Source organism: Luteibacter rhizovicinus DSM 16549 (assembly GCF_001887595.1).
GTDB lineage: Bacteria > Pseudomonadota > Gammaproteobacteria > Xanthomonadales > Rhodanobacteraceae > Luteibacter > Luteibacter rhizovicinus.
Genome location: NZ_CP017480.1, coordinates 2,711,352 through 2,769,022, shown reverse-complemented (window position 1 = coordinate 2,769,022; position 57,671 = coordinate 2,711,352). Strand labels below are relative to the sequence as shown.

47 protein-coding genes (2 of these 47 cut by a window edge) are annotated in these 57,671 nt (G+C 65.1%); 16 read left to right on the top strand and 31 right to left on the bottom strand.

The window, feature by feature from the left end:
- The 5 genes from leuS to BJI69_RS12540 all read right to left on the bottom strand — a co-directional run.
- Positions 1-2,364, bottom strand: partial view of a leucine--tRNA ligase gene (leuS, locus tag BJI69_RS12560; RefSeq protein WP_046968895.1) — the 5' portion only. It extends 384 nt beyond the left edge of the window; the window shows 2,364 of its 2,748 coding nt (coding positions 1-2,364); its start codon is at positions 2,362-2,364; its stop codon lies off the left edge, out of view.
- 95 nt (positions 2,365-2,459) lie between these two features.
- Positions 2,460-3,050 carry a PqiC family protein gene (locus BJI69_RS12555; protein ID WP_046968894.1) on the bottom strand — a complete coding sequence of 197 codons (591 nt, stop codon included), beginning with the start codon at positions 3,048-3,050 and terminating at the stop codon, positions 2,460-2,462.
- A complete protein-coding gene (locus BJI69_RS12550) occupies positions 3,047-4,729 on the bottom strand; it encodes a PqiB family protein (protein WP_046968893.1) in 1,683 nt (560 codons plus the stop codon). Before BJI69_RS12550 ends, BJI69_RS12555 begins: the two co-directional genes overlap by 4 nt.
- On the bottom strand, positions 4,726-5,346 hold the full coding sequence (locus tag BJI69_RS12545) for a paraquat-inducible protein A (RefSeq protein ID WP_046968892.1): 621 nt from the start codon (positions 5,344-5,346) through the stop codon (positions 4,726-4,728). Before BJI69_RS12545 ends, BJI69_RS12550 begins: the two co-directional genes overlap by 4 nt.
- On the bottom strand, positions 5,343-6,023 hold the full coding sequence (locus tag BJI69_RS12540) for a paraquat-inducible protein A (protein WP_078023164.1): 681 nt from the start codon (positions 6,021-6,023) through the stop codon (positions 5,343-5,345). Before BJI69_RS12540 ends, BJI69_RS12545 begins: the two co-directional genes overlap by 4 nt.
- A 102-nt stretch (positions 6,024-6,125) precedes the next feature.
- Between BJI69_RS12540 and trxA the strand changes: the two genes are divergently transcribed.
- Complete coding sequence (trxA, locus tag BJI69_RS12535; RefSeq protein WP_046968890.1) at positions 6,126-6,998, top strand: thioredoxin; 873 nt, start codon at positions 6,126-6,128, stop codon at positions 6,996-6,998.
- 102 nt (positions 6,999-7,100) lie between these two features.
- On the opposite strand, the gene BJI69_RS12530 is transcribed toward trxA, so the two are convergent.
- The gene (locus BJI69_RS12530; RefSeq protein WP_046968889.1) at positions 7,101-7,550 is read right to left on the bottom strand and encodes a DUF4442 domain-containing protein; all 450 of its coding nucleotides are present in this window, start codon (positions 7,548-7,550) and stop codon (positions 7,101-7,103) included.
- A 156-nt stretch (positions 7,551-7,706) separates the two neighbouring features.
- Here BJI69_RS12530 and BJI69_RS12525 point away from each other — a divergent pair, with 156 nt between their 5' ends.
- Complete coding sequence (locus BJI69_RS12525; protein WP_046968888.1) at positions 7,707-9,620, top strand: M61 family metallopeptidase; 1,914 nt, start codon at positions 7,707-7,709, stop codon at positions 9,618-9,620.
- 45 nt (positions 9,621-9,665) lie between these two features.
- Here the strand turns inward: BJI69_RS12525 and BJI69_RS12520 are convergent, their stop codons facing one another.
- From BJI69_RS12520 to BJI69_RS12500, 5 genes are all read right to left on the bottom strand, one after another.
- Complete coding sequence (locus BJI69_RS12520) at positions 9,666-10,187, bottom strand: Dps family protein (RefSeq protein ID WP_046968887.1); 522 nt, start codon at positions 10,185-10,187, stop codon at positions 9,666-9,668.
- Between the two features lie 65 nt (positions 10,188-10,252).
- Complete coding sequence (locus BJI69_RS12515) at positions 10,253-11,644, bottom strand: ATP-binding protein (RefSeq protein ID WP_046968886.1); 1,392 nt, start codon at positions 11,642-11,644, stop codon at positions 10,253-10,255.
- Positions 11,641-12,306 carry a response regulator gene (locus tag BJI69_RS12510; RefSeq protein ID WP_046968885.1) on the bottom strand — a complete coding sequence of 222 codons (666 nt, stop codon included), beginning with the start codon at positions 12,304-12,306 and terminating at the stop codon, positions 11,641-11,643. The genes BJI69_RS12515 and BJI69_RS12510 overlap by 4 nt, the downstream gene beginning before the upstream one ends.
- 72 nt (positions 12,307-12,378) lie before the next feature.
- Positions 12,379-12,984 (bottom strand): hypothetical protein, encoded by a 606-nt coding sequence (locus BJI69_RS12505; RefSeq protein ID WP_052767305.1) that lies wholly within the window; start codon positions 12,982-12,984, stop codon positions 12,379-12,381.
- Positions 12,971-13,501, bottom strand: a complete 531-nt coding sequence (locus BJI69_RS12500) for an RNA polymerase sigma factor (RefSeq protein ID WP_046968884.1) — start codon at positions 13,499-13,501, stop codon at positions 12,971-12,973. The genes BJI69_RS12505 and BJI69_RS12500 overlap by 14 nt, the downstream gene beginning before the upstream one ends.
- Positions 13,502-13,581: 80 nt before the next feature.
- Between BJI69_RS12500 and BJI69_RS12495 the strand changes: the two genes are divergently transcribed.
- Positions 13,582-15,375, top strand: a complete 1,794-nt coding sequence (locus tag BJI69_RS12495) for a M14 family metallopeptidase (RefSeq protein WP_046968883.1) — start codon at positions 13,582-13,584, stop codon at positions 15,373-15,375.
- Positions 15,376-15,472: 97 nt separating this feature from the next.
- Here BJI69_RS12495 and BJI69_RS12490 read toward each other — a convergent pair whose 3' ends face one another.
- Both BJI69_RS12490 and BJI69_RS12485 read right to left on the bottom strand, forming a co-directional pair.
- Positions 15,473-17,095 (bottom strand): multicopper oxidase family protein, encoded by a 1,623-nt coding sequence (locus BJI69_RS12490; RefSeq protein ID WP_052767304.1) that lies wholly within the window; start codon positions 17,093-17,095, stop codon positions 15,473-15,475.
- Positions 17,088-18,779 carry a phospholipase C gene (locus BJI69_RS12485; RefSeq protein ID WP_046968882.1) on the bottom strand — a complete coding sequence of 564 codons (1,692 nt, stop codon included), beginning with the start codon at positions 18,777-18,779 and terminating at the stop codon, positions 17,088-17,090. The genes BJI69_RS12490 and BJI69_RS12485 overlap by 8 nt, the downstream gene beginning before the upstream one ends.
- A gap of 235 nt (positions 18,780-19,014) precedes the next feature.
- Here BJI69_RS12485 and BJI69_RS12480 point away from each other — a divergent pair, with 235 nt between their 5' ends.
- The gene (locus BJI69_RS12480) at positions 19,015-21,156 is read left to right on the top strand and encodes a M13 family metallopeptidase (protein ID WP_046968881.1); all 2,142 of its coding nucleotides are present in this window, start codon (positions 19,015-19,017) and stop codon (positions 21,154-21,156) included.
- A 171-nt stretch (positions 21,157-21,327) separates the two neighbouring features.
- Here BJI69_RS12480 and BJI69_RS12475 read toward each other — a convergent pair whose 3' ends face one another.
- The gene (locus tag BJI69_RS12475) at positions 21,328-21,993 is read right to left on the bottom strand and encodes a response regulator (protein WP_046968908.1); all 666 of its coding nucleotides are present in this window, start codon (positions 21,991-21,993) and stop codon (positions 21,328-21,330) included.
- A 184-nt stretch (positions 21,994-22,177) separates the two neighbouring features.
- Here BJI69_RS12475 and BJI69_RS12470 point away from each other — a divergent pair, with 184 nt between their 5' ends.
- The 5 genes from BJI69_RS12470 (at position 22,178) to rapA (ending at position 29,687) form a co-directional block, all read left to right on the top strand.
- On the top strand, positions 22,178-22,777 hold the full coding sequence (locus BJI69_RS12470) for an ABC transporter ATP-binding protein (protein ID WP_046968880.1): 600 nt from the start codon (positions 22,178-22,180) through the stop codon (positions 22,775-22,777).
- Positions 22,774-23,562, top strand: coding sequence for an ABC transporter permease (locus BJI69_RS12465; RefSeq protein ID WP_046968879.1), 789 nt, complete (start codon positions 22,774-22,776; stop codon positions 23,560-23,562). Before BJI69_RS12470 ends, BJI69_RS12465 begins: the two co-directional genes overlap by 4 nt.
- Positions 23,563-23,755: 193 nt before the next feature.
- On the top strand, positions 23,756-26,065 hold the full coding sequence (locus BJI69_RS12460; RefSeq protein WP_046968878.1) for a catecholate siderophore receptor Fiu: 2,310 nt from the start codon (positions 23,756-23,758) through the stop codon (positions 26,063-26,065).
- Between the two features lie 33 nt (positions 26,066-26,098).
- Complete coding sequence (locus tag BJI69_RS12455) at positions 26,099-26,779, top strand: Fe2+-dependent dioxygenase (protein ID WP_046968877.1); 681 nt, start codon at positions 26,099-26,101, stop codon at positions 26,777-26,779.
- A 76-nt stretch (positions 26,780-26,855) separates the two neighbouring features.
- Complete coding sequence (rapA, locus tag BJI69_RS12450; protein WP_071924954.1) at positions 26,856-29,687, top strand: RNA polymerase-associated protein RapA; 2,832 nt, start codon at positions 26,856-26,858, stop codon at positions 29,685-29,687.
- Between the two features lie 3 nt (positions 29,688-29,690).
- Here the strand turns inward: rapA and BJI69_RS12445 are convergent, their stop codons facing one another.
- The 4 genes from BJI69_RS12445 to BJI69_RS12430 all read right to left on the bottom strand — a co-directional run bounded on the left by BJI69_RS12445 (position 29,691) and on the right by BJI69_RS12430 (position 33,109).
- Positions 29,691-30,347: a rhomboid family intramembrane serine protease gene (locus BJI69_RS12445; protein ID WP_046968875.1), complete on the bottom strand. Its 657-nt coding sequence runs from the start codon at positions 30,345-30,347 to the stop codon at positions 29,691-29,693.
- A gap of 14 nt (positions 30,348-30,361) precedes the next feature.
- Entirely contained in the window at positions 30,362-30,892 is a 531-nt protein-coding gene (gloA, locus tag BJI69_RS12440) for a lactoylglutathione lyase (RefSeq protein ID WP_046968874.1), read from the bottom strand.
- A gap of 172 nt (positions 30,893-31,064) precedes the next feature.
- Complete coding sequence (locus tag BJI69_RS12435) at positions 31,065-32,645, bottom strand: SulP family inorganic anion transporter (protein WP_046968873.1); 1,581 nt, start codon at positions 32,643-32,645, stop codon at positions 31,065-31,067.
- Complete coding sequence (locus BJI69_RS12430; protein ID WP_046968872.1) at positions 32,645-33,109, bottom strand: DUF3574 domain-containing protein; 465 nt, start codon at positions 33,107-33,109, stop codon at positions 32,645-32,647. The genes BJI69_RS12435 and BJI69_RS12430 overlap by 1 nt, the downstream gene beginning before the upstream one ends.
- 304 nt (positions 33,110-33,413) lie before the next feature.
- Between BJI69_RS12430 and BJI69_RS12425 the strand changes: the two genes are divergently transcribed.
- The gene (locus BJI69_RS12425) at positions 33,414-35,843 is read left to right on the top strand and encodes a TonB-dependent receptor plug domain-containing protein (protein WP_071924953.1); all 2,430 of its coding nucleotides are present in this window, start codon (positions 33,414-33,416) and stop codon (positions 35,841-35,843) included.
- A gap of 780 nt (positions 35,844-36,623) precedes the next feature.
- Here the strand turns inward: BJI69_RS12425 and BJI69_RS12420 are convergent.
- Both BJI69_RS12420 and BJI69_RS12415 read right to left on the bottom strand, forming a co-directional pair.
- A complete protein-coding gene (locus BJI69_RS12420) occupies positions 36,624-37,718 on the bottom strand; it encodes an OmpA family protein (protein ID WP_046966226.1) in 1,095 nt (364 codons plus the stop codon).
- Between the two features lie 196 nt (positions 37,719-37,914).
- Positions 37,915-39,366 (bottom strand): bifunctional 2-methylcitrate dehydratase/aconitate hydratase, encoded by a 1,452-nt coding sequence (locus tag BJI69_RS12415; protein ID WP_046966227.1) that lies wholly within the window; start codon positions 39,364-39,366, stop codon positions 37,915-37,917.
- Positions 39,367-39,653: 287 nt separating this feature from the next.
- Here BJI69_RS12415 and BJI69_RS12410 point away from each other — a divergent pair, with 287 nt between their 5' ends.
- Complete coding sequence (locus tag BJI69_RS12410; RefSeq protein WP_046966228.1) at positions 39,654-40,367, top strand: TerC family protein; 714 nt, start codon at positions 39,654-39,656, stop codon at positions 40,365-40,367.
- Between the two features lie 184 nt (positions 40,368-40,551).
- Here the strand turns inward: BJI69_RS12410 and BJI69_RS12405 are convergent, their stop codons facing one another.
- The 6 genes from BJI69_RS12405 to BJI69_RS12380 form a co-directional block, all read right to left on the bottom strand.
- Positions 40,552-41,406, bottom strand: coding sequence for a porin family protein (locus tag BJI69_RS12405; protein WP_046966229.1), 855 nt, complete (start codon positions 41,404-41,406; stop codon positions 40,552-40,554).
- 141 nt (positions 41,407-41,547) lie between these two features.
- Positions 41,548-42,960: an acetate kinase gene (locus BJI69_RS12400; RefSeq protein ID WP_211258454.1), complete on the bottom strand. Its 1,413-nt coding sequence runs from the start codon at positions 42,958-42,960 to the stop codon at positions 41,548-41,550.
- Between the two features lie 2 nt (positions 42,961-42,962).
- Positions 42,963-43,556, bottom strand: a complete 594-nt coding sequence (locus BJI69_RS12395; protein ID WP_046966230.1) for a hypothetical protein — start codon at positions 43,554-43,556, stop codon at positions 42,963-42,965.
- A complete protein-coding gene (locus tag BJI69_RS12390) occupies positions 43,553-44,236 on the bottom strand; it encodes a C39 family peptidase (RefSeq protein ID WP_046966231.1) in 684 nt (227 codons plus the stop codon). The genes BJI69_RS12395 and BJI69_RS12390 overlap by 4 nt, the downstream gene beginning before the upstream one ends.
- Positions 44,233-44,595, bottom strand: a complete 363-nt coding sequence (locus BJI69_RS22895) for a hypothetical protein (RefSeq protein ID WP_052767033.1) — start codon at positions 44,593-44,595, stop codon at positions 44,233-44,235. Before BJI69_RS22895 ends, BJI69_RS12390 begins: the two co-directional genes overlap by 4 nt.
- Positions 44,596-44,688: 93 nt before the next feature.
- On the bottom strand, positions 44,689-45,633 hold the full coding sequence (locus BJI69_RS12380) for a hypothetical protein (protein WP_046966232.1): 945 nt from the start codon (positions 45,631-45,633) through the stop codon (positions 44,689-44,691).
- A 296-nt stretch (positions 45,634-45,929) separates the two neighbouring features.
- On the opposite strand from BJI69_RS12380, the gene BJI69_RS12375 reads away from it, so the two are divergent.
- Entirely contained in the window at positions 45,930-47,948 is a 2,019-nt protein-coding gene (locus tag BJI69_RS12375) for an NADPH-dependent 2,4-dienoyl-CoA reductase (protein ID WP_169749261.1), read from the top strand.
- Positions 47,949-48,122: 174 nt separating this feature from the next.
- Here the strand turns inward: BJI69_RS12375 and prpC are convergent, their stop codons facing one another.
- The 4 genes from prpC to BJI69_RS12355 all read right to left on the bottom strand — a co-directional run bounded on the left by prpC (position 48,123) and on the right by BJI69_RS12355 (position 54,033).
- Positions 48,123-49,274 (bottom strand): bifunctional 2-methylcitrate synthase/citrate synthase, encoded by a 1,152-nt coding sequence (gene prpC, locus BJI69_RS12370; protein WP_046966234.1) that lies wholly within the window; start codon positions 49,272-49,274, stop codon positions 48,123-48,125.
- Between the two features lie 12 nt (positions 49,275-49,286).
- Positions 49,287-50,174: a methylisocitrate lyase gene (gene prpB, locus BJI69_RS12365; protein WP_046966235.1), complete on the bottom strand. Its 888-nt coding sequence runs from the start codon at positions 50,172-50,174 to the stop codon at positions 49,287-49,289.
- A gap of 171 nt (positions 50,175-50,345) precedes the next feature.
- On the bottom strand, positions 50,346-52,247 hold the full coding sequence (gene prpE / locus BJI69_RS12360; protein WP_046966247.1) for a propionate--CoA ligase: 1,902 nt from the start codon (positions 52,245-52,247) through the stop codon (positions 50,346-50,348).
- A 178-nt stretch (positions 52,248-52,425) separates the two neighbouring features.
- Positions 52,426-54,033 (bottom strand): alpha/beta hydrolase, encoded by a 1,608-nt coding sequence (locus BJI69_RS12355; protein ID WP_181016765.1) that lies wholly within the window; start codon positions 54,031-54,033, stop codon positions 52,426-52,428.
- Between the two features lie 88 nt (positions 54,034-54,121).
- On the opposite strand from BJI69_RS12355, the gene BJI69_RS12350 reads away from it, so the two are divergent.
- From BJI69_RS12350 to BJI69_RS12340, 3 genes are read left to right on the top strand one after another with little or no spacing between them, the layout of a single operon-like run.
- Positions 54,122-54,901 carry a phosphatase PAP2 family protein gene (locus BJI69_RS12350; protein WP_046966236.1) on the top strand — a complete coding sequence of 260 codons (780 nt, stop codon included), beginning with the start codon at positions 54,122-54,124 and terminating at the stop codon, positions 54,899-54,901.
- 24 nt (positions 54,902-54,925) lie between these two features.
- A complete protein-coding gene (locus BJI69_RS12345) occupies positions 54,926-55,891 on the top strand; it encodes a diacylglycerol/lipid kinase family protein (protein ID WP_046966237.1) in 966 nt (321 codons plus the stop codon).
- On the top strand, positions 55,888-56,709 hold the full coding sequence (locus tag BJI69_RS12340; protein ID WP_046966238.1) for a metallophosphoesterase family protein: 822 nt from the start codon (positions 55,888-55,890) through the stop codon (positions 56,707-56,709). Before BJI69_RS12345 ends, BJI69_RS12340 begins: the two co-directional genes overlap by 4 nt.
- On the opposite strand, the gene BJI69_RS12335 is transcribed toward BJI69_RS12340, so the two are convergent.
- Positions 56,700-57,512, bottom strand: a complete 813-nt coding sequence (locus BJI69_RS12335) for an SDR family oxidoreductase (RefSeq protein ID WP_046966239.1) — start codon at positions 57,510-57,512, stop codon at positions 56,700-56,702. The two genes, BJI69_RS12340 and BJI69_RS12335, sit on opposite strands and share 10 nt — an antisense overlap.
- 91 nt (positions 57,513-57,603) lie before the next feature.
- Here BJI69_RS12335 and BJI69_RS12330 point away from each other — a divergent pair, with 91 nt between their 5' ends.
- Positions 57,604-57,671: the 5' end (the start) of an oxidoreductase gene (locus BJI69_RS12330; RefSeq protein ID WP_046966240.1), read on the top strand. Its footprint extends 964 nt past the window's final position; 68 of the gene's 1,032 nt are visible here — the first part of the coding sequence; its start codon is at positions 57,604-57,606; the stop codon falls past the right edge of the window.

Genomic DNA, 57,671 nt, shown 5'->3' with positions numbered 1-57,671 from the left:
GTTCAACAGTTCCATCAGCGCCGCGATAGCCGTATTGAAGGACTGGCGCCGACCGATATCGTCGGTGACCTTCTGAATGGTCTCGTGCAACTGACGACGAAGCGCCTTGCGTGCGCCGTCGGCGGCGGGATTCTCGCCCTGTGCCGCCGCGGCTCCGTCGGCATGGGCCGAGACATCGCGCCACAGGCGACGCAGGAAGCGGGCCATGCCTTCCACACCCGCTTCGTTCCATTCCAGCGACTGGTCCGGTGGTGCCGCGAACATCGAGAACAGGCGAACCGTATCGGCGCCGTACTTGTCGACCATGGACTGCGGGTCGACACCGTTGTTCTTGGACTTGGCCATCTTCTCGATGCCACCGATTTCCACCGGCTGGCCATCGCTGCGAAGCACGGCGCCGACGATGCGCGCGCGCTCGTCGCGCTGCACGTCGACATCGGCCGGATTGAACCAGGTGAGCGAACCATTCGCTTCCTTACGGAAGTAGGTTTCGGCGATCACCATGCCCTGGCAGAGCAGGTTCGTCGCCGGCTCATCGCTGTTTACCAGCCCTTCGTCACGCATCAGCTTGTGATAGAAGCGGAAATAAAGCAGGTGCAGGATGGCGTGCTCGATGCCACCGATGTACTGGTCGACCGGCGTCCAGTAGTTGGCTCGCTCGTCCACCTGCGCCGTCGCACCGGGGCTGGTGTAACGCGCGTAGTACCAGCTCGACTCCATGAAGGTGTCGAAGGTATCGGTTTCGCGCTCGGCAGGACCACCACACGAAGGGCACGTGGTCTTGCGCCATTCGGGATCGGCCTTGATCGGCGACTGCACACCGGAGAACGCGACGTCTTCGGGCAGCACGACCGGCAACTGGTCCTCGGGCACCGGCACGGCATCGCACTGGGGGCAATAGATCACGGGGATCGGGCAGCCCCAGTAGCGCTGTCGGCTCACGCCCCAGTCGCGGATTCGCCAGTTGACCCGGCGTTCGCCGCGGCCGGCGGCAATCAGCGCCAGCGAGATCGCGTCGAAGGCGGCCTTGAACCCAAGGCCGTCGAACGGACCGGAATTGATCAGCGTGCCGTACTCGGTGTACGCGCCGGCGGTCTGGATGTTGGATTCGAAGGTCTTGATCGTCTCGACGGCCGCGGACGACTGGTAGGCGTCGGACGAACCGCCTTCCAGGGCGTTTTGCAGCGTGTCGCCGCCCTCGGTCGCGAGGTCGCGACGAAGCTCGGCGACGGCGTCGACGACACCGCGATCGACGACGACCATCTTGATCGGCAAGGAGTATTTCTGGGCGAATTCCCAATCGCGCTGGTCGTGACCCGGCACCGCCATGACAGCGCCCGTGCCGTAGCCCATCAGCACGAAGTTGGCGACCCATACCGGCACCTTCTCGCCGGTGAGCGGATGCGTGGCGTCGACGCCCGTGTAATAGCCGCGCTTTTCCTGCGTCTCGAGCTCGGCTTCGGAGACCCCGCCCGCCTTGCAGCTCTCGATGAAGGCGGTGAGGCCCGGGTTGCCCACGGCGGCGCGCGTGGCAATGGGATGCTCGGCCGCGACCGCGACATACGAGACACCCATCAAGGTGTCCGGCCGCGTGGTGAACACGGTCAGCGGCTCGGCTTCGCCGTCCACGTCGAACTGGATTTCCAGGCCTTCGGAACGACCCAGCCAGTTGCGCTGCATCGTCTTGACCGCATCGGGCCAGCCGGGAAGCGTATCCAGGCCGTCCAGCAGTTCCTGCGCGTAAGCGGTGATCTTGAGGAACCACTGCGGGATCTCGCGCTTTTCGACCAGCGCACCGGAACGCCAGCCGCGGCCGTCGATCACCTGCTCATTGGCCAGCACGGTCTGGTCGACCGGGTCCCAGTTCACGACGCTGTTCTTGCGGTACACCAGGCCTTTCTTCATCAGCCGGGTGAACATCTGCTGTTCCCACTGGTAGTACTCGGGGCGGCAGGTCGTGACCTCGCGGGTCCAGTCGTACGCAAAGCCCATGCGCTTGAGCTGGTCGCGCATGTGCTCGATGTTCTTGTACGTCCACTTCGCCGGCGCGGTGTTGTTCTTGATCGCGGCGTTTTCGGCGGGCAGGCCGAAGGCGTCCCAACCCATCGGCTGCAAGACGTTCTTGCCCTGCTGGCGCTGGAAACGGCTGATCACGTCGCCGATGGTGTAGTTGCGGACATGCCCCATGTGCAGGGCGCCAGACGGATACGGCAGCATCGAGAGGCAATAGAACTTCGGCTTGCTCGCGTCCTCGGTCACTTCGAACGCGCGGGTGGCGTTCCAGAAGCGCTGGGCGGCGGTCTCGACGGCGTCGGGGGCGTAACCGCCCTGTTCGCGCGTGCCCTGGTCTTGGGTGTCCTGCATGGTGTTGGGTACCGGTGGGATGCTCACAATCGCGGGAGACTATCCCACGAGAGCGGTTCAGGCAAAGCGAAAGGCCACCTGGCGGGTGGAATGGTTTACTGGCAGGTGGACTGGCCGGCGGCGACGGCGCGGACGGCGGCGGCGACCTGGTCGGCCACCTGGCCGATGGCCCGCTGGTGGGCCTCGACCAGGCTGTCGTAGCTCGATCCGGCCGGCTCGCTGGCTCGCGAGGCACAGGCCGCGCCGGCTGTATCACCGGAGCGGACCGACCAGCTGGCCTCCAGGGTGGCGCTGCCGCCCACTTCGGAGTCGAAGCGGCGGACATCGAGCTGTACCCGAACGACCTTCTCGCCCTTGGCGTGCGGCAGGCCATGGACGTCGTGCGTGCCCAGGCGGGTCGACAGGTCGGCCACGAGCGCGCCCCGGATTTCGTCGCCGAGCGGCGAGGCCCAGCGTTCGCCATCGACCACGGAGACACCGGTGGCGCCGTGGCGCAGCACCAGGGCAGGCTGGTCCACCTGCGGCGGCACGCCGACGGCTTGCACGTCGATCACGAAGGGCGCGGCGACCGACCCCGGCGGGGCCGACGACGGCACCAGCGTGTGGAAGTGCGTGGGCGCCGACGAACAGGCGCCCAGGGCGACGATCAGGCTGGCGATGCCGAAACGGCGAAGTGTCTGGATCATGGCTGTACGTCCTTGCCCTGCTTCGGGGTCGCCGGCGTCGAGACCGGCGGTGCGGCATCAGCGCCACGGCCGCGCAGCAGCGCCTCGGGGTGACGACCGAGGTAATCGGTGAAAGCACGAACCGAGCGAATCGTGCGCTGCAGTTCCTCAAGGGTGTTGCCGATGTTCTGCTGGAGCGGCGAATCCTCCGACAGTGCATCGTTGGCCGTGCCGACCGTCTTGTTCACCCCCTGCAGGGTGCGTTTGGCTTCGGGCAGCAGTTCGGTGTTGACCTGCTTCAACGTGGCGTTGAGCTCATGCAGGCTGCCGTCGAGGTTCTTGCCGATCGAATCGAACGGGATCTTCTCGATCTTGTCGACGATGCTGGCCACCTGCTCCTGGATGTGATCGAAATCGCCCGGCGTGGTCGGGATCTCGAACGGACGGGCATTCGGATTGAACTCGACCTTCTTCGCCTTCGGATCGAAATCCAGCGCGATATAAAGCTGGCCGGTCAGCAGGTTGCCGTTGCGTGCCTGTGCGCGCAGGCCGTGGGCCACCAGGCCGCTCATGATCTTCGGCATCTCCGAGTCGCCGTCGCCGCCGGATAGCTTGGCCAGCTTGTCATGCGCCTGGCCCAGACGGTCCGGATAGACCACGGCACCGACGATGACCGGGAAGGTCTGCGTTTTCTCGTCGTAGTCGAGATTGACCGAAACGACGCGACCGAACTTCACGCCCAGGAATTCCACGGGCGCATCCACCGCCAGCCCGCGCAGCGAATGCTCGAAGCGCATGCGGATGTAGCGTGGCTTGCCGTCCGGCGGCGCGATCGCCGTGCCCTGGTCGTTGAACAGGGTGAACTCTTGCATTTCCGGCGCGGCGGTTTCCTCGTGCGGTCCCGGCGGATCCTGGAACGCGACGCCGCCGGCGATCACCGTGGCGAGCGATTGCGTATTGAGCTTGAGGCCATCCGCGCCCAGCGAGACGTCGACGCCACTGGCATTCCAGAAGCGCGCATCCTTGCTGACGAAGCGATCGTTCGGGCCGTCGACGAAGAGCTGCAGGGACACGCCCTTACCGTCCTTGTCCAGCTCGTACGACACGATGCGGCCGACCTGGATACGCCGGTAGTACACCGGCGAGCCGATATCGAGCGAGCCCAGATCGCTGGCGTGCAGCACGAAGCGACGGCCCGGTGCGCCATGGGTCACGGCGGGCGGGGTTTCCAGGCCGGTGAAGTCGTTCTGGTCGTCCTGCGAGTCACCGGCATCCGCGCCGATGAAGGCGCCGGACAGCAGGGTATCGATGCCCGACACGCCACTGGCGCCGATGCGCGGACGAACCACCCAGTAACGCGTGCCCTTGGTCGCGAAGGCCGCGGCGTCCTTCTCCAGGTCGATCACCACGGAGATGTGCGTGCGATCCTTGGACAGGCGCATGGTGGTGACCTTGCCGATCACCACGTTCTTGTACTTGACCTGGGTCTTATTGGCTTCGATGCCTTCGGCGGTGAGGAAGGTGACGGTGATCTTCGGTCCTGCCGAGGTGAAGTGCGTCACCATCAGGGAAATGCCCACCAGGGCGGCGATGATCGGCACCAGCCAGATCAGCGAGAAGCCGAGCTTCGACTTGCGCACCTCCGGTTGCGGCAGGTCGTCGTCCTGCACTGGCGTATTTCCTTGGTTGGTGTCGCTCATTGCGATTTCCTGTTATCCCAGATCAGACGGGGATCGAAGCTCATGGCTGAAAGCATCGTCAGTACGACGACCACGCCGAAATAGACCACGCCGGGCAAGGGCTCGACGCGGCTGAGAATCTGAAAGTGCACCAGGGCGGAGAGTATCGCCACGACGAACACGTCGAGCATGGACCAGTAGCCGATCAACTCGACGAAACGGTAGAGCCTCGCGCGTTGCTTCGATACCAGCCCGCTCGAGCGCTGCACCGACACCAGCAGCACCGTCATGATGATGAATTTCAACATGGGCACGACGATGCTCGCCGTGAAAACGATGACCGCCAGGCCGGGCGAACCGGCCCGCCACAACTCGAAAATGCCGCTGAGGATGGTGTTGTCGTCCTTCGAGGACAGGCTCTGCGTGCGCATGATCGGAAACACGTTCGCCGGGATGTAGAACATCGCCGCGGCCAGCAGCAGCGCCCACGAGCGCGCGATGCTGCCCTGTTTGCGTACGTGCAGGGCGCTATGGCAACGCGGGCAATGCGCGTGCGGATCCTCGCTGTAAGCCGTGACCAGGCGACAGACATGGCACGACATCATGCCGAGTTCCTGGGCCCGCGGAGGCGCACTCATGCTTTCGCGTCCCCGGTGACATCCCACAGGTGGCGGGCATCATGACTGGAGAACACCGTGATGAGCACGGTAAGGAAACCGAACGCCCAGATACCTGCGCCGGGTACGACATCGAAATACGTGTGCGCCTTGACCACGGCCACCAGGGTGCCAAGCATGAACACCTCGATCATGCTCCAGGGCTTGACCCGCACCAGCGCCGTCATCGCCTCGGCGAAGCCGGGGGCGCGGCGCCCGTCACGGGCGAACCAGAGCACCCAGGCGAAAATCATCAGCTGACTGAGCGGGAAGAAGAACAGGGTCAGGGCGGTCAATACGGCTACGATCTGCGCGCCATCGTTCCACATGGCGATCACGGCGCCCCAGAGGGTCGTGTCCTCCGCCATGCCGGACAGCTTCAGGGTCACGATGGGCGAGACGTTGGCGATCACGAAGACGATCAGGGAGGCGACGATCAGGGCGAACTGCCCGTCCACGCCAATCCACTGATGGCGCTCGAGAACGGCACCGCAGACCGTGCAGTCGGCCACCTGCCCACGCAACAGCTTCCGCTTCTGGTAAACGGAGTCGCAGTGCTCGCAAATGATCAGGTTCTGGGCGTGGTGCATGCCGTCCCGGCGGTTCAAGGCCACGGTGGCCTGCCCGCCTATGATCGCAAATCCGCGTAAACGGCGCATGACGAGAGACGTAGGATCAGTCCTAAAACGGTGTACGGGCTTGATATGCTCCGCCTCTTCCCCGATTTATGGGGCATCGAATCAGCGTCCCAGGAGCCCCACGTGACCAGCGCCCAGACCCGTAGCGAGCACATCTTCGACGCGACCACGGCCGCTTTCGAGGACGAGGTCATCAAGGCCTCGCTGGAGACCCCGGTCCTGGTGGATCTCTGGGCCGAATGGTGCGGCCCGTGCAAGTCGCTCGGACCGATCCTCGAGAAGCTCGCCGCCGAGTACAACGGCAGCTTCCGCCTGGCGAAAATCGACGTGGACGCCGAGCAGGAGCTGGCGGCCATGTTCGGCGTGCGCAGCATCCCGACCGTGATCCTGATCAGCGGCGGCCAGGTGGTCGACGGCTTCGCGGGTGCCCTGCCCGAGGGCCAGATCCGCGAGTTCCTGACCAAGCACGGCGTCCAGCCGGGCGAGGCCGCCAACGATGGGACCGCCGAGGCCGCCACACCGGAAACCGCTGAAGAGGCCATCAACCGGCTCCAGCAGGCCATCGCCGCCGAGCCGGAACGCGCGGAACTCAAGCTCGACCTCGCCCTGGCCCTGATGCGTGCCGGAAACGTGGCCTCGGCCCAGTCCGAGCTCGACGCCCTGCCCGCCAACCTGGCCACCGACGCCCGTGCCGTGCGCCTCCGTAGCCAGCTCGAGCTGGCCCGCGCCCTGGCCGGCGCGCCGTCCCTCGAGGCACTGAAGGCCCGCGTGCAGTCGGACGACGCCGACTGGGAAGCCCGTGACCTGCTCGGCGTGCGTCTGCTGATCGAGGGCGAGGCCGCCGCGGGTCTGGACCAGTTTCTCGACATCCTCAAGCGCCAGCGCGACTGGAACGAGGGACAAGCCAAGAAGCGGCTGCTCGCGGCGTTCACCACGCTCGACGATGCCGCACTGGTCAGCCAGTACCGCCGGAAGATGGCTTCGCTGGTTTTCTGAAACCGGGCGCTTCTGCAAGCACCCATCGCCGATAAATCGGCTCCCACACAGAACAGGCTTTGTGTGGGAGCCGCTTCAGCGGCGATTCCGCAAAGCCTTGCCTCACCGCCCCTTCTTGCGGCGCACATACAGCTGCTTGCGCACCGACGCCACCAGCTCGCCGGACGCCGTGCGCACATCGGTCTCGAACCAGCGCAGGCACTTCTCGCCGTTCGCGGTGGCCGCGCGCACCTCGTCGAGCACGGCCTCCTCGACGTGGAATTCGGCGAACACATCCTCCCGCCCCGGCGACACGAAACGAATCTCGCCCGCCTGGTCCCAGACGATGTAATCGTCGCCCAGGCTCTTCAGGGTCATGATCATCCAGAACGGATCGGTCATCGAAAACAGGCTGCCGCCGAAATGCGTCCGCACGTAATTGCGGTTGTACCAGGCGAGTTTCAGCCGCACCCGCGCATGGCGATAGTCGTCGTCGAGTCGCAGCACGCGAACCCCGGCGAAGAGAAACGGAGGCCACCAGTTGAGGACGCGTCGCAAGGTGCTTGCTTTCATGACGAGGGATTCGGGATCGGGGAGCCAGTCATCCTAGTGGCGCCCGGGCGACGAACGAAGACCCCCGTTTTAAACGAAGGGTGACCAATGGCAGGGGGCCACCCGGGTTCGCGCGCCTACCATCGATCGCACCTACCCGCCGCGGGAATCCGAGCCATGCGTCTTACGCTCCGCCGTGCCACCCTGCCCACCGCCCTCGCCGTGGCGATGGCTCTCTCAGGTTCCTCCGCGTTCGCCCAGGACCTTCCCCCGCCGGTCGACCAGCCCTACCAGGGTACGCTCGGCCTCAACGTCGATCTCACCGACGCACCGAAGAACATCTATCACGTGCGCGAGACCATTCCGGTCGCGTCCGGGCCGCTCACGTTGTTCTACCCGAAGTGGATCCCGGGCGAACACTCCCCGTCGGGCCCGATCCAGAATGTCGCCGGCCTGACGATTTCCGCGAACGGCAAGCCGCTCGCATGGCGCCGCGACCTCAAGGAAATGTTCGCCCTGCACGTGGATGTCCCCGCCGGCGTCGACAAGCTCGACGTCGCCTTCGAGTTTCTCGCGCCGCGCGAGTCGGGCGGATTCTCGTCCAGCCCCTCGTCCACACCGAACTTCGTCGCCCTCGAGTTCAACCAGGTCGCGTTCTATCCGGCGGGCTACTACACCAGCCGCATCATGATCCAGCCGACCGTGAAGCTGCCGGCGGGGTGGAAGTTTGCCAGCGCCCTGGAAACGGACACGCCCGACAGTGCGTCGCCGAGCTTCAAGGCGGTCAGCTTCGAGAACCTCGTCGACTCGCCGCTGGTCGCCGGTCGCCACTTCAATCGTGTCGACCTTGCGCCGGGCGCATCGACCGCCGTTCACCTGAACATCGTCGGCGACAGTGCCGCCAGCGTCAAAGCCACCGACAAGCAGATAGCGGGACAGCGCGCGCTGATCGTGCAGGCCAACAAGCTGTTCGGCGCACATCACTACAGCCATTACGACTTCCTGCTGATCAACTCCGATCACACGCAACACTTCGGCCTGGAACACCATCAGTCCAGCGACGATCGCCTGTTCGCCAACTTCCTCACCGACAACGACGTCAACCTCGCCGCCGGTACGCTGCTGCCGCATGAATACGTGCACTCGTGGAACGGTAAGTTCCGCCGCCCCGCCGACCTGTGGACGCCGACCTTCACCGAGACGATGCAGGACGACCTGCTCTGGGTGTACGAAGGCCTGACCGATTACTGGTGCGGCGTGCTCGCCGCGCGCTCCGGCATCTGGACGACCGATCAGTGGCGCGACTCGCTGGCCAGCATCTCGGCCGGCATGTCCAACCGTACGGGCCGTTCATGGCGTTCCTTGCAGGACACCGCCGACGCCGCACCGTTGACCTATGCAGGCGGTGGCGGCTGGTCGAACTACCGTCGCGGCACGGACTTCTATCCCGAAGGCCAGCTGCTCTGGCTCGACGTAGACACGAAGATCCGCGACCTCTCCGGTGGCAAGCATTCGCTCGACGATTTCGCGCGTGCGTTCTACGGCATGGACAACGGTGAGTACGGCACGAAGACCTATACCTTCGACGACGTCGTCAGCACGCTCAACGGCGTCCAGGCTTACGACTGGGCGAGCTTCCTGCGCCAGCGACTCGACGCCACCGGCAACACCCTGCCCGAGCACGGCATCGAGAACGGCGGTTGGAAGGTGGTCTTCGACGACAAGCCCAGTGGTTTCGACAAGACGGCCGAGACCCTGCGCAAGTCGACCAACCTCGCGTACTCGCTCGGCGTGCAGGTGTCCGAAAAGGGCGTGATCCAGGACGTGCAGTGGGATGGCACGGCGGCGAAGGCCGGGCTCGTACCGGGGCTGACGATCGTTGCCGTCAACGGCAAGGACTTTTCGGGACAGGCACTGAAGGATGCGGTGACCGACGCGAAGTCGACCACCACGCCGATCGAGTTCCTGGTCAAGAACATCGACGAGTTCAGCACCGTGAAGGTCGACTACCACGGCGGCCTGAAGTATCCGCACCTGGTGCGTGGCGAGGGCAAGGACCTCATCGGTGTCATCGCCACGCCGCGCAAGTAGGCGGCCGGGGCAGGCGGCGCGGCCATGACCGCGCCGCCCTTCCGATCAGGGATTCTCGCGATTGGTCTCGAACAGGAACCATACGCGACGCTCACCCTGGTCGATCCAGTTCTCGATGAGGCTGGCCGTGGCGACATCGGAGTATTCGTCGCACAGCGAATGCGTCTCACGCAGGAAGCCGACCAGACGCTGGTTGTCCTCGCGCAGTTCGGCGAGCATGTCCTGCGGCGTGACGAAATCGGCGTCGTTATCGGACAGGCGCTGCACGCGCGCGATGTGGCCGATCGAACGCAAGGTGGTTCCGCCGATCTTGCGCACGCGCTCGGCGAGATCGTCGGTCATGCTGAAAATCTGCTCACCCTGCTCATCGAGCAACAGATGCAGGTCGCGGAAACGCGGGCCCGACATATGCCAATGAAAATTCTTGGTCTTCAGGTAAAGCGCGAACGTATCGGCGAGCAGTGCGTTGAGTTCGGCCGAGATATCGCGGGTGGCGTCGGCGCCGAGGCCGGTCGGTGTGTGCAGGTCGGCCTTGCGCTTGGCTTTGGTCGCTTCGGGATTCTTCATTGCGGCGCTCCACGGAGGGCCCTTGAGTATGCGCCGGCCTTTGTTACGGAGATTGGAAATTCCGCTCAGGACAACGGCAACGTCACCATCACGCGCAGGCCCGGTCCGGATGGCGCATCGAGCAACTGGACCTTCGCCGCATGCAGCTCGGCCGCGCGCTGGACAATGGAAAGGCCCAGGCCGAAACCTTCACCCTGCGTGTCCATGCCACGCTGGAAACGGGTGAACATGGACGCGCGACGTTCGGGCGGAATACCCGGACCATCGTCGAGGACTTCGAGCAGGACCTCGTCCTCGTCACGACTGATCGAAAGCTCTACGTGACCGCCTGCGGGCACGTGCCGGAAGGCGTTTTCAAGCAGGTTGCGCAGCAAGGCACCGAGCGCGACGCCATAACCCTCGATAAGCAGGTTCGCCGGCAACTCGCGGATGCTGAGCTCGACGCCACCGCGGCCGATGAGCGGCGCCAGCTCCTCGATGACCTCGAGCGCCAGTTCGGCAAGATCCACGCGGCTACGCGCACCCGAAGCCGCCCCGACCTCCAGTCGCGCCAACGCCAGTAACTGCTCCGTGCGCCGGGCAAGGGAGACCAGGCATTCCCGAGCCGCCTCGAGGGCGGCCTGGGCCTCGTGCGGCTGGGCCGACGACATCGCGTTCTCGAGATTGATCATCGTCGACGCCAGCGGCGTGCGTAACTCGTGGGCGACATCGGCACTGAAGCGCCGTTCGCGCTCGAGGGCGCTCTCCAGGCGACCGATCTGGCCGTTGAGGGCGTCCAGGACGGGCTTCAGTTCGGTCGGCGCGTGCTCCAGGCGGATCGGTTCGCGGCTACCGGGCTCGCGACGCGACAGCGCGCCTGCCAGGATCTCCAGCGGGCGCAGACCACGCCGGATCGCCCAGCCGACCAGCAGCGCGAGCAGGGGCAGTCCGAGAAAGGTCGGCAAGCCGTGTTCGACCCACAGCGCGCGCGTGATCTCGTGGCGGCTGTCGTAACGCTCCCCGGAGCGGATCGTGATGCCCTCGTCTTCCATGATCAGGGTGAACACGCGCCAGGTGTGCCTGCCGCTGACCACGTCTTCGAATTCGCCGTCGGCCGCGGGCGTGTTCGGCAGCATGGCGAGGTTTTCCGTCGCAAGGAGCAAGCTGCCGTCGCGATCGAACACTTCGAAGCCCACTTCGGACTCGTAAGTTCGACCCTGCACCGTCAACTCCTGCGGATGGTTCGACATACTCGGCACCAGCAGGCGCGCGGCACGCTGGCTGCGCAACTGGTCCACGCCGATCCGGCCCACCAGGACTTCGAGGGTACGTGCCGCCTGGGCGAGCCGGCCGTCGGACAGTTCGTCCACTTCCTCCAGCGTGCGCTTGGCGCTGAGCATGCCCAGCGGCAGCAGCACCGCCGCGAGCACGATGATGATGAGGACCAGCAGGTGCGAACGCAGGCTGAGGGGCTTCACCGCGGCTCCCGCGGCAACATGTAGCCGAAGCCGCGCACCGTCTGGATCGCGTCGTGGCTGAGCTTGCGCCGCAGGGCGTGCACGAGGACCTCGAGCGCGCTGCTGCTCATCGCCGCATCCGGGCCGTACAGGGACGTTTCGAGCGCCTCGCGGCGGACGATGCGGCCGGCGCGCTCCATCAGCGCCTGGAGCAATGCGAACTCACGGCGCGTCAGGTCGACCTTGTCGCCGTGCCAGATCACCTCCCACGTGCCCAGGTCGAGGCTCAAGGCGCCGGCGTCGAGTCGGTTGACCGCCTCCCCTCTGACACGCCGGGCCAGCGAGCGAATGCGCGCGGCCAACTCGTCGAGGTGGAAGGGTTTGACCAGGTAATCGTCGGCGCCGGCGTCGAGGACGCGGATACGCGAATCCAGGGCTTCGCGGGCGGACATGACGATCACCGGCGTCGTCACGCGGGACTGCCGCGCCTCGACGAGCACATCCATGCCGTCCTTGCCGGGCAGGCCGAGATCGAGCAGCACCAGGTCGGCCTCATGCTCGCGCATGGCCGCCAGCGCCTCGTTGCCGTCGCGGAACCAGCTGATCGTATAGGCCAGTCGCTCCAGCGCCCTGCGGATGGCGTCGCCGAGCTGAGCGTCGTCTTCGACGAGGATGATGTGCAAGGGGGCGATCCCGTGGCGGACACGAGCGATAGTATCCCTGCCCCGAGCTTAGTGCCGCCTTAGAAACCTCGGTCAACCGGCTTCGAAGCGGGCGATCTCGTCCAGTCGCTCGCGGGCCCTGTGCACCGCCCTGCCTTCGGGGGAGCGCGCCAGGCGCGACACCACGACGTAAACGCCGAGGCAGACGACGGCGGTCGCCAGCTGGAAGCCGACGAGTCCCGGGCGGGTAGCGACGATGTCCACCCCAAGCAGAGCGAACGCCCAGACGATCAGGGCTATCCACATGAAGCAGCCGACGATGCCGAACCAGCGGCCCTCGCGGATGCGCCAGGCGCGCAGACTCGCCACCCGTCGCTGCAACTCCAGTACGGGTGCCCCTTCGTTCACCCGGCCGACCAGGAACAGGTTGCGCGCCGCGGCCACGATCATCGCTATGGCGTACAGGTGCAGCAGCAAGCCGGTAACCAGCAGGTTCGGCATGTCACGGTGATCGATCCAGAACGAACCCGCCCCAACCGCCAACGCCAGGCCCGCGACGATCTGGATCGTCTGGCCGATGACGAGCGGGCGTAGTTCGGCGCGAACACCGCCAACGCCACGCGCGGGTGCCGCGGCTTCCAGTCGGGACACCCGATGGTCCAGGACCTGCCAGGCGGCTTTCAGTTCATCGAGTTCCATCGCGTTCTCCCCTGCTGGACGGTGTGCCGGTCATATCCCGACGGAGGCGTTGTTTCAGCCGCGCGAGGCGGGTACCAACGTTGGATTCGCCGATGCCCAGCACGGCGGCGATCTCCGCATAGGGCTGCTCGTCGAGGTGGAGCAGGATCAGGGCGCGATCGAGCGGCTCCAGGGTCTCGATTGCGCGGGCCAGCTGAACGAGACGCTCGTCCGGTTCGTCGATCGCCGTGCCGCCGCCCAGCGTATCGATGAGCGAGGCATCCAGTGACTGCGTACGCTCACGTTGGCGCCGCGCATGCGACAGCCCCACATTCAGGGCAACGCGATACATCCAGGTGGAAAACGGACGTCCCGCGTCGTAACCACCGAACGATCGCCAGACCTGCAGAAGGATTTCCTGGGCAAGGTCCCGCCGATCCTCCTCGCCCCGGGCGTAAACGGCCGCAACCTTGAAGACGATCTTGCGGTGTGTCTGCAGCAGCGCTTCGAACGCGCGACGTCTCTCGGCCTCGGCCATGAACCCTCCTCTTTCCCCCATGATTCGCGACGGCGTGGAAAAAATCACACAATGGCCGGATTCTCCTGCCGGATGGGTCCATGCCTGCCACGCTCCCCGCACGCTTCCTCCTCGCCCTGATCGCGCTGGCCCCCGTCGCGATCCAGGCGAAAGACACCTGGATCACGCCCGCCGAGGCTTCCTCCTTCCGCACCACGCCCTCCTACGCCGACACCCAGGCCTTCCTGCAACGGCTCGCCCAGGCGGCACCGGGCACGATCCGGCTGGCGACCTTCGGCACGACGCCGGAAGGGCGGCCGATGACCGTGGTCATCGCGGCAAAGGATGGCGACCTCACGCCGGAGAAGGCCCGCGCCGCCGGCAAGCCCATCGTGCTGCTCCAGGCGGGTATCCATCCCGGCGAGATCGAAGGCAAGGACGCCGGCCTGATGCTGCTGCGCGACTTCGCCGCGACCGGGCGCCTACCCCACCTGCTCGATCATGCCGTGCTGGTCTACATCCCGGTCTACAGCGTCGATGGCCATGAGAACGCGAACCCGTACAACCGCATCAACCAGAACGGCCCGGACGAGATGGGCTTTCGCGGTCAATCGCAGTACCTCAACCTCAACCGCGATTACGTCAAGGCCGACGCGCCGGAGACGCGCGCGTGGCTGGCACTGTGGAATACGTGGAAGCCCGACCTGCTCATCGATATCCACACCACCGATGGCGCGGATTACCAGTACGACGTCACTTGGTACGCGGAGGATGCACACAAGCTGCCGCCGTCGATCGCGACCTGGCAGCGGGCGGCGTATGAAGGCGATGCCATGCCTGCCTACGAGAAGCTCGGCCACCTCGCCGCGCCGTACCTGGAATTCCGCGACGGCCGCGACCTCACCAAGGGCATCGAGAATTTCGGCTCGGGCCCGCGCTTTTCCACAGGTTACGCGGCCATCCGCAATCGTGCCGGCCTGCTGATCGAAACGCACATGCTCAAGTCGTACGAGATACGCGTCCGCGCGACCTACGATGTCGTGCGCGCCGTGCTCGCGCACGTGAACAAGGATCCCGCTGCCCTGCTCCAGGCGTCGAAGGACGCCGATAGCTGGGCGGCCACGCTTTCCATGAAGCCCGGCGCCTCGCTGCCGGTCACCTTCAAGCAAGATCCGACGTCGACACCCTTCATGCTCAAGGGCTACGCATTCACGCAGACGAAGAGCGAACTCTCCGGCGACATCTGGGTGCAGTACGACCCGAAGACGAAGAAGAACTACGCGATCCAGAACTGGAACGACCTGCTTCCCGATGTGTCGGCATCGATTCCGGCTGCCTGGGCGATCCCGCCGCAGTGGACCGATGCGATCGATCGACTCGATGCGCACGGTATCCCGTATACGCGCACGACCGCACCGGTACGCGTGCAGGCCGAACGCGACGACATGACCGACCCCACGTGGGCGGCCAAGCCCTTCGAAAGCCACCACATGCTCAAGGACGTGCACATCGCGTCGTCGAAGCAGGACGTCGACCTTCCCGCCGGCACCGTGATCGTGCGCGCGGACAACGCCGATGCCGTGCTCGCCCTGAACCTGCTCGATGCCCGGGCCCCGGATTCGTTGCTCCGCTGGGGCTATTTCAATGCCGTGTTCGAACAGAAGGAGTACGGCGAGGCGCGCGTGCTCGAAGCCCTGGCGCGAAAGATGATGGCCGCGAATCCCGCCTTGAAAACAGAGTTCGAAGCGAAGCTGAAGAGCGACGCCGCTTTCGCCGCAAGCCCCCGCGCACGCCTCACCTTCTTCTACGAACGCAGCCCGTGGTACACGGTGCAGAAGGTCGGTGTGTATCCCATCGTGCGCCTCGACGCCGCGGCACTTTCAACGATTCAGTGACATTGTAGGAGCCGAATGCATCGGCGATCCCGCGGCAGCGGGGCCAGGGTGTCGCGAGCACCCATCGCCGATGCATTCGGCTCCTACAACAGCAGGATTATCCGACGACTTCGAAGGGTCGCATCATCTCGTTGGCTTCGTGTTCGGCGAGATGGCAGTGCCAGGCGTAGCGTCCTGCGTAGCCATCGAACGTCGCGACGATTCGCGTGACCATGCCCGGATACGCCTGCACCACATCCTTCCAGCCACGTTCGTGCGCTGGCGGCTCCTGCGCCGGCCCGACGTAGCGGAGCGTCTTCTTCTCCATGTACTCGTCCACGTCGTAAGGACGGCGGTCGAGGATCTGGAAGCGAACCAGGTGCAGGTGGATCGGATGCGTGTCCTCGGTGAGGTTCACCAGGCTCCACATCTCCGTGCTGCCCAGTTTCACCGTCTCCGTGACCGGATCGTGCCAACGCTTGCCGTTGAGCAGCATCAGCATCGGCGTGGCGACGCAGTCGCTGTATTCGTCGAGCGTCAGTTCGCGGCTTTTCGAGGCGCTCGCTTCGGTGACGCGTGGCAGATCGCGCAGCACGTCAGGTAGCCGGCTGTCGTCCCGCACGTTGCCCTGCCCCACCGCAAAGCGCATCAGCGGCAATGCGTCGTTCATCAGTTCCACCGTGCCGCCACGCAAGGCAGCAAAGTCGACGACGAGGTCGGCCCGCTCACCCGGCGCGAGGAAGATGGATGTCACCTTCGCCGGTGCGGCCAGCAGACCCTGGTCCGAGCCGATCGCATGGAACGGCCGACCGTCCTTGAAACGCAGGTGATAAAAACGTCCGTTCGCCGCGTTCAGCACGCGCAGGCGATACCGCCTCGGCTGCACGTCGGCACGTGGCAGGATCGCCCCGTTGACCAGGGTGAGGTTGCCGAACACTTCCGGCACCCAGGGCGCCGAGGCGTCGCCCGAATCCGGGTAATAAAGACGGCCGTCCGTATGCAACAGGCGATCCGCCAGCACCAGCGGCAGTTCCTGTTCGCCGGAAGGCAGGCCGAGCGACAACTCGTGGTCGTCGCGCAACAGGTAAAGCCCCATCAGCCCGGCGTACATGTTCAGCCGGTTAATGCCCATGGCGTGATCGTGGTACCAGAGCGTGGCCGCATCCTGCGCGTTCGGGTAATGGTGTTGGCGCGATTTGCCGGGGACATACCAGTCCTCCGGATAGCCGTCGTCCTTGCGCGGCACCTTGGCCCCGTGCAGATGCACGATGGCGCGCACCTCGGGCTGGTCGGCCTCGGCACCACAGATGGCGTGGTCCACGGGCAGGAAATGTTTCGTCGGCAGCGCGTTGTTCCAGCGCACATCGAACGCCTGACCCGTGCGAGCTTCGATCGTGGGTCCGGGATAGTGGCCGCCATAGGTCCACAGTTCGGTCGGCGGCAAATCGCGGTGCAGCTTCTGTGCGGTCTGTGCCATGCGTACGTCGAGGACCTTCCCGGCGACGGGACGCAGGGTCGGCGGAATCGGCAGTGGATCGACGAAGGGCGCCAGCTTGCCCGGATCGACCAGGCCAGGCAGGTGCGTCGTATCGCCCATGGGATGCATGCACAGGTCGTTACCCACCTTGCCGGCGGGAGCGGCCTGCATGCCGTGCATGTCATGCGCGAGTAGCCGCGACGGGATCCAACCCGCCGCGGCCATCCACCCAGCCGTCCTCAGGAAGCGACGGCGATCAACCATGCCCACCGTTCCCGAACGGCCACTGCGGGCGCTTCGGCTGACCGGTCGACTCGTCGAGGATCAGCTTGCGATCGAACAGGCGCGGGAAGAAGAAGTCGAACATGCTGTCGATGCGGCCAGCGGTCGCATCGGTTGAGCCGCCACCAAGACGCTTGCCGTTCAGCCAGTTGTCTTCGATGAAACGGGTGATCGAGCTCTGGTCCGTCACGCTGTGATCGACCATGTTCTCGCGTGCCCACGGCGACACCACCAGCAGCGGCAGGCGCGGACCGAAGCCGCAACGGCCCTGTGCCGGCGTCTTGCCGTCCAGGCCCGGAAGCGTCACGCGTCCCTTGCACAGGCCGGCGCCGTCGAGCGCATCCGTCGTGCCGGTCGAGCCGTTGGTGTGCGGCGGTTCCTGGTGGTCGTACCAGCCGTCGGAATCGTCATAGGCGATGACGACGGCCGTGTCCTTCCACTCGCTGCTCTGCTGCAACGCGTTGATCACGTGGACGACGAACGCCTGCTCGTCGATCGGATCGGAATAGCCCGCATGACCGTCCTGGTACGCCGGCGCCTTGAGGAAGCTCACCGACGGGAGGTTGTCGGTGTCGAGTGCGTCGTAGAAGTCCTGGATGTCGTACTGATGGTTGGCGGCGTCGGTCTTGCCGATCGCAGCGATCGACGACGGACGCGCGTGCGTCGGGTTCGCCGTGGACGGGTAGTACTGGAACGGTGCGTGATGCGGGCTGTAGTCGTTCGACGTCGTGTTGGTCACCTTCGACAGCGTACGACGCGTGCACCCCGTGCTGCCGTCCGGATTGGCGCGTGTCAGGTCGAAGCCACCCTGGAACCAGCCCCAGGTGACGTTCTGCGCGTTGAGCAGGTCGCCCACGTTGCGGCCACCCATCGTCGCCTGGCTCGCCGTCGGTGAGGAGCAGACGTCGCCGATCGGATCGGGATCGCCGATCATGGTCAGGCCGCCATGGCCATCGTCGGTTTCCGCGCCGGTGCCGTTGAGCGTGTCGATCACGCCGGCGGTCTGGCCCGCGATCAGGTTCACAGCGCCCGGCGAGGAGGGGCCGAAGCCCGTGCCGTAGTGGTTGTCGCTCATGGCGAAGTTCTGCGCGTAGTTCCAGTACGCGGTGACGGTATTGCCGTCGTAGTAGCCCATGACCTGGCCCTTGCCTTCCTCGGCGGCATCGCCGCCCGGCAGGGTTTCACCGTGACCGGTGTACAGCGGGAAGAGATCCATCCGGCCGCCGTCGAAGGCGCGCTGTTCGGAGGTGTAGCCGTGGTCCTGGTCGGCCGTGGCCGCCTGGGCGCGGGCGAGGCGGAACGGATTGATCGCGGCGTCGGCATTGCCGGCGTTGGCCGCGTTGGGATTCCTGGTAAGCAGCTTATGCGACAGCCCGTTCACCGGCGGGGTGAAGGGGCGCGGGTAGAACGACGGTTCGCCCTTGCCATTTTCGGCAAACGGATAGGTGCCGAAGTAATGATCGAAGGACACGTTCTCCTGGAAGAGCACGACCAGGTGCTTGATCGGCGTGGCGGTGCGCGGATCGCTGCCGTGACCGCCGTGGCCGAAGCCCAGTGCCGTGGTCGCCGAGGCGGCGGGGGCGGAAACCACCTGCTGGGCGGCGACGATCGACGCGGCGGAGAGGGTGAGCACGCAGGCAATGCCTGCGGCCAGTAACTTGCGCATGACTAGGCTCCTCGAAGGATGTGGCGGCCGGACTGCAAGGTTCCGCATCCCCTGTCATGCGGTCCGACCAGCGTAAGAACGCCGCATGACAGTCGGGGGACAAATTCCGCAAGAGCTTGCGAAATTTCTCAATCCATGACCTTCGTCACGGTCGGCCCTCGCGGCCGTTCGCAGCGGCTATGCTCGGATCCCACCGGTGCCCGGGGGCACCGCTACACCTGGAAGAGGGACACCCATGACCAAGCAGTACCTGAAGCCGCTCGCACTGGCGCTCGGCGTCGCGCTCGCCGGCACGGCATGCAGCCAACACAACGATGCCGATACCGCCGTACCGGGCGGCAACCAACCTGCCGCGACCGGCAGCGCCGCCCCGGCGCCGGCCACCACGGCCGCCGCCGCGCCTGCCGCGCCGACCTTCAACGTGGCCGACATCGACACCACCATCGACGCCTGCGACGACTTCAACGGCTTCGTCAATGCCAAGTGGGTGGCCGCCAACCCGATCCCGAACGACCGCACCCGCTGGGGCGCCTTCGACCAGCTCGCCGAGAGCAGCCTGAACACCCAGCACGACATCGTCGACGCCATGGACAAGGGTGCGCCCAACGCCAAGGCCGGCTCGATCGAACAGAAGATCGGCCTGCTGTACCGCTCGGGCATGAACGAGCCCGCCATCGAGAAGGCCGGCATCGAGCCGCTCAAGCCGGAACTGGCCAAGATCGACGCACTGAAGAACGGCGACGACGTGGCCAATTTCCTCGACCAGAGCTTCGCCGACGGCGACAACTACGTCTTCGGATTCGGCTCGGGTGCCGATTTCAAGAACGCCAAGATCCAGATCGGCTATGCCCAGCAGGACGGCCTCGGTCTGCCGACCAAGGACTACTACACCGATCCCAAGCAGGCCGATAACCGCAAGGCCTACGTCGACTACATCGTCAAGACCCTGACCCTTGCCGGCGTGTCCGATGCCGACGCCAAGACCCAGGCCGATGCGGTGATGAAGTTCGAAACGCAGCTGGCTGCGGCCTCGCTGGCGCCGGTCGAGCTGCGCGCCCCGGAAAACCAGTACCACTTCGTCACCGTCGCCGAAGCGGACAAGATCACCCCGCACTTCAACTGGGAAAAGTTCTTCACCGCCCAGAACGTGACGATCGACAAGGGCTTCTCGCTGTCCCAGCCGAAGTTCTTCAAGGAGTTCGACAAGATGCTGGCGGCAACGCCGGTCAGCACCTGGCAGGCCTACCTCCGTTTCCACGCGATCGACGGCGCCTCGCCCTACCTGTCCAAGGCGTTCCAGGACAACAAGTTCGATTTCTACGGCAAGACCCTCGCCGGCCAGCCGGAGCAGAAGCCGCGCTGGAAGCGCGTCCTCGGCACGGTCAACTCGTCGATGGGCGAAGCCCTCGGCCAGCTGTATGTCGCCAAGGTGTTCAAGCCGGAAGCGAAGCAGCGCGCCAACGAACTGGTCGACAACGTGCGTAACGCCCTCAAGGCGCGCATCGAGAACCTCGACTGGATGAGTGCCGAAACCAAGGAAAAGGCGATCCAGAAGTGGAACGCCTTCCTGCCGAAGATCGGCTATCCGGACAAGTGGCGTGACTGGTCGGGCCTGGAAGTCAGCGGCGACGACTACTACACGAACGTGCAGGCCGCCAGCAAGTTCAACTACCACTACGACATCGCCAAGATCGGCAAGCCGACCGATCGCCTCGACTGGGGCATGACCCCGCAGACGGTGAACGCGTATTACAACCCGACCGACAACACGATCAACTTCCCGGCCGCGATCCTGCAGCCGCCGTTCTTCGACGCCAACGGTGACGACGCGATCAACTACGGCGGCATCGGCGCCGTCATCGGTCACGAAGCCAGCCACGGCTTCGACGACGAAGGCAGCCAGTTCGATGGCGAAGGCAACAACAAGAACTGGTGGACGGCGGCCGACAAGAAGAAGTTCGAAGAGCGCACGGGCAAGCTGGTCGCCCAGTTCAACGAATACGCGCCGATCAAGGACAAGCCGGAGCTGCACGTCAACGGCAAGCTGACCCTCGGCGAGAACATCGCCGATCTGGGCGGCACGGCCGTGGCGTACGACGCCCTCCAGGAAGCCCTGAAGAAGAATCCGCAGGAAGCCAACGCCAAGATCGACGGCTACACGCAGGACCAGCGCTTCTTCCTCAACTGGGCCCGCGTGTGGCGCGGCAGCGTCCGCCAGAAGCAGGCCGAGCTGTACCTCAACGTCGACCCGCACGCACCGGCTTCGCTGCGCGCGATCGGTGCGCCGTCCAACATGGCCTCGTTCGCCACGGCGTTCCAGTGCAAGCCGGACGCGAAGATGGTCCGCTCGGGCGACAAGCTGGTGAAGATCTGGTAACCGCCCCATGTGGGAGCCGATTCATCGGCGAAAAGCCCACGAAGCCGTGATGCCGAAAGGCTGATCAGCAAAGGCGCCGCACTCAAATGCGGCGCCTTTTTTTGTGGGAGCCGGCTATGCCGGCGATGGCGCCGCGGCCATCTGGCTATCGTCGCTGACGCGGCTCCCACATCAAGCGAGGTCTCGCGGCACCATGTAGCCAAAGCCGCGGATGGTCCGGATAGCGTCGGGACTCAGCTTGCGTCGCAGGGAATGAACCAGGACTTCCAACGCGTTGGGACTGACGTCCGAATCCATGCCGTAAACCGAACCTTCGATCGACTCGCGACGGACGATCTTGCCGTGCCGTTCCATCAGCATGCGAAGCAGTGCGAACTCACGACGAGTCAGCTCGACGCGGCGCTCCTGGTACGTCACCTCGAGGGTGCTCAGATTGAGCGAGAGCGCGCCGGCTTCCAGTTGGTTGTCCGCGAGTCCCTGTGCCCGACGGGCGAGCGAGCGAATACGTGCGGCGAGTTCATCGAGATGGAACGGCTTGGTCATGTAGTCGTCGGCGCCGGCGTCCAGCCCACGCACGCGTGATTCAACACTGTCGCGCGCCGTCATGACGAGGATCGGTGTCTTGACCTTCAGTCGTCGCGCCTCGGTGATCACATCGATACCGTCCTTCTCCGGCAAGCCAAGATCGAGCAGGACGAGATCGACGGACTGGCTGCGCAGCGCCTCGAGCCCTTCCACGCCCGAGCGCAGCCAGGTCACCGTATAGGCGAGGTGCTCGAGTGCGCGCTTGATGGCTGCGCCGAGGCGGATGTCGTCCTCGACCACGATGATGTTCACGTTCCAGTCCTCCATGCCAAGCCAAAGCGTCGGGTATCGCATCCGTGCGTCCGGACCTGTCTACGAAAACGGCAACCCGGTGTCATTATTCGAGGGGCGGCCTTAGGCCTTGCTGAGTACCTGCCCGTAAGCCGACCCTAAGTCGCGACCGGCAGTCTGTGGTCGGACCCATGGGGAATCCATCATGAGCCTTTTTGTCGAAGGACTGCACAACCACCTGGTGGGTCCTTTCACATTCGACGTACCGGCGGGCGGGTGCCTCGCCGTCACGGGCGCATCCGGCACCGGAAAGACGCTTCTGCTGCGCATGATCGCGGACCTGGACCCTCATGAAGGCCGGGTCACGTTCGCCGGGATCGACCGGGCCACGCTCCCCGCCCCCGCATGGCGACGCCTGACCGCGCTGATTCCTGCCCGCAGCGGCTGGTGGGCCGACACGATCGGCGAGCACTTCGCGCCCGAGCACGAGGTCGAAAAACACGCACTTGCAGCCGACCTGCTTTTGCCGGGCTCCCTGTTCGACCGTCCGATCGAAGAAGCCTCGACCGGCGAACGCCAGCGCCTGGCCCTGATCCGCGCGCTGCTTGCCGAGCCACGCCTCCTGTTGCTCGACGAGCCTACGGCGTCTCTCGACCCGGTGTCCACGGAGGCCGTTGAATCGATGATCGCCCGCCGACGCGCCTCCGGCACCACGGTGGTCTGGATTACCCACGATGCCGCCCAGGCCAGCCGCGTGGGCGATCTTGCCCTGCGGATGCTCCCCGGTGGAGTACTGGCCGCATGACGCCCCTGAGCCTGCACGCCGGCGACATTGCGATCGCTGCCATCCTTCTGGTCGTCGACGCGGCGCTCTCGATCGGCCTTCGCCTGCGCTTTCACCGCGCACTGGCCATCGCCTCGCTGCGCATGGTGGTCCAACTCGTCGCGGTGGGTTACCTGCTTCGTTATGTCTTCGCCGGCCATTCGCCCTGGCTCACCGCCGCGCTGGTGCTGGCCATGTCTCTGGTCGCCGTCCGCGAGGTCGCTGTCCGGCCGACCCGACGCCTGGTCGGCGGCAATGCCATCGTCGCCCTGCCGAACGTGCTGGGCGTCGTCCTGCTAACCAGCTGCTTCGCCCTGATGACCGCGATCCGCCCGCATCCCTGGTACGACGCCCGTTACGCCATCCCGCTGGTCGGCATCCTGCTCGGCAGCATCCTCAATGCGGCGAGCATCGCGCTGGCAGGTGTCCTCGACAACGTGCGCCAGCAGCGCGACGCGATCGAGGCCCAACTGATGCTCGGGGCGACCTTCCGTACCGCGACGGCACCGCTCCTGCGTCGTGCGATCCGCTCTGCGATGGTGCCGGTGATCAATCAGATGGCCGCCGCCGGCGTCATCACGCTGCCCGGCACGATGACGGGTCAGATGCTCGCCGGGGCGGACCCGGTCGAAGCCGTGAAGTATCAGATCCTGCTGTTGATCCTTCTGACCGGTGCGAGTTGCCTCGCTGCGGTGGGCACGGCGTACGCCTGCGTGGCGCGTCTGCGCGACGACCGCGAACGTCTCCGCTTGGACCACTTGCGTTAACGTCTAGTTTTAGATTGCGAATCATTCTCATTACCCTTACGATATGCGCCACATCGGGTTAACACCCGCGCGTCGCCTCGTCTGTCAGGGCATCAACGAAATCCACTGCCGTGAGCCATTGGCTCGCGCCGGGCGAATTCGTGCGCGATCCGGGCCCCGATGACCCATTTATTGCCACGCAAGGGAATCACCCATGGCCTTCATCAAGAGCCGCAAGCACGCCGCTCCTGCCGCGCGCACCGTCGGTGCCGCCGTCCTCCTGACCTTCGCCCATGCCGCCGTCGCCAGCGATACCGTCGACGCGCCACCGCAGCAGGCCAAGACCAGCGACGTCCAGGCGCTTCCCGGCATGCAGGTGGACGCGGATCGTTCCAGCGATTTCCGCGTGGACAAGGTCTCCTCGCCCAAGTTCACCCAGTCCCTGCTCGACACCACGCAGACGATCCAGGTGATCGGCAAGGAACTCATCAAACAGCAGGGCGCGACCACCCTGACCGAGGCCCTGCGCAACAGCCCGGGCGTCGGCACGTTCTATGTTGGTGAGAACGGCTCGACCAGCACGGGTGACGCGATCTACATGCGCGGCTTCGACACGTCGAGCAGCATCTTCGTCGATGGCGTGCGCGATGTCGGCACGGTATCGCGCGACGTGTTCAATATCGAGCAGGTCGAAGTCACCAAGGGCCCGGACGGCACCGAGTACGGCCGTACCGCACCGACCGGTGCGATCAACCTGGTGACCAAGCAGCCGGTGCTGGGTAACGGTGAATCCGGCTCGCTGCAGGGCGGCAGCGGCCAGCGCCGTCGCGGTACGGCGGACATCAACCAGCAGCTGGACGGTACCACTGCCGTCCGCCTCAACGTGATGGACCAGAAAAGCGGCGTGTACGGTCGCGACAAGATCGAGAACAATCGCTGGGGTATCGCACCGTCGCTGGCATTCGGCCTCGGCACGCCGACCCGCGTCTACATCGATTACCTGCACGTGAAGCAGAACAACGTGCCCGATGGCGGCATTCCGACGATCGGTCTGCCCGGCTACAGCAGCCCCGATAAGCGCGCGTTCCTCAACGACGCCGAGAAGGTCGATCCGGACAACTACTACGGCACGAACCAGGACCACGACCATGTGACGCAGGACATGCTCACGGTCATCCTCGAGCATGATTTCAGCGACAAGGTGGCACTGCACAACACGGCGCGCTGGGGTCGCACGACGCAGGATTACCTGCTGACGTCGTTCCTCGGCGCCACGGCCAACCTGCTCACGCCGAATCCGGCAGACCCTTCCACCTGGACCCTCACGCGCAGCAATCCCACCTTCAAGCACCAGTCCAACCGCATCGCCACGAATCAGACGAACATCACAGCGACGATCGAGTCTGGAGGCTTTACGCAGGACATCAGCACGGGCATCGAGCTGACTTCTGAACAGGCTCGTGCGATCGGCATGGGCGCGCTCAACGGCAGCACCTGGCCGGCAGCCAACCTCTACCACCCCAACTCCGACGTTGGCGGCCTGGTCTACGGTGAAACCGGCGCCACCAGCAACGGCAAGACGAACACGGCAGGCGCCTACTTCTTCGACACGCTGAAGTTCGGCGAGCACTGGCAGGTGAACGCGGGTGTGCGCCTCGACCATTACAAGACGGATTTCTCCAGCCTTGTGGTCTGTGGCGCACGCGGTGGTCCGGTTTGCGGCGTCCTGCCCGCTGGCAGCGTCATTCCGGGCGTGGACACCAGCACCAGCGACAACCTTAAGAACTACAAGATCGGTGTGCTGTATAAGCCGGCGGCCAATGGCAGCATCTACGTCAACTTCGCGCAGTCCCAGCAGCCTCCGGGTGGTAACACCCTCACGCTGTCGACCGCGACGAACAGCGCCGACAACCCCAACTTCGATCCGCAGAAAGCACGTACCGCCGAGATCGGTACAAAGTGGGACCTGCTTGGGTCGAAGCTGCTGCTGACCGGCGCCCTCTATCGCACCACCGTGACTAACGACGTCGTGCAGGATCCCACCGATCTGCTCTATTACCAGGTCGGCAAGAAGCGCGTGCAGGGTGTGGAAGTGACGGCGGTAGGCAAGCTGACCGACGATCTCGCCGTGAGTGCCGGCTTCACCACCATGAATGCCACCGTCGCCAACGGCCCGGGTGTCACCGCCAACGGATCGGACGACCTGGCATATACGCCGAAGAAGGCGTTCACCTCGTGGGTCACCTATCACCTGCCGTTCGACCTCACCATCGGTGGTGGCGGCCGCTACTCCGGTGCGCTCGAGCGCGGTACCGATGGTGCCGTGGGCACGCCGGCCTACACCCGTGCCTACTGGGTGTTCGACGCCATGGCCAGCTACCCGATCAACCGCAACTTCGACCTGCAGCTCAACGTGTACAACCTGTTCGACAAGGACTACGTGGCTGCGATCAACAAGAGTGGCTATCGTTACACCCCGTCCACGCCGCGTTCGGCCATGCTGACCGCGAACGTCCGCTTCTGATCGACTGATCCGATCGACTCAAGGAACACCGCCATGCTGCTGCACATCCCCGAGGTCCTGAGCAAGGAACAGGTCGCCGGGATGCGCCGCGCCATGGCGGCTGCCGAATGGACCGACGGTCGCCAGACCGTCGGTCCGCAGGGTGCGAAAGTAAAACGCAACCTGCAACTGCCCGATGCGTCGCCGCTACGCCGCGAACTGGGCGATCTCGTGGTGGCGGCACTGGCCCGCCATCCGCTGTATCACGCGGCCGCCCTGCCCCTGCGCACGCTGTCCCCCCGCTTCAATCGGTATGAAGGCGGTGGCGAATACGGCTTCCACATCGACGGTGCCGTCATGGCCACCGGCGACCGCGATGTCCAGGTACGCAGCGATATCTCCTGCACGCTGTTCCTCAGCGAACCCGAGGAATACGACGGCGGCGAACTCATCGTGAGTGACACCTACGGCGAGCACGAGGTGAAGCTGCCCGCCGGCGATGCCATCGTCTATCCCTCTTCCAGCCTGCACAAGGTCACGCCGGTGACCCGCGGTGCACGCATCGCTTCGTTCTTCTGGGTCCAGAGCCTGGTGCGCGACGACAGCGCGCGACGGATGTTGCTGGAGCTGGATACGGCGATCCGCAACCTCTCCGCCAGTGGCGCCGATCAGGCGTCGATCCTGCAATTGACGGGTGTCTACCACAACCTGTTACGCCGTTGGGCGGAAACCTGAGGCAAAACAAAGGTAGGCAGGGGCGCCCTCGGGGGCGGATAATTGGCGCCCCCTGATGTCCTTGGCTCCCCACCGCATGTTCCAACCTGGTCAACGCTGGATCTCCACCGCCGAACCCGAGCTCGGCCTCGGCACCATTCTTCGCGTCGAAGGACGCGGCGTGCAGGTCCTGTTCGCCAAGGCGGGCGTGCTGCGCCCCTATGCCACCGACAGCGCACCGCTGATCCGCGCCGAGTTCCGCGCAGGCCAGCGCGTATCTGGCAAAGGGCTCGCCTTCCTCGTCGAGCGCATCGAAGAGCGCGAAGGCCTCTTCGTGTATCGCGGCGAAGGGCGTGAACTGGAAGAAGGCCAGCTCGACGATGAGCAGGCGCTGTCGCAAGCCGACGACCGCCTCATCGGCGGCCGTACCGAAAGCAACGAGAGCTTCGACCTGCGCCTGGAAGCCCTGCGCCGGCGCGCCGACGCGCGTCGCTCGGCGGCCTGGGGCCTCGAATCCGCCCGCATCGGCCTGGTCCCGCACCAGCTGCGCGTCGCCGGCATCGCTGCCGCCCGTCGTCCACCACGCGTGCTGCTTGCCGACGAAGTCGGCCTGGGCAAGACCATCGAAGCCGGCATGATCCTGGCGCGCCAGCTGGCGGCGGGTAGGGCCGGCCGCGTCCTCGTGCTGCTGCCGGAGACCCTGGTGTACCAGTGGTTCGTCGAACTGCTGCGCCGCTTCAACCTGTCGTTCGCCATTTTCGACGAAGAGCGCTGCGAAGCCATCGAGCAATCAAACGACGGGCGCAACCCGTTCGAGGACGATCAGTTGGTGATCGCCGACTTCGCCTTCCTCGAATCCGCGCCGAAACGCGCACGCCAGCTGATCGAGGCCGGCTGGGACCTGATGGTCGTCGACGAAGCGCATCACCTCGAGTGGACGCCCGACGCCGCCAGCCCGCGCTATCGCCTCGTGGAAGAACTGGCTACGGCGACGCCCGGCGTCATTCTGCTCACCGCCACGCCGGAACAGCTGGGCCGCGCCGGGCACTTCGCCCGCCTGCGCCTGCTGGATCCCCAGCGTTATAGCGACCTTGACGCCTACCTTGCCGAATCCGCCGAGTACGGCGAACTGTCGGAAGTCGCCAACGCGCTGGCCGACGGCAAACCGCTCTCCGCCGCGCACCGTACGCTGCTCACCACGCGCTTCAAGGGCGACCGTGAACTGGCCGGCCTGCTGATGCGCGACGACGCGCACGCCGAGCTGCTCGCCGCCCTCATCGACCGCCACGGCACGGGACGCGCGATGTTCCGTAACCGTCGTGCCGGCATCGGTGGATTCCCGCGCCGTACGCCGGAGATCCTGGCGATCGACCCGGAGACCCTGGACGCCGGCCGCCGCGATGCCCTGCTCGCCGAATTCCGCGCCGACATCCAGAACACCGCGGCCCACCTCGAATTCGACTACAACGACGACCCTCGTCTCGAGGCGCTGATCGACCTGCTCGACGCGCACCCGGCCGACAAGTTCCTGCTCATCTGCCGCAGCCAGGCCAAGGTGCTCGCGATCGAAGACGCACTGCGCACGAAGAGCGGCGTGGGTGTGGCGCGTTTCCACGAAGGCCTCGGTATCGTCCAGCGCGACCGCAACGCGGCGTTCTTCGCGCAGCCGGACGGCGCGCGCCTGCTGCTGTGTTCCGAGATCGGTTCGGAAGGCCGCAACTTCCAGTTCGCTCATCGACTGGTGATGTGGGACCTGCCGCTGGATCCAGATCTGCTGGAGCAGCGCATCGGTCGTCTCGACCGCATCGGCCAGCGCCACGATATCGTCGTGCACGTGCCGGTGGTCGAGCAGAGCGCCCAGCACGTGCTGGCCCGCTGGTACGACGAAGGTCTCGACGCGTTCCGCTCGAGCCCTGCCGATGGCCGCGAGCTGCTACGTCGCTTCGGCGAACTGCTCGCCAACCTTGCCGACGAACATGCGCGCGAGGACGATTCCCGCGATCAGGAACTCGATGCGCTCATCGCGGAAACCCGCGGCGTGCACGAAGAACTCTCCGCCCTGATCCACGCCGGACGCGACCACCTGCTCGAACTGGCGGCCAGCCGTGACCCGCACGCCGACGACCTCGCTACCAGTTTCGCCCGTGAGGACCAGGATCCGTCACGCGATGCCTTCATCCAGCGTCTGTTCGAAACCTATGGCGTGCACACGGAAGAACTGGCGCCGGATATCGTCCTGCTCGACCCGCAGTACCTTTCCACCGATGGGCTCCCGGGCTTCGCCGATGGTCCGCTTTCGGTGACCTTCTCGCGCGATGTCGCGCTGGCCCGCGAAGACCTGCCCCTGCTGCGCATGGACCATCCGATGGTCTATGCGGCGGTGGATCTGCTCGTCAGCGGCGAAACCGGCAACGCGGCCTTCCTCGTCGACGACGCGCTGCCCGTGCGCACCGCGCTGCTGCAGACGGTCTATGTTCTCGAGATCATCGCCGACCGCGCGCTCGATGCCGGCCGCTTCCTGCCGACGACGCCGCTGGTCGTCGCCGTGGATACCAAGCTGTCGGAACGTCCGGGCTTCCGGCCGAGCGATATCGCCCTGCGTCGCGCGACGGATCGCAATATCGAAGTGGCGCGCTTCCGCAAATTCCTCTCCAAGCTCGTCCCGCCGATGCTCGAGCATGCGCTCGATCTGGCCGAGGGGCGCGCAGAACTGCTCAAGTTCGAAGCGATCGACGCGGCGAAACTCGAGCTGGATGCCGAGCACGCACGCCTCGTCGCCCTACGCGCCGTCAATCCCTCCATCGCCGCCGCGGAAGTGGATGCCATCGCCGCCGAACGCGACGCCCTGCTCGCGGCGATTCCGAACGCGCGACTGCGCCTGGATGCCGTGCGCTTCGTGGTCAGTCCGGACTTCCTCTCGCTGCGCTGAGACTCAGTAGTCGCGGCGTGGTGGCGGTCGAACGCCCCACGCCCAGAGCAGGATCAATCCCGCGAACAGCCCACCCAGGTGGGCGAAATGCGCCACGCCCGCCAACGTGCCGGTCACGCCGAACACCAGCTCGGCGAGACCGTACAGCGTGACGAACAGCCACGCCGGGATGCCGACCGGAATCGGGATCATCATCAGCTTCTCCCGTGGGAAAAGCATCGCGAACGCGCCGAGCAAACCAAAGATCGCACCCGACGCACCCACCGTCGGGAAGACGCGATCCGGCTCGAAGAAATACACGATGGCGAGCTGGGCGAAGGCCGCGACGACCAGGCAGGTGAAGTAGTAAATGATGAAGCGTCGCTGGCCCATCACCCGCTCGATGAGGCTACCGAACATGTACAGCGCATACATGTTCAGCACGATATGCGGAATCGAGCCATGCAGAAACCCGTAGGTGACCAGCTGCCAGGGCCTGAACCCGATACCGGCGATGTCGCCGTTAGCCATCTCCATCGCGACGTCATGCCCGACAGGCCACAGCGCGAACCATTTCGTGAGTGCGTACGTGGTTTCATCCTGCAGCAACAGCTGCAGGATGAAGGCGAGCACATTGGCGATGAGCAGGTAACGCGTCACCGGGGGCAGCTTGGTCGGCATCGTCGTTTCCTGTCTCAGCCGGCCAGCGGTGTCGGCTGCAGGATCTCGATCCAGTACTGGTCGGGATCACGGATAAACGCGATATGGCGCATGCGGCCATCGCTTAGCCGCTTCTGGAAGGTGACACCGAGTGCTTCGAAACGGGCACAGGCCGCATTGACGTCGGGCACGCTCACGCACAGGTGACCGAAGCCGCGCGGCTCGCTGTTGCCATTGTGGTAAGCGAAGTCGGGCTCCTTCTCGGTGCCATGGTTGTGCGTCAACTCGAGCACGCCCGGCTGCGAGAGCGCCCACTGCTTGCGAGCCGCATCGTCGTCCGGGATGACGCTCTGGTCAGCGACCAGGACGAGGTAGACGATAGTGAACGCCGCCTCGGCATAGACGTGCTTGTAGACCGGCGTGAACCCGAGCACGCGCGTGTAGAAGTCCAGCGACACGTCGAGATCGCGCACGCGGATCATGGTGTGGTTGAACACGAAGCCGTGGGTCGCGGCATCCGGCGTGGCGGTCACACCGGGCAGCGAGGTGAGGTCGGCGAGGGACATGGGGGATTTCCTTGGGGCAAGAGCCCAAGGGTGGCTGCCGCGGGCCGGCAATTCAAGCACAGCGGCACTCCAGGCCCGCACCACGCTCTGTGTGGGAGCCGCTTCAGCGGCGATAGCCAGGTCGCCTCACCACCCATCGCCGATACAGCCGGCTCACACACAAAGCAGAGCATCAGCGCCGCCGTGGCCCCACCGAAAGCAGAAACAACACCGCGGCCAGCGCGCCATACGCCGCCACGAACTGCAAAACCACCCCGCGCGCACCCGCATCGAGCAACCAAGGCAGATAAACCGGACCGATCGGTTCAACCGAGTGGATGATGCCGAACGCCGTGAGCACAGCGCCGATCGCCACGATGCCCGAAGCCTTGCGCACGTCCCCATCGATCATCGCCACGACGAAGCTGGCCCACACCATCGAGGTGATGATGAAGCCGTTGCCGAGGATGAAGATCACCGCCATCGCCGAGATGCCGTGGCTGGCATCACCGTAAAGCACGGCAAAGTGCGCGGGATCGACGATGGACGGATCGCCCAGCTTGATCGCGAGCATCCGCGCAATCGCCGGGAAGAAGCTGAAAACGACGGCGCTCGCGTAGCGCAGCGGCGTGGCCTCGAAGGCCTGGGTGGTGATGCTGATCGAGATGAAGACGAGGATCGGTGCCAGGACGGCCACCGGCAGCAACTCGACCAGGTTCGCCAGGTAACCCAGGACGCCGCCCAGACCGATGACGAGGCCCGTCACCAGCGTGTAGCCCGTCCGTGCCCCCATGGCCTTGTACGCCGGCTGCCCGATATATGGCGTCGTCTGCGCGACGCCGCCGCACAAGCCGGCGATCAGGGTGGCCAGGGCTTCCACCAGCAGGATGTCGCGGGTCGGATAGTCGTCACCCGCGGCGCGCGCACTCTCGGTGACGTTGATGCCGCCCACCACCATCAGCAGACCGAACGGCAGGATCAGCGGCAGGTACGGCACGGTAGCCGGCAGGCCGTCGATGAAGCCCAGGGTTGGTAGCGGGAAGCCAAGGCGCCATTGCCACGTACCGGGCGGGTGATACCCGCTACCGAGGAAACCCGAGGGGCCGAGCCCGTAATAGAGGACGACGCCGACGATGAAGGCCCCGAGCACGCCCGGCAATCCGAACGGCAGCCGACGCTTCGCCACCAGCGCATAGAGCACGACACCCAGCCCGGCGAAGCCCACCACCGGCACACGCAGGATCTCGACCAGCGGCAGGAAGCCCATCAGCACCAGGGCGATGCCAGCGATCGAGCCGAGCAGCCCGGCGCGCGGCACGGAACGCTGCACCCAGGCGCCAAAGAAGGACAGGACGAACTTCAGCACGCCCATGACGACCAGCGAGGCCATGCCGAGGTGCCAGGTGGCCTCCCCAGCCGTGATCGGATCCATGCCCGCCTGGCGATATCCGGCGAACGCGGGGCCAAGGACAAGCAAGGCCATGCCGATGGTGGTCGGTGCGTCGATGCCCAGAGGCATCGCCGTGACGTCCTGGCGGCCCGTCCGTGCGGCCAGCCGGTGCGCCATCCACGTGTAGGCGAGGTTGCCGAGGAGGACGCCCAGCGCCGTGCCCGGGAACATGCGGCGGAAGACGAGATCCGCAGGCATGCCGAAGATACCGATCAGGGCGGTGGCCATAAAGGCCAGCAGGGAGAGGTTGTCGACGACGAGGCCGAGCACGCCGTTGAGGTCGCCACCGCCGAAGCGGCGACGCGATGCAGTGGTTGTGGTCATCAGAAGGACACGTCCGCAGGCTGGGTCACACGCAACACCGACTGGTCGCCGGTCTTCGCTTTCCACGCGCTACGGATCGCATCGATCGATGCGCGCTGCGTCGGCGTGTCGGCGTAAAGCAGGATCACGATCTTCGAGCGCAGGCGTTCGGGCTTTGCCTGGTTGACGCCCTGCCATTGCCCATAGGCATCGACCACGGTCAGGCCACTCGGGAAACGCGGCGTGACTTCCTTGTCCAGGAACGTCCGCCATGCCGCCTCATCCACGCCGTCGTGTCCGTCGGCAAGACCCAGGCCGAAGTACAGCTCGGTACGCACCCAGCCCTGCGTCGCATCCGGATGCACGGCGTCGCCGCTCAGCGTCGCCTGGCTGCGGGTCGCAGCGGCAGCGCCATGCTGAGGCGAGGTAGCGCAGCCCGCCGTGACCAGCGACATGGCGAGAAAAAGACCAGCAAGCACCCTCATGCGAACCCCTTGCGCAAGCTCTGAAGAAACGGACGTCCATACGTCCAGGCGTCCAACCTATTGACACAGCGTACACCGCGGTGCAACAAATAGTGAAAGGTTCGCACGTTCCTGCGGCCACTGGAACCACCTGTCGTGAGCCCCCGCCCGCCCCGCCTCGAGATCCTGGCACACCGCTTCGCGGTCGATGCCCGATGTCGCCCGGGCCGCGCCACGCACGGCTGACGCCGCGCCCCGACCGCTTCCCGCCTCTTGTCGTCCGCCCTTCGGCGGCAACGACCCCGTGTGCCCGCCAGGAACCTCCATGCACCCGTCCCGCCTCGCCACTGCCATCGCAATCGCCCTCGCCACCCTCCCCGCCGCCGCCCAGGAAGCCGATCGGTCCGCCACCAACCTCGACCAGATCGTGGTCACCGGAACGCACGCCAAGGACCGCACCGTCCTCGATTCGCCGGTCCCCATCGACGTGCTGACCGCGGAGGACCTGCGCTCGGCAGGCGCCGTCAATGGCGAGCTTGGTCAGGCGCTGGCCACCCTGCTGCCCTCGTTCAATTTTCCCCGCCAGTCCAATTCCGGAGGATCCGACCACGTGCGCGCGGCCCAGTTGCGCGGCATGAGTCCCGACCAGGTCCTCGTGCTCGTCAACGGCAAGCGATTCCATACCTCGGCCCTGGTCAACAGCGACACCAAGATCGGTCGCGGCACCACTCCCGTCGACTTCAACGCGATCCCCATCAGCGCGATCAAGCGCATCGAGGTGCTGCGCGACGGCGCAGGCGCGCAGTACGGCTCCGATGCCATCGCCGGTGTGGTGAACATCATCCTCGACGATGCGCCGGAGGGTGGCGAAGTCGATGCCACCTACGGCGCCTACCACACGAACTTTCGCCCCGGCGATCGCACGATCACGGATGGCCAGAGCGGCTATGTCAGCGCGAAGGCCGGCACGAAACTCGGCGGCGACGGCGGCTTTGTAAGGGGCGGTATCGAAGGCAACAACCGCCAGCCGACCAACCGTGCCGGCCCCGATCAGATTCCTTCGTGGGAGAACGCTTCCGCAGCCAACCTCGCGCTGCAAGGCAAGCGCAACTACGCTGCGGGTGACCCGCGCAACGAGAACTACAGTGGCTGGTTCAATGCCGAGCTACCCTTCGGCGACAACCTGCGCGGCTATGCCTTCGGCACCTACACGCAGCGACGGACCGTCGGCGACAACTACTTCCGCTACCCGGACAGCGACGCCAACGTCCCGTCGATCTACCCGAGCGGCTACCGCCCGGAATCGCTCGGCTACAACCGCGATATCAACCTCACCGCTGGTGCGCGCAGCCGTATCGGTGAGTGGGACATCGATGGCAGCCTGACCTGGGGTCGCAACACGTTCGACTACGACCTGCGTGATACGGTGAATGTGTCGCTCGGCGATACCAGCCCCACTCGGTTCAACATCGGCAAGTACGACAACGCACAGGGCACCGCCAACCTCGACCTGAGTCGCTCGATCGAATGGGGATCGAAGCTGTTCACCCTGGCGACCGGCGCCGAATTCCGCCATGAGGGTTTTCGCACCTACCCGGGTGATCCTGCCTCCTATGCGGTGGGACCCGTCGTTGGCGCCCCCATTGGCGCGCAGGCAGGCGGCGGCCTGACGCCACAGGACACGGCCGATCTGCATCGCAACGTCGGCGCGGCGTACATCGATCTCTCTGGCGATGTCACGGACCGCTTCTTCGCTGATGCCGCCGGCCGTTACGAGCATTACAACGACTTCGGTTCCGCCTGGACGGGCAAGCTGAGCGGCCGCTTTGCGATCACCGACGCCATCGCGATCCGAGGCGCCGTCTCGAACAACCTGCGCGCGCCCTCGCTGAGCCAGGTCGGCTTCGAATCGACATCGACGGGCTACGGCGCCGATGGCAGCCTCGTGCAGGGGCGGATTCTCTCGGTCAACAACCCGATCGCCCGCGGGCTCGGCGCGCAGGACCTGAAGCCTGAAAAGTCACGCAACATCAGCCTGGGCCTTACCGCGAAAATCGGAGATCGTTTCGACGCCTCCCTCGATGTCTACCGCATCGACGTCGACCATCGCGTGACGCTGTCCGAAACGATCGCTCCCGATGGACTCGAGGGTTACATCGACACGCGTTTCGGTGTGCCGGGCGTGCAAAGCGTGGCCTTCTTCACCAATGCCGTCGACACGCGCACCCGCGGGGCGGAGCTCGTGACGAACTACCGCCAGCCGGCTTACGGCGGCAACCTCACGCTCACCGCGACGTACAGCTACAACCGCACGTCGATCAGCAAGGTCCGCGATACGCCGCCGGAACTCGCCGCTCTTGGCGCCGATGCGGTCCTGTTCGGCCTGGAGGAACGCAATACGCTCACCGACGCCGCGCCGCGCCAGCGCGGTGCATTCACCGCCCGCTGGGATCACCCGCGATGGTCGCTGCTGAGTCGTTTGACCCGTCAGGGCAGCACGACGCGCGTCTTCGACTTCGGTGATGGCTTCGTGCCGACGCAGACCTACGGTGCGCGTTGGCAGCTCGATGCCGAGGCCGAATGGCATGCGACCGACCGCTTCTCGATCGCCCTCGGTGGCCAGAACATCACCGACCAGTACCCCCAGCGCTCGATCCCCGATATCGCCTATGCCGGCAATTTTCCGTATGACGTGATATCGCCGATCGGCTCGAACGGGGCCTATTGGTATGCACGTGCCCGGTACGCCTGGTGACTGGTGTAAGGACGGTTCTTCGCGCATTTCCGCGGGGTGCGTGCGGTGCCTTGTGCGCTGGCTCGGGTTCGCCGTCGCCGTCGCTGTCGCTGCGTACACTTGGGCGTCTCGCGGGGAGACCTTGGTGTCCACCCTCGCTGCTCAGACAGGTCCTCCGCGTTCCGTAAAGGAAAGGCCGCTACCGCGGCCGTGTACTTATCTGGCCTACGGCCGCTCCACTTGTGCGGAACTCGCCTCGAGGGTGGACACCAAGGTCTCTCACGACGATACGGTCAGCGGGAAGGCGAGCCGTTGGAGTGGGTGTAGCCACCGAAGCGAGCCGTTACGGCAGTCGTGCTGACACGACCATCCCGGCTCGGTGAGCGCCTTCCTCCCGCTGCGCCGTCTCGCGCGGACGATCGCGACCAGCGCGCAAGGTCGACCGTTTGGCGATGGCGACGAGTCAGTAGCCGAAGCGGCGTTGCTTCGTCGGCTCGACCCACACGAACCTCAGGGATGGGAAGAGTCTTCGGTGTCCACCCTCGAGGCGAGTTCCGCACAAGTGGAGCGGCCGCAGGCCAAATAGGTGCACGGGCCGCGTTAGCGGCCTTTCCGGTACGGAACGCGGAGGACCTGTCTGAGCAGCGAGGGTGGACACCGAAGGCTCTTTGCCTCACACCCCCACGCAAGCGGCGGCGCGAGCCGCTCAAAACACGCACTCGCAATGCGAGTGAACCGCTACACAAAAAAAGAGCCCGGCTTTCGCCGGGCTCCTTTATCGAACTACCGATCTTTAACGGATTACTGCTGAACCTGCAGTTCCGTACGACGGTTGCGAGCGCGGCCTTCGGCCGTGTCGTTCGTGTCGATCGGGTTGTTCTCGCCGTGACCGATCGGACCTTCCAGACGGTCGGCACCGATGCCGTGAGCCGTGAGGTAGTCGAACACGATCTTGGCGCGACGCTCGGACAGACCCTGGTTGTAAGCGTCCTTACCGACGCTATCCGTGTAACCGGCAACCGTGACCTTGACGGTCGGGTAACGCTGCAGCGTGTCGACAGCCTGGTCGAGGACGCCCAGCGATTCGCTGGTCGGCTCCTGCAGGGTCGGGCCGATGTTCGTCTCGCCCTTCTTCGGACGGTCGAACTTGAAGTTGACGCCGCGCAGGTCGATGACGACCTTCTGCGGGCAACCATCCGGACCGACGATCGTGCCAGCCGGCGTGGCCGGGCACTTGTCGTCGCAATCGTTCACGCCATCGCCATCGCTGTCGAGGGTGGAGCAATCCGGAGCGGCCGGAGCGACAGCAGCGACCGGAGCCGGAGCTGCCGGCGGCTCGCCGAAGCGCGAGACGATCGAGAAGCCGAGGAACCAGTCACCGTAGCCGTTCTCGCTACGAATGGTCTTGTCGTCCCAGTCGTAACGGTAGCCGGCTTCGACGCGGAAGTCCGAGCTGTCGGTGAGGGTCTTGGAGACGCCGACGCCGAGCTCTGCAGCCGGCGACCAGCCCTTGTCCGACGGATTGTGGTGGTAAGCACCCATCACACCGGCGAGCAGGTACGGACGCCACGCGTCCCACGCACCAGCGTAGAAGCGAGCGGCAACACCGTAGTCGTTGTTCGACCAGTGGCCCGAACCATCATTGTCGCGCTTGGTGCGGTCGGCAAAGATGTCGATCGACGCATTGCTCGAAATGAACTTACCAACGCCCAGACCGTAGTAGGCCTGACGCGAATTGGTGTTGCGGTCGGTGTCATTGTAGTAACCGCCAACCGTCGGGGCGATGTACCAGCGGCCGTCATAGCCATTACCCGCGTCAGCGGATTCCTGCGCGTGAACGGCACCCACGCCGCCCAGGGCCAAGCCGATCAGCAAAAACAAGCCCTTACGTTTCATCGGTGTCTCCTCATTATTGGTATTCGCGTCCGCGCTCCACCCCAGACGGAAATCGCGCGTAGAAACTCTTTTCGAATCCGGGGACTTCGGCCGTCCCTCGCTTTAAACCCCTTCAACGGGCGGCGGCAGTTTAGCAAAAATCAAACAATTGAACACGTGCTAAAAACCGCCGTTCATACTTGAGTCACAGCTATTATCAAGCCGTGAAGAGTGTCATGAACTCGTGAATGGGCATGGCATCAAGCGTTTCCGGCGAAGAAGTGACCGCAAGAACCTTCTCCACCCGCTCTGCAGGCCACTCGGCGCGCAGGGCAGCCTCGAATTTCTTCAGCAGCACGGGGATGCCTTCGGCACGCCTCTTGCGGTGGCCGATGGGGAAATCGATCGATACCTTTTCGGTTTTCGACCCATCCTTGAAGAAAACCTGGACCGAATTGCCGATGTAGCGCTTTTCCGGGTCGAAGTAATCCTTGGTGAATTGCGGATTCTCCACCACGGTCATTTTGTCGCGCAGGGCGTCGATACGCGGATCCGAGGCGATCGAGTCGTTGTAGTCGTCTGCCGTCAGGCGACCGAAAATCAGCGGGACCGCGACCATGTACTGGATGCAATGGTCACGGTCGGCGTAGTTGGCCAGGGGGCCCGTCTTGTCGATGATGCGGACGCCGGCTTCCTGGGTCTCGATGACGATCTTCTCGATCTGGTCGATCCGGTCGGCGACCTGGCCGTGCAGGGCCATGGCGCATTCCACCGCGGTCTGGGCGTGGAATTCGGCCGGGAAGCTGATCTTGAACAGGACGTTTTCCATCACGTAGCTGCCGAACGGACGCTCGAACTCGAAGGCGTTGCCCTCGAAGGCCACGTCGTAGAAGCCCCAGGTCTTGGCGGTGAGCGCCGAGGGGTAGCCCACCACGTTGCGATACACGGCGTTGATGGCGTGGGTGACGGCGCGGCGGCAGGCGTCACCGGCGGCCCAGCTCTTGCGCGGACCGGTGTTCGGGGCGTGGCGGTAGGTACGCAGCGCGCCGTTGTCGATCCAGCTGTGCGAGACGGCCGTGGTGATCTGCTCCTTGCCGCCGCCGAGCATGGCCGTGGTCACGGCCGTGGAGGCCAGGCGGACCAGGATCACGTGGTCCTGGCCGACGCGGTTGAAGCTGTTTTTCAGCGCATAGCAGCCCTGGATCTCGTGGGCCTTGATGGCGTAGCCGAGGACGTCACGCACGGTCAGCGCCTTGCCGCCTTCCTTCTCGGCCTTCCGCGACAGGTAGTCGGCCACGGCGAGGATCGAGCCGAGGTTGTCCGACGGATGGCCCCACTCGGCGGCCAGCCAGGTGTCGTTGAAGTCGAGATAACGGATCTGGGTGCCGATGGCGAAGGCGGCCTGGACCGGATCCAGTACGTGCGAGGTGAACGGCACGCGCGCACCGCCCTCCATCACCGCGCCCGGGACCAGCGGACCGAGGTGCTTGACGCAGTCCGGGAACTTCATCGCCAGGGCCGAGCAGGCCAGCGAGTCCAGAAGCATGTAGCGCGCGGTGTCGTACGCCTCTGTCGAGTCGATCTGGTAATCGGCCACGTAGTTGGCGATGTCCACCAGCGGCTGGTCCGGATCGGGACGCGTGGCGGAACGGATATCGTGTGCGCTCATGGACTTCACTCGTGGAGGGTGGGAAACCGGCGATTTTAACCGGTCGACCCCCGGGTATGTCTTGCCGCGGTGCATCTCAACCGCCACAATGCCCCCGACTACCGCCCAAGAGGGAGTAGTTCCGCGGAGCCTTCCGGCTTCGTGCGCGACGATCGTCAGTACGGACGCCACACGCGTCCCGGGCGTCGCGGCGGCATCGCGCCGGGAACGAGACTTTTGTGGTGACGACGGGTGCGCGTACCCGTCGCCGCCGCATTCGATCTCACAACGCGCGAAGGACCCGCTTCATGGATTTCCTCACTCCCGAATTCTTCTCCGGCCTCGCAGCGATCATCCTGCTCGACCTGGTGCTGGCCGGCGACAACGCCATCGTCATCGCCCTGGCTGCACGCAACCTGCCCCGCGAATTGCAGAAGAAAGCGGTGTTCTGGGGCACCTTCGGCGCGATCGCCCTGCGCATCGTGCTGACCTTCGCCGTGATCTGGCTGCTCAAGCTGCCCGGCCTGATGCTGATCGGCGGCGCCCTTCTCATCCCTATCGCCTGGAAGCTCCTCAAGCACGACGAGCACGACCCGTCCATTACGCCCGCTGCGGGCTTCTGGGCGGCGATCCGCACTATCGTGATCGCCGATGCGCTGATGGGCCTGGACAACGTCCTGGCGATTGCCGGAGCGGCCAAGGGCCACATGGGCCTGGTCGTCCTCGGCCTGGCCATCAGCGTCCCACTGGTGGTCTGGGGCTCGACCCTGATCCTCAAGCTGATCGAACGCTTCCCCATCGTGATCTACATCGGCGCCGCCGCCATCGCCTGGACGGCCGCCCGGATGATCGCGCACGACAACCTGGTCTCGCCTTGGTTCGAGGCGAACCCGTGGGCCCCGTGGACCCTCGACGCCCTCCTCGTCATCGGCATCTGCGCCGGTGGCTGGTGGCGGGCAAGGGCAAGAACCAATTCATCGGTGCCGAATGTGGGAGCCGATTCATCGGCGAATAGTAAATAAACCCGCGGCGCAGCCGCGCCCCCACAGGCTGCTTGCCCCAGTCTCCACCGAAGAGAAGCATCGCCGCTGAAGCGGCTCCCACATTTCTCAGATCCCAGATCCCATAAAAAAAGGCCGCCCGAAGGCGGCCGATGGATTCCCCCTGGCAGGGCGACCGGCCCAAGGCCGCTCGCCAACCAGACGATCAGAAGCGGAAACGGATGTAAGCAGCCGGTCCGTTGAGCTTCATGTCGAGATCGAGGTTGTAATTACGCTTGTCCTGGTTGAGCTTGATCTTCGTGTACGCGTACTCCGCGCCGATACCCACGTTCTGCCACGGGAAGTACTCCAGGCCAAGTGCCGCATCGAAGATGTGGCCGTTGAGTTCGCCACCGTTCTTCTTCACGCCCGAGGCGTTGAAGTACATGCGCCACTGGTCGTTGAAGGCATGACGCCAGCCGATCTGCAGGTTCGGTGCCCAGGCGCTCTGGTTCGTGCTCGCACCCGAGGCAACGCTCTCATCGTTGACCGTCGCGCTGCCGTAGACGCTGGCGTGCACCTTGTAATACGCCGCACCGATGCCGAGACCAAAGACGTCGTCGCCGGTGCCGAACCACCACTTGTAAGCAGCGCTACCGAAGGTGAACTTCAAATTGCCCTTCGCTTCGGCAGCGGCATCGATCGGCTGGCCAAGGAACTCGATGTTCTCGTCGAGCGACTTGGAATGCGAGCGGTTCACTTCGTAGTAGTCGAAGCTGAAACCCTGGTGTTCACCGATGAGGAAGTCGAGGCGGACGCGCGGCACGGTCTTGTGCTTCTTGAAGTCGAGATCTTTCTCGAGGTTCACGTTGCCGCTGGTGTTCAGATACGCCGTCTTGCCACCGATGTTGGTGTCGTTGTTGGTGTAGTAACCGCCGACCCAAAGGCTGATGTTGTCGAGCGCCGGGGACTGGGACTTTTTGTTGCTGTCCTGCGCATGCGCAGCGGCACCGAAGACAGCGAGTGTTGCGATGGCGAGGCCCGCGGTGGCCTTGCCAAAGCGATGATGACGGTTGCGCATGTGTGTGAAACTCCCTGCCAATGTTTTTAGTTGTCGATCAAACCCCCATCGAAATATTAACGAGTGGCAATGTGTGCACCGCGTGCACGCGAATTCGCGCGTGTTTGAAACGCGTTCAGCAGAGTCAACGAATTGTGTGGATCAAAGCGTAATCGGTACGCGCACCGTGATCGTCGTGTCGGGCGTATCGCGCGTGACACCAACGCCTAGCGTGACGTTTAACGTCTCTTTTTCATTGAAGCGGTACGAGCCGCCGATCAGCAGCGAACCCAGCGTCGCACGCGCGGATCCCGGCAACGGATCGCCGTTCTGTTGCGTGCGACCGACGAACGCCTGGTCGTAACCGATACTGATCGAGGCCTTCTCGTTGAGCGAAAGACCCATGCCCAGGCTGATATCGGCGATGTCGCCCGCCTTGATATCGCCGAGGAACTGTTTGCCGGCGAGTACTACGTTACGACTTACGTTTTTCCGCTCGAAGTTGTGCAGATAGCTCAGGTTGCCGAAGAAAACGACGGGATCGGAGGGATACAGCCAGGTCACGCCGGCCTGCGCGGAGTAGAAACCCGTGCCCGTCGGACTTTGCAGGGGCAGGCCCGTGCCCGTGAAGTTCTCGAGGCATCGCGTGACGCAATCGCTGGTCACTTCGAAGGGATCGCGACCGGTGCGCGACTTCGCACGGAACCAGCCGACGTAGTACGGCTTGTCCGCACCGCCGTCGTTGAGCTGATACCGCAACGTGGCTTCGATATCGCCGATGCCCTTGCCGCTGGTCGTGAAGAGATTGTCCTGTGCGGTGCCGGTGAAGATTTCGCGGCTGATCGTGTCGGTGTGGTTACTGACGTACGGAATGCGGACTTCCAGTTCCATGCGGTTGGTCAGGCCGTAACGGAACGCCACCGCACCGGTCTGCGTCGTCGTCTTCACCTGGCGTACGTCGATCAGGCCGATGAGGATGGCCGGAATCACCGTATAGCCCACGAGCGCTACGCGATCGCTCGACGAATACCCATACTGGTAGGACGGCTCGATGATGAGCTTGCCTCGCGGCGTCAACACACCGGGCTGGTCGAAGATCGGCGCCACCTCCGGCGGACGGTCATCCTGTTCGGGGCGCTTGCCGACCGGCCGCGTCGCGACCACGGGTTGCGAGGTCTGCCCGGGCGGTGCGCCAGGCGCCGGCGTACCGGGCGTCGGATCTTCCTGCGGCGGCGCGGACTGCGCGCCGGCGACCGCGGCGGACCCACCACGCGCCTCTTCCAGCGCGTTCATGCCGATCGCCTTGCGCAGGTCGTTGTACTGGACTTCCTGCGATGCGAGCTCGCGCTTCATTTGCTCGAGTTCGGCGAGCTGCTCGGCCATCTTGCTGCGCATCGCATCGATACGTCGGCCCTGCGCCTCGATTTTTTCGCGCAGTACCGGATCGACCGTATTACTCGTACTGGCCGCACTGGCCTCTTGCGCAAGGCACGCACCGATCCACATCGGTAGCGTCGCCAGCGCAAGCGCGCCCGCACACGTTCTTGCCTGCATCACCCTGCCGTTGCGATACATGCTTAGTTCCCCCGGAACTGGACCACCGCGTCGTTAACCGATTCTGCTACCCGCATGTTCTGAAGCATGCGTGCTGTATTCACCGACGCGTCGATCGTGGTGGTGGCCGTGATGGCCTGGTTGTCTAGCGAGTTCTGGATGACGAGCCCTGGCGTGATCGACGCGGGCAAATTGACTGTCGCCGTCGCCGCCCCAGCTGCCTGCACACCCATCGCGGGTACCGACGCAGCTGACTGCGCCGTAGCGTTTGCCTGGGCCGCATCGGTCGGCGCAAGCGCGGCCGCATTCACGCTGTTGCTGCCTACATTGATCACCGTCGTCTGCAGCGCGCTCTGCAACTGGGCGGCTTGCTGGGCAGTGATATTGGCGATGTCGGGGACCGAGATGGTGGTGCGCATGGCCTCCATGCCATTGACCAGTACGGTTCGCTGCAGGGCGAACGAGGCGCGCAGGTTATCGCCGAAGTCGAAGCCGCCGCGAATGGTGTCCAGCTGGGCGTCCGGCACGGCGTGGTTCACCGGAAAGGTCGCCGCATGGCTCGCGGCACAGGTACCGCCGGCCAGCAGGACGGCGATGAGGATGGGGCGGGTTTTCATATGTCCCCCGGTCCGCGCTTGGGCATGACGATCGGCGCGAGCCCGTTACGCTCGATGCCTTCGCTGATCGGTGCCGCGGGAGCAACCGCCCAGTCGCGCGGACTGTTGAAAATGGCGCGGTCTCGCTCGTTATGGATGACGAAGACGACATGGTTGTTCCACATCGCATCAAAGCGGCGCTTCGACATCGAACGGGTGCCACGTGCAGGGTCGCCGACCAGCACACGGCCATTCTTGTAGCCTTTGATCACCACGAAATGGTGATAGCCACGTTCGTTGATCAACACGATGGCGGGGATGCCTTCGTCGTCGAGTTTTTCCAGCGGCACGTCGAAGCCGTCGGCGTCGAAGCCACGCGAAGCGAGGAAGCGCTTGATGTCGAGGAGGGAAAAACCTTCCTTGCCGATCTTGGCCCGATCGCCGTTGGTGAACATCACGTCGAACGCCGCCTGCTCGTCGATCGGGTAGCCGTACTGGTAGGTGAGCAGGGTCGCCACGGCAGCGGAGCCGCAGCTGAAATCGTACTTCTGTCGAATCGTGTTACGGAAGCGCGCCTCCTTGAGGCTCGTCAGGCGAATCGGGTACGACGTACCCGGGCTGGTCTGCACCTCCGCCTTCATCGCGACCGCCGGCGTGGCGGCAAGCGCGACGAGCAGGGCGACGGCGCAGGCCATCCTCATGGGTTCATCCTGATGTTGACGATCGTGGCGTTCTGGATGAGCACGTTGTTGCCGGAGTTCTGGATCACCGTGGGTAACCCGGCGGAACTACCGAACGCGCTCCCGGATACGACATTGCTCCCGCTGAACGTGCCCTTTGCCTCGGTGTCGGACATGGTGCCGTTGAGGGTCTGGGCGTTGACGTTGTTCGTGGTGTTGCTGCCGCCGCTCATGTCCTGCAACTGATCGGACGGCGTGGCCGGCCCGAACGAAGGCGGCGGCTCCTGTCCGGGTGGCGTGGCATACGCGGCCGAACTCGCGCACGCAGCCAGCAAGGCTGCCAGCGCAAGCGACGTACGGTGTTTCCTGTCGTGCGGCATGGGTGTTCTCCAGCAAGGACGTTCTTTCCTTTGGCTGTCCACGGAGCGCACGAGGCGCTCCGTGGTTCCCGTCGCTTTCGTCTTGCCGTGCGTTTACGGAGCCGAACCCACGCTCAGGTTGGCCTGGACGTTCACGCTCTGCTGGATCAACGACGCCGCGCCACTGTTCTGCGCGAAGGTGCTGATACCCGCGGCACCACCTGCAGCGCTGCCCATGTCGTTGGCCATGCTGAAGGTGCCTGCGTTGACGTTGTTCGCACCACCGGCACCGCCGGCACCACCGGATGCGCCGTTGCCGTTGCCACCGGTGCCGCTACCGCCCGACGCGCCGGCGCCACCGGCGCCGCCCGAGGCGAGCGCTTCGCCGCCGGCTCCACCCGTGGACGCTCCGCCTGTCGCCGTCGCGGTCGCATCGCCCGAGGTGCCCGCGCCGCCCGTGCTGGCGCTTGCGCCGCCCGTGCTGGCCGTGGATCCACCCGTCGGAGCGCCGCCACCGGCACCACGCGACCGGGCATTGCCACCGTCACCGGAGGCGTCGCCACCGTTACCGTGAGCACCGCCACCGGACGCTGCCGTCAGGGAGCCGGCGTCGCCGCTATCTGAGGAGGCGTCGCCACCGACAGCACCACGAGCACGCGCGTTGCCGCCATCGCCACCGGATCCGCCTTTACCGCCATACCCTTTGGCGCCGTAGCCATCGCCGCCCGAACCCCCTTTGCCGCCATTGGCGTTGCCCCAGTTCTGGGCGACATTGCCATTGCCGTAGGTGGTGACGCCGCTGACCGTTCCGTTCAGTTCGCTGTTGGCGACCGCGTTCGTGGTGTTGAACGATCCGGATGTGGTCTTGCTATGAGTCGAGCTGTCGGCCCAGGAATGGGTCGAGCTGTCCGAGTAAGTCGAGCTGTCTGAGTACTGCACGGCAATCGATTTACGTTGGGCCGATGCACCTGACGATCCCGTCTGGGTATCGTCGGCCATGGCCGGCAGTGCGAATCCGATAGCGAGGCAGATCGCCGTGGCGATAAGAGTCTTACGCATGGGAGAGTCTCCTGTGAGCGACGCGAAACCCCTGTTTCTGCGGGAAAGCCGGACGCCCTGCCAACGTTCCGGGTCATAAGAGAGAGCAAATTGCGTGCCCGGCGTCGCGTATGCGGCGAGATCACCGTCCCATGCGGGTTTTGCGACATACGCAAAATGAACGGGCGACTCATTTTGTAAAGGCCTTGATACACGCCGTAACGCCACTGGTCCGGCCCCCCCTTGCTGCTGTCGCCCTTGCCCCGGGCGGCGGTTACGAGGATCATTCGAACGATCGTTTGAACCCGGATCCCGCCGTGTCCTATCCGCATCTTCTCGCCCCACTCGACCTCGGCTTCACGACGCTGCGCAACCGCGTGCTCATGGGCTCCATGCACACGGGCCTGGAGGACAAGGCCAGCGATTACGACAAACTCGCCGCCTTCTTCGCGGAGCGCGCCCGGGGCGGCGTTGGCCTGATTGTCACCGGCGGCATCGCGCCGAACCTCCAGGGCTGGCTCAAGCCCCTGTCCGGCACGATGTCGATGCCCTGGCACGTCGGCCGGCATCGCAAGGTCACCCGTGCCGTGCATGCCGAGGGCGGCAAGATCTGCATGCAGATCCTCCACGCCGGGCGCTACGCCTATCAGCCGTTCTCGGTGGCCCCCTCGAAGATCAAGTCGCCGATCACGCCGTTCACGCCGCGCGCTTTGTCGTCGCGCGGCGTCGAGCGCAGCATCGACGCCTTCGTGCGCAGCGCGAAGCTTGCGCGCGACGCCGGCTATGACGGTGTCGAAGTGATGGGTTCGGAGGGCTACCTGATCAACCAGTTCCTCACCGAACGGACCAATACGCGTACGGACCGCTGGGGTGGCTCGGCCGAGAACCGCATGCGCTTTCCGATCGAGATCGTGCGCCGCACGCGCGAAGCGGTCGGCAAGGACTTCATCATCATCTATCGCCTGTCGATGCTCGACCTGGTCGACAACGCGCAGCCATGGGGTGACATCGTCACCCTGGGCAAGGCCATCGAAGCCGCCGGCGCGACGATCATCAACACCGGCATCGGCTGGCACGAGGCACGCATCCCCACCATCGTGACGAGCGTGCCTCGCGGTGCATTCAGCTGGGTGACGCGTCGGATGAAGGGCGAAGTCGGCATCCCGCTGGTCACCACTAACCGCATCAACATGCCCGACGTGGCCGAACGCATCCTTGCCGATGGCGATGCCGACATGGTCTCGATGGCACGCCCGCTGCTCGCCGATCCGGAATGGGTCAACAAGGCGAAGGCCGGCCGCCCCGCCGCCATCAACACCTGCATCGCGTGCAACCAGGCCTGCCTCGATCATGTCTTCGAGAACCGTCGCGCCTCCTGCCTGGTGAATCCGCGCGCCTGCCACGAAACTGAACTCACCATCACGCCGGCCGCCGCGATGAAGCGCGTTGCCGTGGTGGGCGCCGGGCCGGCCGGCCTCGCCGCCGCGACCACGCTCGCCGAGCGCGGTCATTCGGTCACCCTGTTCGATCGCGCCAGCGAGATCGGCGGCCAGTTCAACATGGCCAAGCGCATCCCGGGCAAGGAAGAATTCAGCGAGACACTGCGCTACTTCGGCCATCGCCTCGATGAAACAGGGGTGGAGTGCCGACTCGGCACCGACGCAACGACGGACGCATTGGCCGATGGCGGCTTCGATACCGTGATCCTCGCGACCGGCGTACTTCCGCGTCCGCTCGACCTCCCCGGCGCGGACCATCCCAAGGTGTTGTCCTACCTCGATGTCCTGCACGGCAATGCCGCGGTCGGCCCCCGGGTCGCAATCATTGGCGCCGGTGGCATCGGCTTCGATGTCGCCGAATTCCTCAGCGAAGCGGCGCCCTCCCCCAGCACCGACATCGCGCGCTGGACGAAGGAATGGGGTGTCGACATGACCATGGCCACGCCGGGCGGCCTCATGCCCGCGCAGCCCGAAAAATCCGAACGGCAGATCTGGCTGTTGCAGCGCACGGCCGGACGCCCGGGCGCCCGCTTGAACAAGACCTCGGGCTGGGTGCACCGCGCGACGCTGAAGAACAAGAAAGTGACGATGGTCGGCGGCGTTGGCTACGACCGCATCGATGACGACGGCCTGCACGTGACTATCGACGGCAAGGCGCAGGTGCTGGCGGTCGACAACGTCATCGTTTGCGCCGGACAGGAACCGAACCGGCAGTTGCACGAGGCACTGGTCGCACGCGGCGTCGACGTCCGCCTGGTCGGTGGCGCGGATGCCGCGGCGGAACTGGATGCGAAGCGGGCTATCGACAAAGCTACCCGCCTGGCCGCCGCGCTGTAATCCTGGAGGGCCCGACGGACGGGCCCTGCTTGCTGTGGGGCCCTGCTTGCTGTGGGGCCCTGCTTGCTGTGGGGCCCTGCTTGCTGTGGGAGCCGATTCATCGGCGATGGGCCTTTCAGCTACACCGCTTCGTTGGCTTTTCGCCGATGAATCGGCTCCTACATGTCCCTATTTTCAGCGCTTTTCGATCGGCACGTAGGCCTGGTCTTCTGGGCCGGTGTAGTTCGCGCTCGGACGGATGATCTTGCCGTCCTGACGCTGTTCGATCACATGCGCGCTCCAGCCCGACGTACGCGCGATGACGAACAGCGGGGTGAACATCGCGGTCGGCACGCCCATCATGTGGTACGCCGACGCCGAGTACCAGTCGAGGTTGGGGAACATTTTCTTCAGTTCCCACATCAGCTTCTCGATCTTCTCCGACACTTCGAACAGGCGCGGGTTGCCGCCGTCGGTGCAGAGCTTGCGCGCGATTTCCTTGATGATCTCGTTGCGCGGATCGGACACGGTATACACCGGGTGACCGAAGCCGATGATGATTTCCTTGCGCTCCACGCGTGCACGGATGTCCGCCTCGGCCTCCGCCGCATCGCGGTAGCGCGCGATGATTTCCATCGCCACTTCGTTCGCGCCGCCGTGCTTCGGACCGCGCAGCGCACCGATCGCGCCGGTAATCGCCGAATACATATCCGAGCCGGTACCGGCGATGACGCGCGCAGTGAACGTGCTGGCGTTGAATTCATGTTCGGCATAGAGCACGAGCGAGCGATCGAGCGCATGCGAATGCAGATCGCTCGGCTTGCGACCGTGCAGCAGGTGCAGGAAATGCCCGGCGATCGACTCGTCCTCGGTCTCGGTCTCGATGCGCTTGCCGTTGTGGCTGAAGTGGTACCAGTACAGCAGCATCGAACCGAAGCTGGCCATCAGGCGGTCCGCGATATCGCGCGCGCCGGTGATGTTGTGGTCGTCCTTTTCCGGAAGCACGGTGCCGAGTACGGATGCACCGGTGCGCATCACGTCCATCGGGTGCGTCGCCGCAGGCAGCAACTCGAGCGCGGCCTTCACCGGCGCGGGCAGGCCACGCAGGCGCTTCAGCTTGGCGCGATAGGCGTTGAGCTCCATCCAGTTCGGCAGCACGCCGTGGACGAGCAGGTAGGCGACTTCCTCGAAGGAACCCTTGGCGGCAAGATCGTGAATGTCATAACCACGATAGTGAAGGTCGTTGCCGCTGCGGCCGACCGTGCAAAGCGCGGTATTGCCGGCCGCAACGCCGGAAAGGGCGACGGACTTCTTTGCCTTCGGCGGGGTGGTGGTGGTGTCGCTCATGCGTGACTCTCCTTAACCCTTCTTGGAAAACAGAGCATCGAGGTGACGCTCGTAGTCGTGATAGCCAATACGGTCGTACAGCTCTTCGCGCGTCTGCATCGTGTCGATGACATTGCGCTGGTGACCGTCGCGGCGAATGGCGGTGTAGACGTTCTCGGCGGCCTTGTTCATGGCGCGGAACGCAGACAGCGGATAAAGCACGATGCCCACGCCGACGCTGCCGAGCTCTTCGGTGCTGAACAGCGGGGTCTGGCCGAACTCCGTGATGTTCGCCAGCACGGGAACCTTCAGCGCCTCGACGAAACGCTGGTAGGTCGGCAGGTCGTACGCCGCTTCGGCGAAGATGGCGTCGGCACCGGCTTCCTGGCAGGCGATGGCACGCTCGATGGCGGCGTCGACACCGAGCACGGCGATGGCGTCGGTTCGGGCGATCAGGAAGAAGTCGGGATCGGTCTTTGCATCGGCCGCGGCCTTGACCCGGTCGGCCATTTCCTCGGTGGTGACGATTTCCTTACCGGGACGATGACCGCAGCGCTTGGCGCCGACCTGGTCCTCGATATGGCAGGCGGCGGCACCGAACTTGATCAGGCTCTTCACCGTACGCGCGATATTGAACGCGCTGGGGCCGAAGCCCGTATCGATGTCGACCATGAGCGGCAGGTCGCACACGTCGGTGATGCGGCGGACGTCGGTGAGCACGTCGTCCAGGGTGTTGATGCCCAGGTCCGGCAGGCCCAGCGAACCGGCAGCGACACCGCCGCCGGACAGGTAGATGGCACGGAAGCCGGCGCGCTTGGCCAGCAAGGCATGATTGGCGTTGATCGCGCCGATCACCTGCAACGGCTGTTCGGCCGCGAGTGCGGCGCGGAAGCGACCGCCGGCCGAGGGAAGCTGTGCCATGGAACTCTCCGCGTAAAGAATCCCATTTTAGCGCGAACCGGCGCCGGGGCTTTGCTGCGTCGCGGGAGAGCATCGCCGATGAATCGGCTCCCACAGAAAGCGCCTCCCATCAGGCCATGCTGTGTGTGGGAGCCGATTCATCGGCGAATGGGAGCTTGCCCCGCCCTTACCTCACCCGTGCCGTCCGCAATGCGGCCCGCGCGCCACCGCCCTGCGCACGGCCTCCAGTGCAGTCGGATCGTCCAGCGTCGAAAGGTCGCCAGGGTCGGTACCTTCCATCACCGCCTGGATCGCCCGTCGCAACAGCTTCCCCGACCGCGTCTTCGGCAAGGCACTCACCACGTAGACGCAGCCCGGCCGCGCCACCGCGCCCAGCAGTTCGACAACGCGCCGCTCCATCGCCTGGGCGACATCGCGCGGGTCATCGGTAACGCCCTGCTTCAGGGTGGCAAAGACGGCGGGCAGCTGGCCTTTCAGCTCGTCACCGATACCGACCACGGCGACTTCCGCCACCGCGCCGAGCGTGGCCACCGACTCCTCGATCTCGCGCGTGCCCAGGCGATGTCCGGCCACGTTGATGACATCGTCGGTGCGGCCCAGGATGAACAGGTAGCCGTCCGCGTCGCGGACCGCCCAGTCCAGCGAGCTGTAGAGCAGTTCCTTGAAGTGCCCAAAATAACTGCGCACGTAGCGATCGTCGTCACGCCAGATCGTGGTCAGGCAACCGGGCGGCAAAGGTAGCTCGACGACCAGCACGCCCTTCTCCCCCGCCGCTTTTTCGTCGCCGGTCGCTTCATCGATCACGCGCATGCGAAAGCCGAACGTCGGAAAACCGGGCGAACCTGGCCTGACCGGTTTGAGGTCCAGCCCGGGCATCAGTGACACCGCCGGCCAGCCGGTCTCGGTCTGCCAGTAGTTGTCGACGACGAGCTTGCCGGTCCCTCCCGACAGCCATTCGTACGTCGTCTGGTCCAGCGGTTCGCCCGCGCAGAAGATGTATTTCAGCGCGGAGAGGTCAGATCGCGACAACCAGGACGCATCCTGTTTCTTCAACACGCGAATGGCGGTCGGCGAGGAAAACATGGTGCGCACGCGGTAGGTTTCGCAGAGCCGCCACCAGATACCCGGATCGGGTGCCGTCGGCAAACCTTCGTAGAGAATGGCCGTACAGCCGCCGATCAGCGGTCCGTAGACGTTGTACGAGTGACCCACCGCCCAGCCCACGTCCGAGGTACACAGGATCGTCTGGCCGGGATGCAGGTCGAAGATCGTCGTCATCGACAGTGCCAGCGCCACTGCATAACCACCGACATCGCGCTGCACGCCCTTCGGCTTGCCGGTCGTGCCGGAGGTGTAGAGCAAATAACTCGGCTCATTGGACTCGAGCCAGGTCACCGGCACGTTCGCACCCTCGTGCCGGCGACGTCGTTCGTTGTAATCAACATCACGAAGTTCGACGCGATCCATGTCGGGATCGAGCCCGCGATCGACGATCAGCACGTGCGCCGGCGGGGCTTTGGTCTCACGCAGCGCGGCATCGATCAGGGGCTTGTAGGGAATGACTTTGCCACCCCGCATGCCGGCGTCGGCGCAGATCAGGAGTACTGGCTCGGCGTCGTCGATACGCAGTGCGAGGTTATGCGCGGCGAAGCCCCCGAAGACCACCGAATGGATCGCACCGATGCGGGCACAGGCCAGCATCGCGAAGACCGCCTCGGCGATATTGGGCATGTAGATGACGACCCGATCGCCCTTGCCGACGCCGAGCTCGACGAGTACCGCGGCGAACGCGTTCACCTCGCGATGCAATTCGCGATAGGTGATCTCGCGCGTCGACTCCGTTTCCGTAGAGACAGCGACGATCGCCAGCTGATCGCCACGCTCGTCGAGGTGTCGATCGATCGCGTTGTGGCAAAGATTGGTGGTGCCACCGACGAACCAGCGGCGAAACGGCGGCCGTGAATCGTCGAGGATGCGCTGGGGCGGCGTCTCCCAGTGGATCAGCCGCGCCTGCTCGGCCCAGAACAACTCGGGCTCATCGACCGAGCGTCGCCAGAGTTCGTCGTAGCCCATCGGCTTGCCTTCGGAGGTCATCGTCCGAGATTACGTCAGCGCCGTAGCCGGCGCCTTTCCACCTTGGTCGCACGGCGTCATGACGAGGTAGGAGCCGATTCATCGGCGATCCCGCGGCAGCGGGCCAGGTTGCGGCTAGCACCCGTTCGCCGATGAATCGGCTCCTACCGAGAGCGGCTCAGGGTGCTTTACCCTGCCCGGGCCTTGCGACGCCGTACATCTCCCACGCGATCTTCTTCAGCAGCGCGTTGCGGTCCTCGCCTTCCACGTACAGGTCGAAATGCGTCTTACCGGGAAGGAAGCGGATGTCGCTCTTCGCGTGCAGGCCGTCGAGCGTGTCTTTGAGAAGTTTCGCAGAGCCATCGAGGTAGAACGTGTCCGCCGTGCCCACGTAGAGGTGGATCTTGCCGTCCAGGTCCGGCTTGAGCTCGGGCCAGTGCGTGCGCAGGCGCTGGGCGATGTCGTAATGGTCGTGCCAGTAGGCGACCACGGCCGGGTCGATGGCGCCCGTGTCGCGGTTGAACATCGGCTCGGGGCGACCGTCCTTGCCGCGGGGCGAAAACACCCACTCGAAGGAGGCGAGCTGGCCGCCGTAGGCGCCAAGGACGCGCTCGAGGTGGGCGAAGGTGTCGAAGGTGGCGATCACTTGGCCCTTGTCGCGGATCAGCGGATACGCCGTGCCATCCGCCTTCTTGTACGCGTTGGCGTTGGCGGCATACAGGTCGATGCCGGTGAAGTTGTGGAAATCGCTGGGATCCGGCGACGTGGACCAGGTACCGCCGAACACTTTCGGGTAGCGCGTCTGCAGCCACAGGGTGGCCCAGCCGCCCGAGGAGTGCCCGTTGAGGAAGCGGCCGCCCACCTTGGCGTCCATCTTGTAGCGGCCTTCCAGCCAGGGGATGTATTCGGTGGTCAGCGCCTGGCCCCAGGGACCGTTGTTCACCGAATCGGCGAACTCGTGTGTCCCGGTCGGACCGGACTCGTCGAGCAGCACCCAGATCATCGGCGGCATGGTCTTGTCCGACATCGCCGACCACAGGCCGGCGATGGTGCCGGCATACCGGTCGAAACCGCCACCGAAACCGTGCGTGACGAAGACGGTCGGATAGCGCGTGCTGCCGTTCGGGTCATAACCCGGAGGCGTCACCACCCAGGCGCGGATCGACAGAGGGCGACCGGCGAACGCGGTGAGGGCGGCGCTCTGCAGAACTTCGGCATGGGCGTGCTGGCGTGCCTCGGGCAAGGCATCGCGGACAGCCTGCGGCACCGTCGGGGGCAGCTGCCAGGGATCCTTTGCCGGGACGCTTCGGGTGAGCTTCAGCACCGGCAGGGAGCCGCCGGCGGCGAGCTTCACCGGGGTGACCTCGCTGATGAGGTCGCCACCGTGGCGGCCGCTGTAGTTGTAGTCGTGGCCGACATCGAGCACGGCCTGGACGAGGTAGTCGCCGGGCGGCAGGCTGGAGAAGCCTGTCGGGAACGCTTCGCCATCAGTGTCCAGGTCGACCGACTGACCGGGGGCGAGCCAGGTCACCTCGCGTGCCGCGACGGAAACCGCCTTCGGCTGGAAGGGATTGGTGTCGACCTCCTCCACCTTGCCGTCCTTGGCCGCCTCGCGGGCGGTGGCGGCCGGCGCGGCGAACAGGAGCAGGCGCCCCGACGTGCCTTTGTCGGTCGCCCCGTCCAGGGTGACCCGCACGATCCGGTGCGCCAGCGGCGCTTCATCGGCCTGCGCGGCGAAGGATCCGGTGGCAAGGAACGCGAGCGCCAGAAGGGCGCGGGCGGGCATGGTCTTCATCGTGAACTTCCCCTTCTCGCCGCGGAGGCGCGGCATGGCAACATGAGCGATCCTGCCACGAGACGAGGAGCTTGCGGAAATGGATGCGGAATGGATCAGCCAGCACGCGCTATCGATCTGGGCGGTCTTGCTCGCCGTGGCCCTGCTCGGCGCCGACGTGGCGTGGCGGCGGGCCGTGCGCCGTCGCGAAGGCCTGGACGCGGCCGCGCGAAGCCTGTTGCGGCCGACCACGGCCATCGCCGTGCTGGTGGCGACCCTGTTGATCGCGACCGTCATCGCCGTGGAAGTCCGCGAGCAGGCCGGCCTCACCGTCTTCGATGCCGCGCTGGCCAGCGACCTGCGGGACAACATGCCGCGCCCCGTTCTCCACGGCATCGCCCTGCTGAGCCGGACCGGAAACTCCCTGGTGCTCGGCAGTGTCGCCGCACTGGTCTTCCTCGCGCTCCTGTGGCGGCGCCACTGGCGACTGGCGATCGCGTGGATCGTCACCCTGGTCGGGACGGTCGTCATCAACAGCCTGCTCAAACTGTGGTTCCAGCGTGAGCGACCGCTGCACGACCACGGCTTCATCATCGAGAAGAGTTATAGCTTCCCCAGCGGCCATGCCTCGGGCTCGATGGTGTTCTACGGCATGCTCGCCTATGTGCTCGTGGTGCTCACGCCACCGCGCTTTCACCGGCCCATCGTGGTCGTCGCCGTCGCGATGACCAGCCTCATCGGGATCAGCCGCATCCTGTTGCAGGTGCATTACTTCAGCGATGTGATGGCCGGTTACGCCACGGGCCTCGCCTGGCTGACGCTGTGCGTGGGCAGTGCCGAATACATTCGCCTGCGGCAGGGACGCCAGGCGACGCACTGAATTCATGCGGCCGTGACGAGCCGGATGTTCCGATCCCTGCGCATGGGCAACGACCTTTCCTTCGCCATCGTGATGAATGCCGGCTCCGGCCACCAGGATGCGGTGATCGCGCGTGAGGAGATCGCCTCGATCCTGGATGCCGCCGGGCGGCGCCACCGCTTCTTCCTGTTCGATGGAGGCGGCGATATCGCCAGTGTCGTGCGCGACGCCGTGGCGTATGCGAAGGACAACGGCGGCGCCATCGTCGGCGCGGGTGGCGACGGCACGATCAACGCCGTGGCGGCCGCGGCGTGGCGCGAGCAGCTGCCGATGGGCGTCCTGCCGCAGGGCACGTTCAACTTCGTCGGCCGTACGCATGGGATACCGACCGATACCCGCGGTGCGACCGAAGCCTTGCTGCGCGCAACCCTGGGGCAGGCACAGATCGGCATGGTCAACGATCGCGTGTTCCTGGTCAACGCCAGCCTCGGCCTGTATCCGCAGGTGCTCGAGGATCGGGAAGCCTGGAAGCAGCGTTTCGGACGCCATCGCATCGTCGCCCTTTGGTCGGGGCTGGCGACCATGATGCGCGGGTATCGACCCTTGCGTATCGAGGTCAGCGACGGCACGCGGACCCGTCAACTGCGGACACCGACCCTCTTCGTCGGCAACAACGCGCTTCAGCTGGAAAAAATCGGCTTGGCCGAAGCCGCCGACGTGCAGCGCAACGACGGCACGCTGGCCGGCCTCGTACTCAAGCCGATCGGCCGGCTGACCATGCTCGGCCTGATCGTGCGCGGAGCCCTGGGCAAGCTGGGCGATGCGCAGAACGCCGTCGGCTTTGCGTTTCGCGAGATCACCGTGACGCCGAAACATCATCGCCAGAAACTCAAGCTAGCGGTCGACGGTGAGATCGTCTGGCTCGATCCGCCCATCGTCTTCCGTGCCGCTCCGCGTCCGCTGGCTTTGCTCACCGACGGCACGCGCCAGCCCGGCGAGGACCCCGGATGAGTACCATCGCGCAGATTTCGGATACGCATTTCGGCACCGAACGGCCCGACGTGATGAAGGCGTTGGGTGAGTTACTGGTCTCGATGCGCCCGGAGCTGGTGATCCTCTCCGGCGATGTCACCCAGCGCGCACGACGTTCGCAGTTCGATGCCGCGCGGCGTTTCATCGATAGCTACGATCGGCCCACCCTGGTCATACCGGGCAATCACGATGTGCCGTTGATCAACGTTTTCGCACGCATGGTCTCGCCCTTCGGCGGATACCGCCGGGTGTTCGGCGACAACCTCGAGCCGACGTTCGTCAGCGACGATGTGCTCACGATCGGCGTCAACACCGTCCGGCCGCACCGGCATAAGAACGGCGAGGTGTCCAACGCACAGGTCGATCGCATCAGCGCCCGCCTGCGTGAAGCGACCGATGCGCAGTTGCGCATCGTCGTCACGCACCAGCCCGTGCATGTGATCCGCGACAAGGACGTACGCAACCTGCTGATCAACCACGAACGCGCGATCGCCGCCTGGGCCGAGGCCGGTGCGGACCTCATCCTGGGCGGGCACATTCACCTGCCGTACGTTCGTCCCCTGAATACCCCCGCGCGCGCGCTGGCCAGCGAACTGTGGTCGGTGCAGGCAGGCACGGCGCTGTCGACCCGCATCCGCGAGGGAATCAGCAACTCGTTCAACGTCATCCGCCACGATGCGCAGGGCGATCGATCCGTGTGCATCGTCGAGCAATGGGATTACAACGAGGCTAACGGCCGTTTCGATCCCGGCGGCAAGACCACGGTCCCGCTCGAGCGCTATCGCCGCTACACGTAGTGCATCTTGCGGGCGACGCCACCGTCCACGGTGAAATTCTCCCCGGTGATGAAGCCCGCCTGCGACGACAACAGAAAGACCGCGAGTGCGGCGATATCGGGCGGCACACCCGCCCGACCGACCGGATGCTGCGCATGATCGGCGGCGGACAGCTTCGGCTTGCGCCGGGCCGACGGTTTCCGCCAGTCGTCCACGACGATCCAGCCGGGGTTGATCGCGTTGACGCGCACGGGACCGGCACTGATCGCGAGTGCATGCGTAAAGGCGACGATGCCACCCTTGCTCGCCGCATAGGCTTCGCTGTCCGGCTCGGACTGGTGGGCGCGCGACGAAGATATATTGACGATTGCGCCATTGGATTTTTTCAACGACGGCAACGCGTGCTTGCTGCACAGGAAGGTACCGCCGAGATTGGTATCGAGCCGACGCTTCCACTCGGCCCAGTCGAGTCTTTCGATCGGGCCGCTATGCGCGCTGGCGATGCCTGCATTGTTAACCAGTCCGTCGATGCGTCCGAAGCGACGCAAGGCCGCGGCGACGAAGCGTTTCACACTGGCTTCCTTCGCCACGTCGAGGACGAGGAAGGCGGCGCGATCGCCGGCATGCCAGGCCTCGACGCAGGCCTTACCCGCTTCGACGTCGACATCGCCGATGACGACGCGACCGCCCGCCGCGAGCACACCTTCGGCGATACCCCGGCCGATACCCTGCGCACCGCCGGTGACCAGGACCACCTTGTCAGGCCATTCATCCGCAGGCGGGGACGGGACGGGAGCGGCGTTTTTCGGCAGGGACAGGGGCATGATCGGTCTCCTTCGTCGGACGTTCGACTTTAAATGAAATGGTCAGGCCCGCCGCGTTAATCTTGGACGCCTATCCGACCCAGGAGCGACCATGCAACCGATCTCCACCGGCCTCATCGGCTATGGCACGGCAGGCGCCTTCTTTCATGCGCCCCTGAT

Bases quoted from the DNA above. Each gene is read 5' to 3' on its own strand.
- BJI69_RS12530 (WP_046968889.1), bottom strand. From the start codon at position 7,550: ATGAAAGCAAGCACCTTGCGACGCGTCCTCAACTGGTGGCCTCCGTTT.
- prpB (WP_046966235.1), bottom strand. From the start codon at position 50,174: ATGGCACAGCTTCCCTCGGCCGGCGGTCGCTTCCGCGCCGCACTCGCG.
- BJI69_RS12420 (WP_046966226.1), bottom strand. From the start codon at position 37,718: ATGAAACGTAAGGGCTTGTTTTTGCTGATCGGCTTGGCCCTGGGCGGC.
- BJI69_RS12340 (WP_046966238.1), top strand. From the start codon at position 55,888: ATGAGTACCATCGCGCAGATTTCGGATACGCATTTCGGCACCGAACGG.
- BJI69_RS12435 (WP_046968873.1), bottom strand. From the start codon at position 32,645: ATGACCACAACCACTGCATCGCGTCGCCGCTTCGGCGGTGGCGACCTC.
- BJI69_RS12480 (WP_046968881.1), top strand. From the start codon at position 19,015: ATGACCAAGCAGTACCTGAAGCCGCTCGCACTGGCGCTCGGCGTCGCG.
- BJI69_RS12485 (WP_046968882.1), bottom strand. From the start codon at position 18,779: ATGCGCAAGTTACTGGCCGCAGGCATTGCCTGCGTGCTCACCCTCTCC.
- BJI69_RS12490 (WP_052767304.1), bottom strand. From the start codon at position 17,095: ATGGTTGATCGCCGTCGCTTCCTGAGGACGGCTGGGTGGATGGCCGCG.
- BJI69_RS12405 (WP_046966229.1), bottom strand. From the start codon at position 41,406: ATGCGCAACCGTCATCATCGCTTTGGCAAGGCCACCGCGGGCCTCGCC.
- BJI69_RS12545 (WP_046968892.1), bottom strand. From the start codon at position 5,346: ATGAGTGCGCCTCCGCGGGCCCAGGAACTCGGCATGATGTCGTGCCAT.
- BJI69_RS12470 (WP_046968880.1), top strand. From the start codon at position 22,178: ATGAGCCTTTTTGTCGAAGGACTGCACAACCACCTGGTGGGTCCTTTC.
- prpC (WP_046966234.1), bottom strand. From the start codon at position 49,274: ATGAGCGACACCACCACCACCCCGCCGAAGGCAAAGAAGTCCGTCGCC.
- BJI69_RS12550 (WP_046968893.1), bottom strand. From the start codon at position 4,729: ATGAGCGACACCAACCAAGGAAATACGCCAGTGCAGGACGACGACCTG.
- BJI69_RS12520 (WP_046968887.1), bottom strand. From the start codon at position 10,187: ATGAAGAATCCCGAAGCGACCAAAGCCAAGCGCAAGGCCGACCTGCAC.
- BJI69_RS12350 (WP_046966236.1), top strand. From the start codon at position 54,122: ATGGATGCGGAATGGATCAGCCAGCACGCGCTATCGATCTGGGCGGTC.
- BJI69_RS12525 (WP_046968888.1), top strand. From the start codon at position 7,707: ATGCGTCTTACGCTCCGCCGTGCCACCCTGCCCACCGCCCTCGCCGTG.
- BJI69_RS12425 (WP_071924953.1), top strand. From the start codon at position 33,414: ATGCACCCGTCCCGCCTCGCCACTGCCATCGCAATCGCCCTCGCCACC.
- BJI69_RS12380 (WP_046966232.1), bottom strand. From the start codon at position 45,633: ATGCGTAAGACTCTTATCGCCACGGCGATCTGCCTCGCTATCGGATTC.
- BJI69_RS12335 (WP_046966239.1), bottom strand. From the start codon at position 57,512: ATGCCCCTGTCCCTGCCGAAAAACGCCGCTCCCGTCCCGTCCCCGCCT.
- BJI69_RS12355 (WP_181016765.1), bottom strand. From the start codon at position 54,033: ATGCCCGCCCGCGCCCTTCTGGCGCTCGCGTTCCTTGCCACCGGATCC.
- BJI69_RS12415 (WP_046966227.1), bottom strand. From the start codon at position 39,366: ATGAGCGCACACGATATCCGTTCCGCCACGCGTCCCGATCCGGACCAG.
- BJI69_RS12465 (WP_046968879.1), top strand. From the start codon at position 22,774: ATGACGCCCCTGAGCCTGCACGCCGGCGACATTGCGATCGCTGCCATC.
- prpE (WP_046966247.1), bottom strand. From the start codon at position 52,247: ATGGGCTACGACGAACTCTGGCGACGCTCGGTCGATGAGCCCGAGTTG.
- rapA (WP_071924954.1), top strand. From the start codon at position 26,856: ATGTTCCAACCTGGTCAACGCTGGATCTCCACCGCCGAACCCGAGCTC.
- BJI69_RS12500 (WP_046968884.1), bottom strand. From the start codon at position 13,501: ATGGCCGAGGCCGAGAGACGTCGCGCGTTCGAAGCGCTGCTGCAGACA.
- BJI69_RS12400 (WP_211258454.1), bottom strand. From the start codon at position 42,960: ATGTATCGCAACGGCAGGGTGATGCAGGCAAGAACGTGTGCGGGCGCG.
- BJI69_RS12540 (WP_078023164.1), bottom strand. From the start codon at position 6,023: ATGCGCCGTTTACGCGGATTTGCGATCATAGGCGGGCAGGCCACCGTG.
- BJI69_RS12390 (WP_046966231.1), bottom strand. From the start codon at position 44,236: ATGAGGATGGCCTGCGCCGTCGCCCTGCTCGTCGCGCTTGCCGCCACG.
- BJI69_RS12445 (WP_046968875.1), bottom strand. From the start codon at position 30,347: ATGCCGACCAAGCTGCCCCCGGTGACGCGTTACCTGCTCATCGCCAAT.
- BJI69_RS12505 (WP_052767305.1), bottom strand. From the start codon at position 12,984: ATGGAACTCGATGAACTGAAAGCCGCCTGGCAGGTCCTGGACCATCGG.
- BJI69_RS12495 (WP_046968883.1), top strand. From the start codon at position 13,582: ATGCCTGCCACGCTCCCCGCACGCTTCCTCCTCGCCCTGATCGCGCTG.
- BJI69_RS12460 (WP_046968878.1), top strand. From the start codon at position 23,756: ATGGCCTTCATCAAGAGCCGCAAGCACGCCGCTCCTGCCGCGCGCACC.
- gloA (WP_046968874.1), bottom strand. From the start codon at position 30,892: ATGTCCCTCGCCGACCTCACCTCGCTGCCCGGTGTGACCGCCACGCCG.
- BJI69_RS12345 (WP_046966237.1), top strand. From the start codon at position 54,926: ATGTTCCGATCCCTGCGCATGGGCAACGACCTTTCCTTCGCCATCGTG.
- BJI69_RS12395 (WP_046966230.1), bottom strand. From the start codon at position 43,556: ATGAAAACCCGCCCCATCCTCATCGCCGTCCTGCTGGCCGGCGGTACC.
- BJI69_RS22895 (WP_052767033.1), bottom strand. From the start codon at position 44,595: ATGCCGCACGACAGGAAACACCGTACGTCGCTTGCGCTGGCAGCCTTG.
- BJI69_RS12430 (WP_046968872.1), bottom strand. From the start codon at position 33,109: ATGAGGGTGCTTGCTGGTCTTTTTCTCGCCATGTCGCTGGTCACGGCG.
- BJI69_RS12555 (WP_046968894.1), bottom strand. From the start codon at position 3,050: ATGATCCAGACACTTCGCCGTTTCGGCATCGCCAGCCTGATCGTCGCC.
- BJI69_RS12410 (WP_046966228.1), top strand. From the start codon at position 39,654: ATGGATTTCCTCACTCCCGAATTCTTCTCCGGCCTCGCAGCGATCATC.
- BJI69_RS12455 (WP_046968877.1), top strand. From the start codon at position 26,099: ATGCTGCTGCACATCCCCGAGGTCCTGAGCAAGGAACAGGTCGCCGGG.